Genomic DNA, 57,671 nt, shown 5'->3' with positions numbered 1-57,671 from the left:
CCGCCAATTTTACCGCCACGTCGCCCACCAAGGCGGAAGTGAATGCCTTCCTGAATGTCTCCTGGGGCTACGACAAGGACCGCGTCTGGAGCATCTACGCCATCCAGAAGACGCAGGCTCCGGGTATCAGCCGGGTGATCGTGCAAGTTGCGCAGAAGAGCAATCCGAAGGAGATTTCGACGCTCTCCTTCTTTGTTACCCCCGACGGCAAGCACCTCATCACGAACGACATTATGCCCTTCGGCGCGCATCCTTATGCCGAGAATCGCCGCATCCTGACCGAACGCGCCGCTGGCCCCAGCCGTGGGGCCAACACGAAGACGCACGAGATCGTGGAGTTCGCCGACTTCCAGTGCCCGCACTGCAAAGCGATCCAACCGATCATGGAGCACTTGGTGCAGGACTACCCGCAGGTGCACTTCGTCTACGAGAACTATCCGCTAACCTCCATCCACAGCGAGGCGGAGAAAGCCGCGCTCTACAGCGTGTGCGTGGCGAAGCAGAATGGCGATGCGGCGTTCTACAAGTTCGCCGATGCGGTCTTCGAGAATCAGACCGGCCTCACGCCCGAGTCTTCTGACGCCACACTGGGCGACGCTGCGACCAAGGCCGGCCTTGACTCGGCGAAGATCGGCTCTTGCGCGTATACGGCGGAAGCCAAGGCTTCTGTGCAGGCTTCGGTTACGCTCGCGCATGATCTGCAGATCGATGAGACGCCTACTGTGTATCTCGATGGCCGCCCCATTCCTGTCGGCGAGGTTGCGAATGGCCAGCTGCCTTACGACAAGCTGAAGGCGATCATCGATTTCCAGATCCAGCTCGAGCCGTAACGCACGCGCATCGAACAAACGGCCTCCGGAGAGAATGTCTCTGCGGAGGCCGTTTTGCGTTTCGAAGCGTTTTTCCTTACGGAGCATTCACGGCGATCGGTCCTGCCTCCTGCTCTTTGCGCACATAGATGCGATAGCCAAAGGGCTTTGTGCCTACACCCGCCCACCACAGCCGATGCGGCGGCACACGGTCGGCGTAAAGCGCATAGTGAGTGCCCAGATAGTCCGCGAACTGTGGCCAGTCCTGCAGCTCGTTGTAGTGGTAAGTCATCTCACCTAGACCGCATTCATGACTGGTCACGACGAAGGCCTGCGGAGGGTGCTCGTGGATCTCGTCCCAGAAGCGCCGCCGATAGGCTTCGCCCGTCGCGTTCTGACCTGGGGAGAGCAGATAGCAGTCGTAGAGGAAGCCTGTGCTCTGCACCAGGTCCATGCGGTAGAGCGCGTTCAGGCAGCCTGCCGCCATGTCCAGGCACTGCACCTGATGATCGAGCTTCGCACCGCCCAGCTGTGCGAGGTCCGCGCGCAGCATGGTGTCGAACTCCTGGTTGCGCCAGTCGAATTTCATGACGTGATGCAGCGATACTGGCGTCGTCACGAGTGTGCCGAAAGCCAGCCCCACGGCTCCCAGCAGTACGAAGATGCGCGTGCGCCCTTCTGCCTGTCCACGCAGCGCCATCGTAAAGTCGATGCCGATCAGCAACAGCAGCAGCGACTCCATGGGGTAGCGATGGTAGGGATAGCCTTTGCCCTGCGCGTAGAAAGAGAGTGCGCCAAAGAGAATTCCTACGAGCAGCGCGGCTCCCTCCCAGGTGCGCCAGGAGCGGCGCCATATCGCAACCGGCAGCCAGAGCAGCACCAGCGGCAGCGTTACCGAGGAAATTGCATTCTTGAGCAGGTAGCCGGTGCTTTGCCGCCGCAGCCCTGCATGTTCCGGGATCAGCTTAAAAAGGATCGTCGAAAAATCGTGCAGCGCATGCCAATGACCAAGCCACGCCAGCGCGGCGATCCACGGCAGCACCAGTGCGAGCAGTGCGGCGATCCCGTATCGCAGCCAGCTTTGCCCGCGGCGATGCAGCGTTACGGCTGCCATGGTGAGAAGGATTGCGCCGAGTGCCAGCGGCGTCGGTTTGATGGTTGCCGCAAAGCCGGTGAGCAGGCCAAAGAGCACAAAGCCCACCATCCGGGCTTTCTCCGAACGCATCGCCTGGAAGAGGCACGCATAGGCCAGCAGCAGCAGCGCCGCGATTTCCAGGTCCCGCTGGCCGAGATTGATGAGCCCGTCGCGGCCATGCAGGACCAGGAAAAGCACTCCGGCGAAAAGGCCGGCCAGCGCATCGTAGGGCAGGGCAATGACGATCATGGCTGCTGCGATCATCCCGCACAGCCCCAGATCGAAGAGCCGCCACGCGAGGGATCCGCCTCCGAAGAGGTGCATCACCGCACCTTCGAGCGCATAAGTGCCAGGCAGGTTGATGTCCACGATGTCGCGGTATGGCGCCATGCCGTGGTCCATCAGGAATACGACGTAGTGCATCAGAGGCGCGTCGCCCACCAGCGGCCAGTGCCAGGTGCGAATCGTGAAAACAACGGCCAGCGCTGCCAGGCACAAGCCAAGCGCTGCCCGGATCCATAATCTCCAGCTTTTGATAACAGTCTGCTCCGGTCTTCAGGATAAGGTACTGGTTGGACGAGAGGCGCAGCTTCGGGTTGCACCACATCCTGCAGCCCCAGCCGATACACGGCTACGGAAATTTTCGGAGTTCAGGCCATAGATCAGGCCCGAACATGAATCTCAGCAAGGGACACGGATTCACTGCATGAAAAGAAAGTCGAGACGCAGCGCATGCGACAGGGTGAGAGGACGCGTATGAACCGGGCAATCTTCATTGCAGCATGTGCTGGTCTGCTGCTCTTTGCGCCACATGCCCACGCGCAGGATGATCCCACGCAGGGAGGCGACGGATCCATCGACAAGCCGCATCGCATTCTCGAGCTCACGAACCAGGACCGTGCCGCGCACGGGTTGCAGCCGCTGGTCTGGGACGACGCCCTGGCCCGTGCCGCGCAGACGCACACCGAGCGGATGGCGCAGGAGAAGTCGCTCTCGCACCAGTATCCCGGCGAGCCTCCTGTCACCGATCGTGCGTCGCAGGCAGGTGCTCATTTCCAGGCTATTGCCGAAAACACAGCCATGGGCGGTGATGAGCGGGCGATCGAGAAGGAGTGGATGAACTCCACGCCGCATCGCACCAATATCCTCGATCCGCAGATGAACCATATTGGTATCGGCGTTGTCGCGAGAAACGGCTACCTCTTCGCGACCGAGGATTTCAGCAATGCCGCTGAGGTTTTGAACGTGCAGCAGGTGGAGGACAAGGTTGTCGCGCTGCTCAAGGCACAGAATCTCGACGCCTCCATGCCTCGCGACATCGCGGAAACGGCCTGCTTGGGGCAGGGACCGCTGCCGACCGGGAGCACACCTCGCGCCATCGTGCGCTTTCAGACATCGGACCTCAGCCAGCTGCCTTCGCAGGTTGCGGCGCAGCTGCACAGTGGTCAATTTACAAAAGCGGCTGTAGGCGCCTGTACCCCGGCTCCGCAGCAGGGCAACTTCACCAGCTATCGGGTGGCGGTTCTGTTGTATTAAGCGGTACCGCGCGTCTTTTTTTACCGGACAGGGTTGGAACAATCGTCTGTCTCCATCGCAGGATAGGGATGTGCGTTCCATGGTGAGTTCCTCTTGACCACGCGTACGGGCCCTCCTATCCTGCGATGAGTATTTACGTGAACGAAGTGGAAGAGAAGACACGCCGGTAGAGACCGGCATCTTAATTTCCTGGGCCAGTTCTCCCTCTGCTCAGGGCCGCACATTATTTTCTGGAGAATCGTATTGATGTTCTTTCGCCGTATGCTCTTGTTCCTTGCCTGCGCCACGGTAGCGCTGCCAGCGCTGCTGCCGACTCCTGCCCTGCATGCGCAGGAGAGGCTTACGGACAAGGACATCGAGCACATCATGAAGAACCTGCACGATGACTCAAAGGACTTTCGCGAGGCCTTCGACGCCTCGATCCGCAAGAGCTCCATCCGCAACACCGGGCAGGAAAAGAACGCGCGCTACCTCGCGGAGCAGTTCGAAAGCCAGGTCGACGATATGTACAAGCACTTCAAGGGCTCGAAGAAGGCCGATGCCTACGTCGGCCCCGTCGTGCAGACCGCAGCCCAGCTCGATCAGCTCGTCTACCAGCTGAACCTCGACAGTAAGACCACGCTCGCGTGGGAGAAATCCCGGTCCGAGCTGCACCAGGTCGCGACCTCTTACAACACGCCGGAGCCCTACCTGCAGAGCACGCCGGCCCTGGCCTCGACTGTGGATACGCAGACCTGTGCCGCCTCGATCGGTGCGGTCGCGGCGCAGAAGCTCGTGGACCGCTGCCTCAAGGTGTCGACAGCCACGCATCCTCCCTGCAATGTACAGAACAGCTGCGCCATGATGCGTGACGAGATTCGTCGCAGCTGCAACCTGCTCGGCGAAGACGATGCTCCGGGCTTCTGCCGGGAATACCGCTGAGTTTTTGCAAAGGTGAAAGGCCGCGAAGCATCGCTTCGCGGCCTTTCTACTTTCCTGAACAGGAGAACTAGTAGCGGTAGTGGTCCGGCTTGAAGGGGCCTTCGACCGGCACGCCCAGGTACTCGGCCTGCTTCGCGGAGAGCGTCGTCAACTTCACACCGATCTTCTCGAGATGCAGCCGCGCCACTTCTTCGTCCAGCTTCTTCGGCAGGACGTAGACCTCAGCCTGATAGGTGTCCTTGTTCTTCCACAGGTCGATCTGTGCCAGCGTCTGGTTGGCGAAGCTGTTGCTCATCACGAAGCTGGGATGGCCGGTGGCGCAGCCCAGGTTCACCAAGCGGCCCTCGGCGAGGATGAAGATCGCGTGGCCGTCAGCGAAGGTGTACTGGTCCACCTGCGGCTTGATGTTCAGCCGCTTCACATCCTTGGCTTCGTTCAGGCGATCCATCTGGATCTCGTTGTCGAAGTGACCGATGTTGCAGACGATGGCCTGGTCCTTCATCTTCGCCATGTGCTCGAAGGTGATGATGTCCAGGTTGCCGGTGCAGGTCACGTAGATATCGCCGCGGCCGAGGGTGTCTTCGAGAGTCGTGACCTCAAAGCCTTCCATCGCTGCCTGCAGCGCGTTAATGGGGTCAATCTCGGTGACGATGACGCGCGCGCCCATGCCGCGCAGCGAATGCGCCGAGCCCTTACCCACGTCGCCGTAGCCGCAGATGACCGCGACCTTGCCCGCAACCATGACATCGGTCGCGCGCTTGATGCCGTCCGCCAGCGATTCGCGGCAGCCGTAGAGGTTGTCGAACTTCGACTTGGTCACCGAGTCATTGACGTTGATAGCCGGAACCAGCAGCGTGCCCTGCTCCTTCATCTTGTAGAGGCGGTGAACGCCGGTCGTGGTCTCTTCCGAAACGCCACGCCATTCCTTGGCGAGCTTGTGCCAGTGCTGCGGGTCCTCGGCGTGAACCTTCTTGAGCAGATCCTTGATCACCTGCTCTTCGTGGTTCGAGGACGGCGTGTTCACCCAGCCATCGCCCTCTTCCAGCTCATAGCCCTTGTGGATCAGCAGGGTCACATCGCCGCCGTCGTCGACGACGAGCTGCGGGCCGAGGCCACCCTTGTGCGAAAGCGCCTTATAGGTGCAATCCCAGTACTCTTCGAGCGTTTCGCCCTTCCACGCAAACACCGGTACGCCGGCCTTGGCAATTGCCGCTGCCGCATGATCCTGCGTGGAGAAAATGTTGCATGAGGCCCAGCGGACTTCGGCGCCGAGATCGACCAGCGTCTCGATCAGTACGGCCGTCTGGATGGTCATGTGCAGCGATCCGGTAACGCGCACGCCCGCCAGGGGCTTCTCGGCGGCATACTTGCGGCGGATCGACATCAGGCCGGGCATCTCATGCTCAGCGATGGAGATCTCCTTGCGGCCCCAGTCGGCCAGGGACAGGTCCGCAACCTCGAAGTCGGTCGCGTTGGTTTCAAGCGTAGCGGTTGCCATGCAGATCACCTCGTATCGTTACATCAAGATATGTTGATATTATCGCAGACAGGCCCATGTCGACACTTGTGAAAATCCTGCGTGCCACGGCAGACCCCACTCGTCTGCGTATCCTGCTGCTGCTGGAAAATGAGGAACTGTCCGTTGCGGAGCTCCAGGATGTGCTGGCGATGGCGCAGAGCACGATATCGACCCACCTCGCGCAGCTTCGGCAGGCGGGCCTCGTCGAGGATCGCCGCACCGGCAAGTACAGTCTCTATCGGCTCAGCAGCGACGTGCGGACAGGTGTCCTGAGCGGCCTTCTGGGAGAAGCACGCGGGCAGATCGCCGAGGCCCGGCTGGATGCCGATGCCGCGCGCCGCGTGGTCCGCAAGCGGCAGGACCGCATGCGCAGCTTCTTCGATGAGGTCGCGGGCCGTTACGGGCGCAATTACGTACCGGGCAAGAGCTGGAAGGCGATGGCCGAGGCTCTCCTCAGGCTGATGTCACCCATGGTGATCGCCGACCTGGGCTCCGGGGAGGGTGCGTTTTCACTGCTGCTCGCTCAGCGGGCCGAGCAGGTGATCGCCGTCGACAGCTCGGCGCGGATGATCGAGGTCGGACGCGAGCAGGCTCGGCGCGAAGCCATCGCCAACATCGAATTTCGCCAGGGAGACATGGAGGAGCTGCCGATCGAAAGCGCCTCCGTGGACCTGGCATTTTTCTCGCAATCCCTGCATCATGCGCTGCATCCGGCGCGTGCCGTTGCCGAAGCGGCCCGGATTCTCCGTCCGGGTGGCCGCATCGCCATCCTCGATCTGGTGAAACACCGCTTCGAGGAGGCACGCGAGCTGTACGCGGACGAATGGCTCGGATTCAGCGAGGCAGAACTGGAGGCGATGCTTGAAGATGCCGGCTTTACTGGCACAAGCACCGCGATCGTTCACGCCGAGAGCGAACCGCCGCATTTTCAGACGCTGCTCGCCGTAGCAAATATGGGATATCGCGGCTGATATCGTTTCGGATTTTGCCCTGCTGTGTCGATGTATAAGGGCCTCAGTGCATCTTTCGGCGAGGCATCACCGGGCCCACGCGATGTCTGCTTCCACACCAGGCGCAGAGGCAACAGAACGGGGACGGCTCGCGGCTCCGAACGCTGCCTTGCTGCGTTGGTGTCTGTGCCTGCTGCTGCTGGCTTCGGCCGGCTGGCACATGCACATCTACAACCGGAGAATGTGGCCGAACAACTCCGACCTGATCCAGCGCTGGGTTGGGGCAAGAGCGGCATTCGCAGGCCGCGATCCCTATTCTCCCGCCGTACGGCACGAGATTCAGACAGCGTATGCGGGCTGGGACCCTGATGCGATCGGCCGGCCGCTTACCCGCGAAGAAGCGGTAGTCCGCTGGCAGTCGTTTCTCTATCCCGCTCCCATCATCCTGATCCTTGCGCCGTTTGTGGCCCTCCCATGGGAATACGCGAGGCACCTCTTTGCCGGCGTTTCCGTGCTGGCTTTCGCGGTCGGTGTGTGGATGTGGATCCGGCGGCTTATCCCGAGGAATGCTTCGTATCGTGCGTGGCTGCTTCTGCTGATTTTTGCGGCTTGGCCAACTTGGTGGGCTATCCGCCTGGAGCAACCGGGGTTGCTGGTGGCCGCGTTCCTGCTGCTCGCGGTGGAGAGCATTGCCCGTGGCAGGCAGGTGGCAGGCGGAATCCTGTTGGCGCTGGCGACGATCAAGCCGCAGGCGGCGATGCCGATTCTGATCTGGTACACGCTCTGGGCCTGGCACGCCCGTGCGATCCGGCTGGCCGGAGGGTTCGCAGGGGCACTGCTGCTGATGTTCGTCCTGACCGAACACTTCGTGCCCGGCTGGCTCCCGCACTGGCTGGCGTCGCTGCACGGATATCGCGAAGACAACCAGGCCGATCTGCCGTTGGTGAACCTGTGCGGCAGGATTGCCGGTACAGCCCTGACCGCCGCTGCTGCGGTGCCGGTACTGGCTGTGTTCTGGAAGGCGCGGCGCGCGGCCGCCGCTTCCTGGGAGGCAATCCGTGCGGCAGCCCTGGCTCTGGCTTTCGCCCCTTTCCTGACGCCGACGCATTTCACGCTGATCTACAACCAGATCCTCCTGATTGGCGCCTTTCTGGTGCTGTTGAGCCGTGATCCGATATCGCCCCCACGCTCGCAATTGCGCTGGATGGCATTCGCAAGCCTTGCCGTGTCGTTTGCCCTGGTGCCCATCGCCGTCTTTCTGGAGTCCGTGCTCGGACCGCACATTCTCTATGACGGCCTGCCATTTCTGTTGAACTCGTTGCTGCCTATCCCGGTCCTGTGCGCGCTGGTGGCGCTGCATTCTCCATTTCTGCCGAATGATTCGGTGCCGGATCGTTTCGCCTGAGAGTTTTCCTGAAAGAAACCGCTTCCGCTGCGTCTTGTCGGTATCTGCCGACAACCTCTCATCCCTCCTGACCGTCTTTTAGGTATGAGATTGACTGCCGTTCTGCCCCGGTTGCTGTCCTTGACTGCTTTGGCGATGCTGTCGCTGCAGGGAACATGGTTGCATGGCCTGAGTCTTCCGTTCCATCACAGGAAGCCTGCGCGTCCCATGGTGGTGGGTTATTTCCCGCAGTGGGGGTTGTATGCGAAGAATCCATACACGGTAAAGGCGATCGTGGCGAGTGGCGCTATCCGCAGGCTTGACCAGATGAACTATGCGCAGGGCTTCGTCACGAACGGGCGCTGCTCGGTAGCCGATCCACGCGCCGATCTCGGTACGACCTACTCCGCCGCTGAGAGTGTGAGCGGGCGCGCGGACAATCCTGCATCGCCTTTCCGCGGCTACTTTCACCAGGTGCAGGAGCTCAAGCGGCGCTATCCGAAGCTCAGGGTGCTGATCTCGCTCGAGGGCAATCCAAAGGACTTCGCCTTCGATGCGCAGCCGGAGAATCGGCAGGCATTCGTTGCGTCCTGCATCGATACCTTCGTTCGTGGCAACTTCGCACAGGGCGTGCATGAGCCCGGTATTTTCGACGGCTTCGATATCAACTGGGAGTTTCCGCATGAAGCGGACGCGGCCAACTATCGTGCGTTGCTGGAAGAGTTCCGCCGCCAGATGAACGCAGTGCGTGGCGGTATGCGTCTCTCGGTCGCCGTGGGACATTCGCCGCACATGTCCGGCGGCACGGATTTCGGCGAGATCGCGAAGATCGTCGACCAGGTGGCGGTGATGAACTATGACTACTCCGGCCCATGGAGTCACAATACCGGCTTGATCGCGCCGCTCTTCACCGATCCGAATGACCCACATCACGACAGCGTGGAACAGAATATTGCCGAGTACGAAGCGGCGGGTGTGCCGAGCGAAAAGATCCTGATGGGCCTGCCCTTTTACGGCTACAGCTGGACGGGCGTCGCCGAGGATCACGACGGCCTGCACCAGCCCGGGCAGCCGGTGCATGAGGACCAGCCCTACAACGCCATCGCCGCCCTCATCCCTACGTCCACCGTCTATCGCGACCCGCAGTCGCAGGCTCCATGGCTCTATGACGGCAAGACCTTCTGGACCTACGAGGACGCAGTGTCTGTCCGCTACAAAGCCAGCTTCGCCGCAGACAGGCATCTCGGCGGCATCATGATCTGGGAGTTGAGTGGAGACACGAGTGACGGCATTCTGCTGAACACCGCGTACAAGGCTCTGCGCGATCCGATCCGTGCCGAGGCGTTCGCACGCGCGGTGAGGCCGGCGGAGGCGGAGGAGTCGCAGGCGACTCCCGTGGCGACAGCCGAGTAATTCGGAAGCGCAAAGAAAGGCAGCGGCTATTCTGATTGCGCACGGGTAAAGCCGTTATGACACGCGAATCTTCAGCGTCCGCCTTCACCGTCTCGCAGCCGCGTGCGTGGCTGCAGTGGCTCTTCGCGCCCAATCTGTCAGGGCATGGACATCTCATCGCGCGCTGGCTCTTCCTGCGTGCCCTTGCACTCATCTACTTCTCGGCGTTTTATTCGCTTGCCTTCCAGATCAAGGGGTTGATCGGTCCGGAAGGTATTCTGCCGGCGGCGCAGTATCTCCCGGCGGTGGCCCGCGCATTAGGCCCGGCAAAGCTCTGGTTTGCGCCGACGCTGCTCTGGCTCTCGTCCGGCTCGGGCATGCTTATGGCTCTTTGCTGGATCGGCATGCTCGCCGCGGTGATCGCGTTGCTGAACCTGTGGCCGAGGCTGAGCTTCTTTGTCTGCTTCCTTTGCTTCCTGTCGTTTGTCACGGCAGCATCGGATTTCTCCAGCTACCAGTCGGACGGCATGCTGCTGGAAGCGGGCTTCCTCGCGCTGTTCTTCGCGCCGCGGGGTCTGCGGCCCGGATGGGGTGAAAATACGCCGCCCTCGCGGGCAAGCCTCTTTCTGTTGAAGTGGGAGTGGTTCCGGATCTACTTCGAATCGGGGTTGGTGAAACTGCTCAGTGGCGACGAGCAATGGCGGAATTTCACCGCGATGGATCAGTACTACCAGAATGGCCCGCTGCCTACGTGGGTCGGATGGTATATCGAGCACCTGCCGCACGGTTTTCACGCCACCACCGTGGCGCTGACGCTGGGGATGGAGCTGGGCATCGTGCTCCTGCTCTTCTGCCCGCGCAGGCTACGGCTGGTCTGCTTCTGCATTGTCACGCCATGGGAGATGGGCGTGATCCTCACCGCGAACTACACCTTCCTCAACTATCTCGTTCTCTCGCTTGGCATTCTTTTGCTCGATGACGGCTGGCTGCGCCGCTGGGTGCCGCAACGACTGAAGCCGCCTGCCGCGGTTGTGCCGCCCGAAGAGACGCTGCCGGAGCCCGAAGCTCCGCTTTCGATTACGGCTACTGCGTCAGGGCTGGTCGGTCCTGTTGTGAATCACACTGCTGCTCTGCGTCTTGCCGTGAGCGCCGTAGCGCTCACCTGGATCGCATATGTCACCACGGCAAAGTTCGCTCTTATTCCGTTTCACGATCTGCCGCTGCCGCTGGAGCCTATCCGCGCCCTTGAGCCTTTTCGCATTGCGAATCAATATGGCCTCTTCGCGGTGATGACGCGTGGACGTTATGAGATCGAATTTCAGGGATCGAACGACGGGCAGACGTGGACAGCTTATCCCTTCCGCTACAAGCCGCAGGCCCTTTCCGCGCGGCCCGGTATTTATGCGCCCTATCAGCCGCGTTTCGACTGGAATCTCTGGTTCTCCTCGCTCGGGGACTGGCGGCAGAATCAGATCGTTCCTCTCACCGAGGAGCATCTGCTCCAGAACGATGCTGCGGTGCTCGGCCTCTTTCGTTCGAATCCATTTGCTACGGCCCCGCCAAAGTATGTGCGTGCGGTGCTTTGGCAATACTGGTTTACCTCGGCCGCGGAGAAGCGGCAGACAGGGAACTGGTGGCGGCGCGAGCTTCTCGGCCTCTATGCTCCGGAGTTGACGACGACTCCCGGAGGTGAGGTGACGGTCGTGGCGATGCCTACGGAGCTTCCACCGCATGAGTAATCACACCTCGATCATCGGATCCGGTCCCAATGGTCTCGCGGCCGCCATCGCCATGGCGCAGGCCGGTTATGCCGTCGACGTCTTCGAAGCGGAGCAGATCCTCGGCGGCGCCTCCCGCACGCTCGAATTGACGCTGCCCGGCTTCCGCCATGATTTCGGCTCGGCGGTGCATCCCATGGCTGCCGGATCGCCATTCTTTCGCAGCCTCCCGCTCGCCGGGCACGGCCTGCGCTGGGTGCATGGGCTCTCGGCGCTTGCTCATCCGCTGGACGATGGCACAGCCGTTGTCCTCGAACAGGATCTCAACGAGAGTGCTCGTCTGCTCGGCGAGGATGGCCCCGCGTGGCGCCGGATGACCGAGCCGCTGGCCCGTAACTGGGATGCCTTCGCCAAGGAGATCCTTGGGCCGTTGCCCCTTCTGCCGCGCCATCCGCTGCTGCTGGCCGGTTTTGGCATGCGGGCGCTGCTGCCCAGCACCATCCTCGCGCGCTCCAGCTTCCGCAGCGAGCGCACGCGGGCCCTTTTTGCCGGCATGGCCGCCCACTCGTTTCTCAGCCTTGATGCTCCGCTCAGCTCGGCCATTGGCATCGTGCTCGCCGCTTCGACGCACGCGGTTGGCTGGCCGGTTCCAGCCGGAGGCGCGCAGGCGATCCCGGACGCGCTTGCCGGCTATCTGCGCAGCCTCGGCGGCGCGATCACGACAGGGAAGCGGATCGCCTCGCTCGACGATCTGCCCGCATCCGGCTCAGATCTGACCTTTTTCGATACCGCTCCCCGCCAGCTGGCCTCCATCGCCGGATCGCGTCTGCCTGCATCCTTTCGGCAGCGGCTCCAGAGATTCCAGCCCGGGCCGGGTGTCTTCAAAATCGATTACGCGCTCTCCGAGCCGATCCCATGGACGGCTGCCGACTGCCGCCGCGCCATCTGCCTGCACCTGGGAGGTTCCTTTGCCGATATCGCACGTTCCGAGGATGCGATGGCCCGGGGCCGCATCAGTGACCGTCCGTTCATGATCCTTGCGCAGCCCAGTCTGTTCGACCCGTTGCGCGCGCCGGAAGGGAAGCACGTTGTCTGGGTCTATTGCCACGTCCCCAACGGCTGCACGGTGGATAGGACGGAGGCCATCGAGCGCCAGATCGAGCGATTCGCCCCCGGCTTCCGGGATTGCGTCCTTGCCCGTCACGTCTCGACACCGGCCGACCTCGAGGCGGCGGACGCCAACCTGATCGGCGGCGATATCAGCGGCGGCGCGATGAGTGTGGCCCAGACCTTTCTGCGCCCGACATGGAAGCAGTACGCCACACCCGATCCGAGCCTTTACCTGTGCTCGTCTTCGACGCCACCGGGCGGGGGCGTGCATGGCATGTGCGGTTATCGCGCGGCGGAGCTGGCTCTGCGCCGCCGAAGATAGCGAAGCGAATGTGCCTTGCCGGGCATCGTAAAAGGGACGGAAAGAGGACACGATGACAGTTGCTTTGCTCGGAGCGTTTCTGATTGCCTTTGTCTGCGGCTTGCGTTCAATGACGGCTCCAGCGCTTGTCTGCTGGGCCGCGCACCTCGGGTGGATTTCACTTGCCGGCTCGCACCTCGCCTTTCTCGGACACCCGGTCGCGCTGGTGATCTTTACCCTGGGCGCTATCGGCGAGCTGATTGCCGACAAGCTGCCCTTTGTCCCCCGACGCACCACGCCCGGCCCGCTTCTGTTTCGGATCGTCCTGGGGATGGTGTGCGCGGTAGCCTTTGCCATTTCCGGGGGATTTTCCCCGATCGCCTTCGGTTTTCTCGGTATTGCCGGTGCAATCGCCGGTGCTTACGCCGGTTATGGCTGGCGCAGGTCCACCAGTGGCTCTGGCCGTATCGCTGACTGGCCCGTGGCGCTGCTTGAGGACCTGGTCGCCGTTGGCGGCGGCCTGCTGATTGTGTCCCACCTGTAATCGCAGTGCTTTTCACAGTCGACCATCCGCCCCTCTCCCGCATCACACTGCCTGTACTGGCTTAACAGGAACAGGGCGGCGTGCGTCCTGAGGTAAAGTGGTGACGCCTACGGCGCATGGAGAGCACGAGAACGATGGCGACTGGTACGACGAGAAAGCTGCGCACACCGGGGAGTGTCTCTGACCCTCTCTGGTACAAAGACGCGATTATCTACGAACTGCACGTGAAGGCCTTCGCCGACAGCAACAACGACGGCATTGGTGATTTCCGCGGCCTGATGCAGAAGCTCGACTTCCTCACCGATCTCGGTGTGACCTGCATCTGGCTCCTGCCGTTCTTTCCGTCGCCGCTTCGTGACGACGGCTACGACATTTCTGACTACATGAACGTGCACCCGAGCTACGGCACCGTCGAGGATTTTCAGCGATTCCTCGACGCAGCGCACGAGCGGGGCATCCAGGTGATGATCGAGCTGGTCATCAATCACACCTCCGATCAGCATCCCTGGTTCCAGGCCGCCCGCAACTCGCCCGCCGGTTCGCCTGCACGCGAGATGTACGTCTGGTCAGACACGGATCAACTCTACAAGGACGCCCGCATCATTTTCACAGATACGGAGAAGTCCAACTGGTCCTGGGATCCGGTCGCGCAGGCGTATTTCTGGCACCGCTTTTTCTCGCACCAGCCGGACCTTAATTTCGACAATCCGCGCGTGCTGGAAGAGGTGATCAAGGTCCTGCACTTCTGGCTCGACATGGGTGTCGACGGCCTTCGTCTCGACGCCATCCCGTATCTTGTCGAGCGGGACGGCACCAATTGTGAAAACCTCGCTGAGACGCACGTGGCGATCAAGGCGATACGCGCGGCGCTCGATGAGCGCTACGAGGGCCGCATGATTCTTGCCGAGGCGAACCAGCCCCCGGCCAACGTTCGTGCATACTTCGGCGACGGCGATGAATGCCACATGGCCTTCCACTTCCCGCTGATGCCGCGCATCTACATGGCGCTCAGCCAGGAAGACCGTCTGCCCATCACCGACATCATGGCGCAGACGCCGGAGATCCCCGAGAGCTGCCAGTGGGGGATGTTCCTGCGCAATCACGACGAGCTCACGCTCGAGATGGTCACCGGCGACGAGCGCGACTACATGTACCTGGCCTACAGCGCCGATCCGCGCATGCGCATCAACGTCGGCATCCGCCGCCGCCTTGCTCCGCTGATGGATAACAACCGCCGCCGCATCGAACTGCTGAACAGCCTGCTCTTCTCCTTCCCCGGCACGCCGATCCTCTACTACGGCGATGAGATCGGCATGGGCGACAACATCTATCTCGGCGACCGCAACGGCGTGCGTACGCCCATGCAGTGGTCGGGCGATCGCAATGCAGGCTTCTCGCGCGCCAATCCTGCCAAGCTTTACAGTCCGGTCATCATGGACCCGGTCTGGGGCTATGAGGCGATCAACGTGGAGGCGCAGCAGAGCGATCCTTCCTCGCTGCTGAACTGGATGCGCAACATGATCGCGCTACGCAAGCTCTTCCCGGTCTTTGGCCGCGGCACGCTGCGCTTCCTCGAGCCACTGAACCGCAAGATCCTCGCATATATCCGCGAGCTGGAAGGCGTGCAGGTGCTTTGTGTCGCGAATCTCTCGCGCTTCTGGCAGCCCGCGGAACTTGAGCTTGCCGGGCTCGAAGGACTGATCCCCGTGGAGATGCTGGGCTACGTCGAATTTCCCGTGATTACAAGCACCCCCTACCGGGTCACACTTGGCCCGTACGAATTCCTTTGGCTGGAGCTGCAGCAGGGAGTCGGCGCCGGACACGGCAACGCGTAAGGATAAGGAGCGATGGCAAGATTCGAGCTCTCGGAAGAGACACGAAAGCGGATTGAGGAGATCGGCAGCGCGGAGCTGGTCGTTGGCATCGCCGGGGCGGCGCCGCTCGATCAGCTGACAGAGAAAATATCCGGATGGTTGAGGCGGCTTCCGTCGGCCCCGGCCCGTACTGTCGTGGTCTTCGGCGGTGTGCAGGAGATTGCTTTCCCCCCTGTCGAGCTCGAAGGCGTGGAGCTTCTCCCGTTTATCCCCGCACCTCACGATCCCTCTCTCGGACCATGGGCAGAGCTCACCGGCGCACAGATCACGGTGATGAACATCGCCGCGCTCCTGCAGGCTCGGGCCTGCGTGGTGCTGCATCCCGACCTTGCTGTGCTCGAGGATGCAGGTTCGACACAGTTTGCCGCGCCGATCCTTGAGGGCGGATGCGACCTGGTGATGCCTGGGTATCCCGAGGGCAAGTACGACGGCCTGTTGAACAAGGGGCTCGTTGTGCCGTTGGCTGGAGCCCTCTGCGGGCGGCGCGCGCATACACCGCTGGCGTATGATTTCGGCGTATCGACACGTCTGCTCGCCAGGCTGGCTGCCGCTGCGCAGCGCCCGGGCTCGGTGCCACGGCTCCTCTGGCCTTCCATCTTTGCAGGGATGGACGGCGGAGAAATGTGCGAAGCATCGCTGCATGTGCGGCACAGTGTGCAAAGCGAAGGGCTCGAGCTCAGCGCGGTTCTGGGATTGTTGGCCGGGTCGCTCTTTCAGGAGGCTGAGATCAACGCCGCGCAGTGGCAGCGGGTGCGCGGATCGCAGATCATGCGTGTACTTCCGCCCGTGGGAGATGCGCCGCCCGAGTCTTCCGAGGCTGCTGCTCCCGATCCGCAGCCGCTCATCGATTCTTTCGTCCTTGGCTTTCGCAACCTCGAAGAAGTCTGGAGGATCGCGCTGCCGCCGATCTCGCTCTTTGAGCTGCAGAGGATTTCCAGGCTTCCGGCGGCGGAGTTCCATATGCCGGACGAGTTATGGGCACGCATCGTGTATGACTTCGCGGTCGCCTGGCATGTGCGGAGAATCGGGCGCACACACCTGCTGGGCGCCATGACTCCGCTTTATCTGGGTTGGGTCGCTTCTTACGTGCGAGGCGCGGCACAACTTTCGACGGCTGAGGCGCAGCTTCGCGTCGAGCAACTCGCGCAGGCTTTCGAGGCCAGCAAGCCCTATTTCGTATCGCGTTGGAGATGGCCGGATCGCGTCAGCTGATCTGCCGGACCGAGGAGGATTCGCCATGTGGAAGCAGATTCAACAGGCACTGCAGGACTCGATGAGCCGCGTGACGACAAAGATCGCCATGCTGTTGCCGGGCATCCTTGCATTCATCGTCGCGATGCTGATTTTTCTTGTCCTCGGCTGGCTCTTCTCATGGCTGGTACGGACGGTGCTTACAAGCCTGCGCTTCGATGACCGCCTGCGCAGCGGCTCGGAGACGCTTGCCGAGTGGTCGCCCACGAGCACGCCGACGACGCTGGCGACGCGCATCGTCTTCTGGGTTTTTGTCGCACTCGGTGTGTTTGTTGGTGTCTCCGCATTTGACGCAGCTTCGGCTGAGCCGGCGATCACGACCTACGTCTTCCCGTATCTGCCGCACATCTTTGCCGCGGTGCTGCTGCTGTTCATCGGCAATGTGGCAGGGCGCTTTCTCGCGCGCAGTGTGCTGATCACTGCGGTCAATCTCAACCTGCAGTATGCGCGCCTGCTCAGCACCGGTGTGAAGTGGCTGGTGCTTATCCTGACGACGGCCATGGCGCTCGACCATCTTTCGATCGGTGGCCAGATCGTGGACCTTGCCTTCGGCATTCTCTTCGGCGGCATTGTGCTCGCGCTCGCGCTGGCGATCGGACTGGGCTCGCGGGATCTTGTCAGCCGCTCGCTCGAACGCGAGAGCGCCCGGCCGGTCGAGCCTGTTCCTGCCGAGCGCCTGCAGCACTTCTAGTCCCCGGCTAAGGGATCAGCAACACCTTGCCCGTTGTCTTCCGGCCTTCGAGGTCAAGGTGCGCCTGTGCCGCCTGGGCGAGCGGGTAGTCGTGCTCGGTGCGGACCTTGAGCCTGCCGGAGTTCACTGCTTCCAGAACATCCTTGGCACGGCTCAGGAGCTCCTCGCGCGTGAGCACGTAGTGCTTGAGTGTTGGCCGAGTGACATAGAGTGAGCCCTTGCCGGAGAGCTCGATCAGGTCGAACGGCGGCACCGCGCCGCTCGACGCGCCGAAGAGCGCGACCAGTCCGCGCGGGCGCAGCACATTCAGGGATTTCTCGAAGGTCGTCTTACCCACGGAGTCGTAGACCACATCGACGCCGCGCCCTTCGGTGAGTTCGCGCGTGCGCGCCTCGAAGTCTTCCTGTGTGTAGAGGATCGTCTCCGCCGCTCCGGCCTCGCGCGCCAGCTTCGCCTTCTCCTCGGTGGAGACGGTAGCGATGACGCGTGCGCCGATCTGTGTGGCCATCTGCGTCAGCAGCAGTCCCACGCCGCCGGCCGCGGCATGCACCAGCGCCGTGTCCCCCTTCTTCAGTGGGAATGTGGAGTGGACAAGGTAGTGAGCGGTCATGCCCTGCAGCATCACGGCAGCCGCAAGCCGCAGGTCGATGCCCTCGGGCAGGGGAACGAGCTTGTCCGCGGGCGCGACCGCGTATTCCGCATAGGTGCCTACAACATTGCACCATGCGACGGCGTCGCCCGGTTGGAACTCCGTAACTCCCTCACCTACAGCCTCCACGATGCCCGCGGCCTCCTGGCCATTCACGAAAGGGAGAGGGATCTTGTAGCGGCCTTCACGCAGATAGATATCGATAAAGTTGACCCCGGAGGCGTGAACCTTGATCAGCGCCTCTCCGGCCTTGGGAGTGGGAATCGGGAGATCGACGAAATCCAGGACTTCAGGTCCGCCGGTGTGGGCAATCTGGATGGCTTTCATGCTCATCATGATGATTGTTCTATCGGTGAGGATGTCGAAAATGCAACTTCGACAGGAAATGAAAAGAGCCGCCTCGAGGGGCGGCTCTTTTCTGCGGATTGGGGTTCTACTAATCCGCGATTAATCGTGAAGAATGCTGGGCTCGCCGGGGGTGCGCAGCCGCACGAGGCGGTCGATCGTATAGGGCGCACGCTGCGAATTCGTATGGTAATGGCGCACCTGCAACTCGCCCAGCAGGCCGATAGCCAGCATCTGGATACCGCCGAGAATCAGGACGCCTGCAATTACGAACCAGGGGCCGTGCTGATCCATCACGTGCTGATGGGTGAAGATCTTCAGCACGCCCAGGGCGAAGGCGATCATCGTACCGAAGAGCATGCCCAGGGCGCCGAAGACACCAAAGAAGTGCAGCGGGCGGGTCATGTACTTCAGCAGGAAGCGGATTGTGAGCAGATCGAAGAAGACGCGGAAGGTGCGGCCGATGCCGTAGTGCGACTTGCCCTTCAGGCGATTGACGTTCTTGATCGGAATTTCGCAGATGCTTGCGCCATACCAGGCGGCCAGCGCCGGGATGAAGCGATGCATTTCGCCGTACAACGGGACATTATGGATAACCTCGCGGCGATATGCCTTGAAGGTCGTGCCGAAATCGTGGATGTCCACGCCTGAGAGCTTGGCCATCAGCCAGTTGGCGCAGCGCGAAGGGAAGCGGCGCATGACGAAGTTGTCGATGCGCTCTTTGCGCCAGCCGCTGACCACGTCGTAGCCCTCTTCCAGCTTTTCGAGGAAGTTGGGGATCTCAGCGGGATCGTGCTGCAGGTCGCCGTCCATCGCCAGGATGAAATCACCCTGCGCGTGGTCGAAGCCCGCGGCAAGGGCCGAGGTCTGGCCGAAATTGCGGCGCAGCTTTACCACCAGGACGCGGCTGTCGACCGCGGCGATCTCTTCCAGCAGCTTGTAGCTGCGGTCGCTCGAGCCGTCATCGACGAGTACCAGCTCGAAGCTGTCCCCCACCTGCTCCATGACAGCCTTGAGCCGGTCATACATGGCGGTGATGTTCTCTTCTTCATTGTGGAAAGGGACGACGATCGAGTACTTCGGCATAGACCTAATTCTACCAATTTTCCACGGGTTGCCCGGAAGGAGTCAGGAGGGACCAAGCAGAGTACTCACCTGAGAGGTGAGCTGTCTAGTGCCCAATAGGTTATCAGAATACTTCGCATAAAGGTAACCTGATCCCCCGTTGGTTGTATGAATTCTTGCTTGCATCAGTGTCCAGTTGTCTATACGTTATGGACACAATACGACCGGCACCCCCCAGGCCGGCAAAAAAGTGCCGTAAAGAAACAGCGATATGTGTCCACCTGTGTCCCGTCTTGCTGTGCGAATTTCTTTCTGCTGCACGGTTAAAAAGAACGACCTGTTTTCGGAGGCAACACGATATGAAACGTATCTCCACATGTCTCATGTGGGTACTCATGCTGGTGACGGCGTGTATTCCGGCGATGGCGCAGACTGTCACCGGATCTATTCGCGGTACCATCACCGATCCCAGCGGTGCCATCGTCCCCAATGCGAAAGTGACGGCAACCAATACCGCTACCAGTGTGAACACGGTAGCGACGACCAATGGCGCGGGCGAATACTCGGTCCGCTTCCTGCAGATCGGCCAATACACCATCACGGTGGAGGCCCAGGGCTTCAACACCGCCCACTATGGCCCCTTCGCCCTGGAAATCGACCAGGACGCCAAGATCGATATTCCGCTCACCGTCGGAAATACCAGCACCACCGTCACCGTGAAGGAAGAACTGCAGCCCATCCTTCAGACGGAAAACGCGACCAACGGTGAAACCTTCACCGAGAACACCATCAACAGCGTGCCGCTCAACGGCCGCGATTTCACCCAGCTCACCGCTTTCACGCCCGGCGCGGTTGTGACCGGCTATGGCAGCTTTGGCGGCGCGAACTCGACGGAGCGCTCGACCGGCGACGCCAACGAAGCCAATGTGAACGGCAGCCGTCAGCAGTCGAACAACTATCTGCTCGATGGCCAGGAAATCAACGAGAACATCAACAATACGGTCGGTTACACGCCCAGCCCTGACTCCATCGAGCAGATGCGCGTGGTTTCGTCGAACGCGAATGCCGAATTCGGCAACGTGAACGGCGGCGAAGTGCTGATGGTCATGAAGAGCGGCAGCAATAAGTTCCACGGTAGCGTTTTTGGCTTCCTGCAGAACGACAACCTGGACGCCAACTCCTGGGCCAACGACAACAACGTCACACCGATTGCCAAGAACCCCTTCACCCAGGCTATTTTTGGCGGCACCTTTGGCGGTCCGATCATCAAAGACAAGCTTTTCTTCTTTGTTGATTACGAAGGCATGCGGTACCACACTGGCGGCGAAACGGACTACAGTCTTGCCACACCCGCGATGTTGAAGGGCGATCTCTCTAACCTCTATGACATTAATTCGAGCGGCGGTATCCAGCTTTACGACACCCAGACCCTGCAGGCCAACGGAACACCGACGCCTTACGCGAATAATCAGGTTCCGGTAAACAGCCCTATCGCCCAATTTCTCGCGGCGCACCCGAACGCATATCCCGCCCCGAACAACGCAACTGACGATCCCACCGGGGTGTACAAAAACTTCGTGGGTCCTTCAGGCACCTTCCAGACCAACGACCAGGGCGATGTCAAGATCGACTACCATCCCCGGCTCAATGATGTCATCTCGGGCCGCTATTCGCAGGGCTACGCGCAGAACGCCACTACTCACGATCCGCTACCGGTAGAGTTTCCCAGCGCCTCGAACTATCCCGATCACCTGGGTACTCTCAACTGGACTCACACCTTGTCGCCGGCCATTGTGAACCTGGCGCGCGCCTCCTACTCGCGCATCCAGTTCAACAGTGGCGTCACTACCGATCCGAGCGGCATCTTCGGCCTGGATGGCAATTCCATCGTTGGCATTCCCAGTAAGGCGCAGGAGACTGCGGGCTTCAGCTCTCAGAGCTTCTCGACCAGCTCGGCAACGGGTATGCCGAGCGATTTCGGCACCAACCCGACGCCGGAAGTCTTCGTCGACAACGTCTTTGAATATGCAGACGATCTCACCTGGCAGTACCAGAAGCATCTCTTCAAATTCGGCGCCTCGTTCATCCGCTACCAACAGAACAGCTTCTATCCCGGTAATGATGGCGAACTGGGCAGCTTCAGCTACGATGGCCAATACTCTACCTACGGTACGGCTGCGTATCCCTTCGCTGACTTTCTGCTCGATCGCGTGAACTCGGCTTCGGTCGGCGCGGTCACCGGTCTGACCGGCCAGCGCCAGTGGCGTGATGGCATCTTCGCCCAGGATGACTGGAAGGTTAGCGACAAGCTGACCCTGAACCTCGGCCTTCGCTGGGAGTTCGACCAGCCCATCTACGAAGTGAACAACAAGATGGCCAACCTCAACCTGGCGACCGGTGCGGTGGAGTATGCGGGAGTCGACGGCAACAGCCGCGCCCTCTACGATCCCTATTATGCGCAGGTTCAGCCCCGCTTTGGCTTTGCCTATGCGATCACGCCCCGCTGGGTGATTCGTGGTGGCTACGGCATCACCAGCTACTTCGAAGGCATGGGCGCGAATCTTCGCCTAACCCAAAACCCGCCCTTCCACACGGACTACCAGGAAACCGGAGTCAATCCCAGTACCAACAGCACTACTGGAGTCTATTCTTCGGGAACCTATTACATGGCGTCGAATGGTTTCCCGACGACCACGCCTCCCACCACTACTTTTTATGCGTGGCCGAAGGATATGAAGCCTTCCTCGACGCAGGAAATCACCCTCACCACCGAGTACCAGCTGGCCGCCAATACCTCGGTGCAGCTCGGCTACGTCGGCATCCTCGGCCATCACCTCACCAATCCTTACTGGGGCAACCAGCGCCCGTCGCCCGACGTGCTTGGTCCCTATGACAGCCTCGTCGGCACAGTAAACGGCGAGAATTACGCCGCTGGTACCAACCCGGACCCGTCGACGGTCGACACCGGTGTCGTGAAGATCAGCGCCACCAATGCCGCCAGCAACTACAACGCCATGCAGGCGGTCTTCCGCCAGCGCCTGACCGATGGTCTGGAGCTGACGGCTAACTACACCCTGGCCCACGCGATGACCGACAGCTTCGGCTATTACGGTGTGTCGAACATCAGCGGCGGCTACTACCAACAGAATGCCTACGACATGCGTGCCGAGTGGGGCGACGCGGGTTTCGATATCCGCCAGGCTCTGAGCGTCTCGGGTGAATATGCTCTGCCCTTCGGACGTGGCCGCCAGTTCGGTGCCAATATGAACCGCGCGTTTGATGAAGCTGTCGGCGGCTGGAAGCTGGCTCTGACCGACGTCACCTACACGGCCTTCCCGCTGACCGCGGGTACGACCTCTAACTACTCCAGCAAGGTCTACTCGGCGACGGCTCGTCCGGAACAGTATCGTCCCCTTCACGTGACCGGCCGTTCCCTGGCCGCATGGTTTGGAACGGCTGTGCAGCCCGGCGGCTCGGAAGCGGCCTGCTCTGTCGACACCAACAATGGAACGTGCGTTTTCGCACCGCAGCCGAGCACCACCTTCGGCAACGTTCGCCCGATGACCCTGCGCGGCGATGGTTACGAGCAGGTCGATGCGGCCCTCTCCAAGTCCTTTCCGATCTGGAAAGAGCACGCTTTGGCCTTCCGTGCCGACTTCTTCAACCTGCTGAATGTCGCGAGCTACAGCGCGCCAGATGGCACGGTTACCGACTCGAACTTCGGCCAGATCACAGGCACGAATTCCACCGAACGCCGTATCCAGCTCTCGCTGAAGTACGCGTTCTAATCGGATAGACCTTCCGTTGCGCGCCTTCGGGCGTCGCGGCGGTTCTTCTGAGCACAAGGCCGGGAGGCGATCTCCCGGCCTTCTTTTTTGCCTTCACGCGTTTTGCTACGCTTGCCTGCGGAGGATGCGATGGCCTTCGATCTGCGTGGTCTCTGTCCGCTGGTGCAGGTGTATGACATGCCGGAGTCGATCCGGTTCTACTGCGAGTTGCTCGGGTTTGAGATCGTCGACCATTCGCCTCTGCTCCCGTCCGGCAGTTTTCACTGGGCATGGCTGCGGCAGGGCGAGGCTGAGCTGATGCTCAACACCGCTTTTGAGTTCGATGACGAGCGGCCGGCTGTTCGCGATCCCCAATGGTGCGCTACGCATGGAGATACAGGTTTATTTATCGCCTGCCCGGACGTGGACGGCGTCTATCGCGCACTCAAAGAAAAAGGGCTCCCGTTAAAGGAGCCCCGTGTTGCGCCTTATGGAATGAAGCAGCTCTATCTCCGCGATCCTGACGGATACACGCTCTGTTTTCAGTGGAAGGCTTAGCGCACAGCCTCTGCGGTGATCGCGAGCGCCTGCTGACAGGCTTCGCGCGAGACGTCGTGGTGGGTCACAAAGCGGATCTGGTCGGCTGCTGCGGCTGCTGCCAGCACGCCCTTCTGCTTTAATCTGGCGAGAATCTGGGATACATCCGCAACGCCGCGAAGGCGGAAGATGACGATGTTGGTCTGCACCGCGTCGAGATCGATTTCGACTTGCGGCAAGGCGGCCAGTCCCTCGGCCAGCAGGCGCGCGTTGCTGTGATCTTCGTGCAGGCGCTGCGGCATCTCTTCGAGCGCGATCAGCCCTGCGGCCGCAAGAATGCCGGCCTGGCGCATGCCACCGCCGAGCATCTTGCGCACGCTGCGCGCCCGTTCAATGAAGCGCCGGCTGCCGACAAGCACGGAGCCGACAGGGGCACACAGCCCTTTCGAGAGGCAGAACATCACGCTCTGGAAGCCGCTGGTCAGGGTGGCGACATCGATGCCAAGCGCCGCGGCGGCATTGAACACCCGCGCTCCGTCGAGATGCACCGGGATACCGGCATCGCGCGCGCCGTGCCAGATTTCTTCGTACACGTCGAGGGGCGTCACCGTGCCGCCGGCCATGTTGTGTGAGTTTTCCAGTTCAATCAGCCCGGTCTGCGGCCGGTAGTAGAGCTTCGGGGCGATGGCCGCCTTGATCTGCTCCCAGCGCAGAACACCGCGCTCGCCGGGAATAGTGCGCAGATGGCAGCCGGAGATGGCGGAGACCGCTGCCATCTCCCAATCGACGACGTGGCCGCGCGCCTCGCAGATGACCTCCTGCCCCGACTGCGTGTGCAGCTTGATTGCAATCTGGTTGCCCATGCTTCCGGTCGGCACGAAGATGGCCGCTTCGCGTCCAAAGACCTCCGCAGCCCGCGCCTCGAGGCGATTGACGGTAGGGTCTTCACTGTACACATCGTCGCCGACCTCGGCTTCGGCCATGGCCGCCCGCATCGCGGCGGTAGGCTTCGTAACGGTATCGCTGCGCAGGTCGATTACCGGCGAGGAAAGAGTCTCTGCTTCACTGGCCATATTGCATCCTTAACTGGGGAATAAAGGGCGCGCAGGCAGAACGCGCCCGGATCGGTTAGTTTTCTACGCCAAGCTCGCGCAGGAGGAATGCGTAATCCATCGCGATTTCTTCGAGGTAATCATAGCGGCCGGATGCGCCCGAATGTCCGGCCGTCATGTTGGTGTGGAAGAGCAGAGCGTTGTCGTCGGTCTTGAGCGCGCGCAGCTTCGCAACGTACTTTGCCGGCTCCCAGTACATCACCTGGCTGTCGCGGAGTGAAGTCTTTACCAGCATGGCAGGGTAGGCCTTCGCTTCGACGTTGTCGTACGGCGAATAGCTGAGCATGTAGCGGAAGGCCTCAGGCTCGTTCGGATTGCCCCACTCCTCATACTCGGGAACGGTGAGGGGCAGCGACGCATCGAGCATGGTGTTCATCACGTCGACGAAGGGTACGTGCGAGAGCACAGCGCGGAAGATGTCGGGCCGCAGATTGCTCACCGCGCCCATCAGCAGGCCGCCCGCGCTTCCACCTTCGATGGCGACTTTCTTCGCATCGCCATAGCCCTCGGCAACGAGGAACTCAGTCACCGTGATGAAGTCGGTGAAGGTGTTTCTCTTCTCCATCAGCCGGCCGTCGTCGTGCCACTTCTTACCGAGATCGCCGCCGCCGCGAATATGCGCATAGGCCATCACGAAGCCACGATCGAGCAGGCTTAGTCGGTTGCTGCTGAAGTTGTTGGGCAGTGAGTAGCCGTACGAACCATACCCATAGATGTAGAGAGGATTCGTGCCCCGCTGGAAGCGGTCGGCGCGATAGACCAGGGACACCGGGACCTTTACGCCGTCGGACGCCGTGGCAAAGAGCCGCTCCGAGCGGTACAGCGTGCGGTCGAAGCCGCCCGGTACATCCAGCTGTTTCAACAGGACGGACTCACCGCTCGCCACGTCATATTCATACACGGAGCTCGGCGTGACCAGGGACTGGTATCCATAGCGGAATTTGTGCGTCTCAAAGTTACGATTGATGTGCGGATGCGCGCTGTAGGTCGGCTCAGGGAAGGGAATTTCCTTTGCGGCGCCCAGGTCCGCGTTCTCTCCCGTAAAAGGGAGGATACGCAGATGCGGTAGTCCCAGCGTGCGCTCGCAGGAGACGAGGAATGAGGCGAAGAGGTCGATCTCTTCGAGCATCGATTCCTCGCGGTGCGGCAACACCTCTTTCCAGTGCTCACTCGAGGGCGTATCTACCGAGGTGGTCACCAGACGGAAGTTCCGGCCCGTGTCATTCGCGCGGATATAGAAGAGCCCGTGGCGGTGGTCGATGTAGTATTCGAAATCGTCGCGCCGGGGCTCGATCAGCTGCCATGTGCCTGCCGGGTCATCCGAGCGCAGGAACCGGTTCTCCGTAGCCGTGTGGCTCGAGCTTTCGAGAACTGTGTAGACGCCATCCCGCGTGCGGCCCGCGCCGATGTTGAAACGTTCATCCTTCTCTTCGTAGACCAGCACGTCTTCGCTGTGCGGTGTGCCGAGCGTGTGGCGGAAGAACTGGAACTGGCGCTTCTGCTGCTCATCCTCGACCGTGTAGTAGAGGGTGCGGTTATCCGCTGCCCACACGACCGAGCCGACGCGTTCCACCCGCTCGCCGAGCAGTTGTCCGGTGCGCAGATCCTTCACCTGCAGCGTGTACTGGCGGAAGCCCTTATTGTCGATGGAATAGGCCAGCAGGTTGCCGTCGTCTGAAACGTTCAGGGCGCTTACCGCCATGTAGGATTCGTGCTTTGCCAGCTCATTGATGTCGAGCACGATCTCTTCCGGCGCAGCATCGCCGGGGAAGCGATCGAGGTCGTCCGTCACAGCTGCTTTGCGGCAGTAGATCGGATACTGCGCGCCTTGCTCCGTGCGCGAGTAGTACCACCAGTGATCGTCGCGGAAGGGAACCGATACGTCGGTCTCCTTGATGTGGCTCACCATCTCCCGGTAGAGCGTTTTCTGCAGCTCGGCCGTGGGCTCGAGATTCGCGGCCGTCCATGCGTTTTCGGCTTCGAGGTAGGCAATCACCTCGGGACTGTCTTTCTCGCGCAGCCACGCGTAATCATCCACCAGCGTAGTGCCATGCAGGGTCGTTTCGGTGTGCCGGATGGCGGCGACGGGAGGCTTGAGGTCTGTGCGGTTCGACATACCCTTCTAGGATATCGTCGCGGCGGCCCGGGAAGGCAACATTCCCCCGTGGCCGTGCATGCTCTAATGGGGCCAGCACTCCCAAAATCGCATGCGTATTTTGCACGTAATTCCGTCTCTCGATCTCGCATATGGCGGCCCACCTGAAGGCGTACTCCGTCTCGCCGCCGGATATCTTCGCGAAGGGCACGAGGTCGAGGTCGCAACCCTCGATGATCCGCAGGCGGCCTTTCTCCGAGACCTGCCTTTCCCCGTTTCCGCGCATGGTCCGCGCAAGAACACCTATGCCCATTCGGCGACGTTGCTGCCATGGCTGCGTGCGAACGCAGCCCGCTTCGACGGCGTGGTGGTAGACGGCCTCTGGCAATATCACGGGCGCGCGGTATGGCAGGCTCTGCACGGACGCCAGAAGTATGCGGTCTTCATGCATGGCATGCTCGATCCTTATTTCAACAAGCCGTATCTCACCAAGTTCGCAAAGAAGTGGCCTTACTGGCTCTTCAGTGAATACAAGCTCATCCGGGATGCGCATCGCGTGCTCTTCACGACGGAAACCGAGATGCGTCTCGCGGCAAAGAGCATGAGGCCTTATCGCGCGAATGGAGTCGTTGTACCGTTCGGCACACCTGGACCGGATGCGGATTCCGATATCTGCCGCGAGGCGTTCCTCGCTCGCTGTCCTGCGATGAAAGATCGGCGCTTTCTGCTCTTTCTCGGCCGCATCCACCCGAAGAAGGGTTGCGATCTTCTCATCGAAGCATTCGCTGCCGCTGCTTCACAGGATCTCCATCTCTTGATGGCCGGTCCGGATCAGACCGGCTGGCAGGCCACGCTTGAGGCGCGTGCAGCGGAGCTTGGCGTTGCGGACCGCATCCATTGGCCAGGGATGATCGGAGGAGATGCCAAGTGGGGAGCGCATCTCTGCGCGGATGCCTTCATTCTTCCCTCGCATCAGGAGAACTTCGGGATTGCGGTGGCCGAGGCTCTTGCCTGCGGAACGCCCGTGCTGATCTCGGACCAGGTAAATATCTTTTCCGAGATCGAGGCAGACGGAGCCGCGATCATTGGCCGGGACACACTCGACGGCACTCGCAGCATAATCGAGCGCTGGGAGTCGATGCCGGCCATACAGAAAGAGACGATGCGGAAGGAAGCGCACCGGTGCTATGAACAGCGCTTCGACTCCCGGCGCCTGCCCTCGGCGATCGTCTCGCTCTTTCAGGCTGACTGAAGGCTGCTGGTAAAAAAGAGCCCCGGTTTGCACCGGGGCGTTGTCGTTCGCAAAACGAAAATTAAAAGTGGAATCCGACTTCCGCTGTCAGGGCTCGCGGACTGACGTAGTGCGTGCCGCTGAAGGTGGAGAGGAAGTTGTAGAGCGCGTACTTGTTGGTGATGTTCGTGCCCGTGAGTCGCAAGCTCCACTTGTACCGGTCGCCGTTGAAGAGATTGTCCTGGCCGACGGAGAGGTCGAAGAGGTTCCTCGGCTGGATGCGCTGAGGATTCTTGTCGTCATCTTCGGTACCCGGAGCCGGAATCTTCACCAGCTTCGAGGTCAGGCCCGCAGCATCGCACTGCGTAAAGCCGGAGGTCGGCGTGGCCTTTACACCATCGCAGATAAGACCGGCTTCGAACTGCTCATCGTAGGTGAGGCCGCTCAGGTCGATTCCCGGCCGTCCATCCGGCAGCGTAATGCTGGTGCTGGCGCAGGAGCTGTTTGGATCGGTGACGTTGTAGCAGGGAGCCGAACCGGCCACCAGGCCGCTGTCATACCGCCAGTTGAAGCCGACCCATGGCGAATGCTTGCCGGGGATGGTGTACTGCAGGTGCGTTGTCTCGTTGTATTTTTCGTCGTGGTCAATGCGGAAGGGATAACCGCTCTGGCCGACGGTGGCGCCTGCGCCCGCTACCTGCTGCGGGAAGAAGCGTGCCGCGACCGACGACATCACGACATACGCCGAGATGTTATGGAAGTTCGGCACATCCGCGCGCAGCGCGAAGCCCGGGATCTTCGAGTTGTGCCAGTCGATAGGGAAGGTGATCGGTGTATTGCCGAGCACGCTGAAATCGAAGGCATTGTGTGTGTACTTCCAGATGTAGTCGCCGCTGATCACAAGGTTTTTGCCGAAGGCCTGCTGCAGGCCGGCATGAAACTCATTGCGGAAGCCTGGCTGCATCGTGGTTCCCACGCCGGGCGTGCAGAGGAGCAGGGGCGAAAGCACGGCATTGCCGCAACCGATGCTCGAGAGCACGAGGTTCTCGTTGAACGGCGTTTCGAGGGTGCGTGCGTAAGAGGCGCGCAGCACCGTGTTGGTCTGCTTGATGGTGTAATCCAGCCCGACGCGGGGTTCAGCCTGATTGGCCTTGGTAAGGCCGTTGTACAGGTCACCGCGAATACCCAGGCTGAAAAGCCAGTTGCCGGCCTTGATCTGGTCTTCTACGTAGAGAGCCAGTTCCTTCACATCTGTATGACCGAACCAGTGATAGTAGCTGCCGCCACGGGTCAGATCGTACGGGCCGAGCACCGAAAGATAGCTGGAGTTTGCCGCAACCGGGCACTCGGAAGTCGCCGAGTAGCCAGCGATGGGGTTTCCGTCCGCATCCACACAGGGCGCGTTGTAGGTCGGGTCCACGATTCCCAGAGCATCGTTCTCCCGAAGGAATGTCTGCTCGTAGCGGGCGCCGATCTTCGCCGTGTTGATGCCCTTTGTCCACGAAAGATCGGAGTGCACGCCGGCATTGGTCAGCGTGCGGTTCTGCGCGATCGAGGAGGTCTGCAGGTTCGCAGGGCCGCGATCGGCCAGAGGATTGCCGCTCGGATAGTAGTTGTAGTCGTCCTTGCGGATGTAGGGCCCGAAGTTGAAGACCGAGTAGGGGCTGACGATTCGCGTATAGAGCGGCGCGATGTTGAAGGTCTCGATCTGCGCCTTCTGATCGGTATCGCCCACGTTGCCGATCACCGGGCTATCGGACGCACCGCCGCTGAGCACGTTCTGCACGTTGAGGTTGTCGTAGGAGTTCGGATTCTGGAACCAGGAACGGCTGTAGTTCAGGTTCAGATGCACCGAGTCCTTTGCGGAAAGCGTACGGTCGGCGCGGTCGAAGACGTTCTCTTCGTTGCCGCGGTCATGGAAGACCTTGAATTCCGGTGGATCGAGGAATCGCGAGGTATTCAGACCGTCGAACTCGAAGAAATTGCCCCAGTTTTCCTTGCCATAGCTCACGTCCACGGAGCCGGTTGCCGATCCAAAGGTGCCATACGAGCTGGTGATGCTGCCGGTAGGCTGTGTCACGCCCTGTCCGGAGCGGGTGGTCACGTTGATGATGAGGCTGGTTTTGTCGCCGTATTCTGCCGGCGGAGCACCGGAGATTACCTCGATCGACTGCACTGCGTTCGAGGGCAGCTGGTTCGAGAAGACCTTGCTCTGCTGGTCGGTGATGTCCTGTCCGTCGACCGAGAAAGAGTTCGAAGCGTGATCGCCCAGGCCGTGGAAGAGGCCGTTCGAGTCAGCCGCAACGCCCGGCGACGACATGGTCACGAGCGAGCTCAGACCCGAGGACTGGCTCTCGAGCGGAACCTTCTGGAACGAGTCGCGATCCAGATCGGTGTGCAGACCGGTGCTGTCTTCGATGAGGTCGCTGCCCGTAACGGTGACGGTGGTGGCCGCCGCGCCGACCTGCATGGCGATCTTGATCGACTGCGGAACCGTCGAGCGCACGACCACGTCCTGCGACTGGCTCGCGAAGCCCGCCATGGAGACGGAAAGGTGGTACGGATTCAGCGGCAGGTTGGTGAACTGGCTGTTGCCGCTCGCGTCCGTCTTCGAGGCGCGGTTGAGGCCGCTCACCGGGTTTTCAATGATGACCGTTGCGCCGGGAATCACGGCTCCGGAGGCGTCCGTCACGGAGATATTGACTGTGCCGGAGGATCCGGCGGACTGGGCGAAAAGAGAAACTGGAAATGCCTGCACCACGAGTGCAGAGAGGATAAAGACGAAGCATCGCACGAATGTGCGCATGGAAACGACCTCCCGAAAGTACAAATGAGTTGTAAGTCTGGTCCTGCTAGGAGACTAGGCGGGAATCAGGTTCGCAGGAGGAGGCCGGGAGGCCAGTTGCACAAAGAATCGCCGTATGGGTACGGTGGACCGAGCTTCGGCAGAAAGGGGTGCCACAGGCAGGCTGCATACGTTCAGCCGTACGGAGGTGGCGACCTGAATAACGTGGTGCGCTGAAATACAGAGCGAGCAGTCGTGGTCGGGCTGCCCCGCGGGATGACTGTGCGTCACCTGCACGATGCCCGCCGCAAGCACCAGCGCAATACAGAACACTCCCAGCAGAGCGAGCCAGGAGCGCCGTGAGCGCAGTTGTGCGAGCAATGGACGCATGTAACCGAATCATAACGTGGATTTCTACACGAAACAAACGGCTTCTGCGTCTATCTCGTGCAGTTTCCGCGACCGGCCTCAGTGCAGGAAGTCGAAATCCAGCAGAAAATGGCGTCCGTAATTGCCGAAGAACGTCCCGTAGAGTGGGTCGTCGATATTGTTATGCACCTGCAGCCAGTTGGAGTGGTTGGTCAGGTTGATGCCGGTAATCGAAAGCCGGATCTCATGCTTCGAGCCCACGTCGAGGTCCTTGGACATCCTGACGTTCGCGGAGAAATACCTCGGGTAGCGCGGCTGCAGATCGTCCGGCGTGATGACATAGTTCTGAAATTCGTCGACCGGCTGCCAGGTGAAGCCATCCCGGTATTCGATATGGGGTGAGATACGCATCTTCCACGGGAGAGTGGAGAGTCCCCAGAACAGGAAACGGTTCGGGATTTCCCCGGGTGTGCTGGCCTCGATCTCCTGCCGGATGACCGGTGCCGGGAAGTCGCCCAGATAGCTGGCTGCGTCCGATTCGTCGCCGCGAGCAAACTGCCGCACGTACGAGAAGAAGAACTGCCGCAGTTTCTGGGAGCCGATGCGGGCCGTGAATTCGGTCTGGTGCGTATTCAGCTCGCCCGATCCGCTCAGGACGTTGGCGTTCTCCGTCGCAGTGCTCTCGGGTGTGAGCGTTAACTGGCTCCGGGCCGCGGCGTTCACATATCTCAGTCGCATCGATAACGCGGGAGCGAAGTTGTGCTCCGCCTCGACGTTCCAGGCGATGCTGTAGGGCGCGAAATTGCCGGAGTGGACATCCCGGTCGACGAGCGCGAAGGCTGGCCCCGAGTCGGTGCCGAGCAGATTCTGGTAGATCGTCGGTCCCTGCGTGATGTTGCCATGGCCGTCGTAGGTCGTAATCACCTGCTCCGGATAGCTTTCGAAGGCATAGGTGTCGAGCGGCACAGTGTCGTAGAAGACACCGATGCCGCCACGGATGACGGTCTTGTTGTCGCCTGTGGGTGTCAGCGTGAACCCGGATCTCGGGGCCACGCGATTGGTATAGGTCAGCGACTGGGTCTCAGCTCGCAGACCCGCGTCAATCGCCAGGTGAGAGTTCAGAATCCAGTGGTCCTGCCCATAGACTGCGCCCTCGATGTCTTTCAGATCGAAGATGCCGTTGCCCTGGTAGGAGATTGTCCGAATGAGGCCACCCTGGGGGTTGTAGAGTTCGACCTCGCGATTCGTCACCTGGCCGCTGTCTTCGGCCTGGCCCATCACGGTACCGAACTGCAGCATGTGCTGACCGTGCCACCCCACGGGAGCGGGTGTCCAGGTTTCAAGCCACTGGAAGCGCGTCGCCTCGCGAGTCTGTTGATCGAAATAGCTGCCGGAATTGCCGGTGGGCGTGAGCTGCATGAGACCGTCTCCGCTCGGCTGCGGTTCGATGTTTGAGGCGTCGCGAATGCCGGCTACAGTCGACTCCAGCTCACCAGCGCCGAGCGCCAGTCGGTGCGTGAGGGCGCCTTCATCTTCCTGATAGTCCGCATTCGGGGTTACCGGCTCGGGATCAAAGTAGTTCAGGTTCGCGTACTCAAGGGTATGCGGCGCGAAGTGCAGAGTTCCGGTCAGAGAATTCCGGCTTCCGATCAGCGCATCCACCTGGGTGAACGAGTTGAACGCGTTGAAGACTGTCTCATCGTCGGGGAAGGGCAGCGTTCGTACTTCCGATTTGTCGAGGAGGTACTCTGCGCCCTCGGCCAGAAAGAGATGATTCTTGATCAGTGGCCCGCCTACGTTCAGACGCGGCGAGGCATCTTTCACCCCCACTAGATGAAGGCTGCGAATGCGGAAGTCCGGAAGCGGGTCATTCAGGTCGTAATCCCACTTATCGCCGCCGCGCTTGGTGTCGGCATTCACCACGCCAGTCAAAAAACTGCCGTACTGCGCCAGGTAAGGCGACTGCAGCACCTTCAGCGTCTCCACGCTGTCGACCGGTACGCTCAAACCGAAGCCCCCGGTTGCGGGATTGTTGACGTTGACCGAGTTGACCAGCAGTGCCGAATGGCTTTCGTCCAGGCCGCCAATCTGCGTACGTCCATCCGGCGTGCGCACAACGCCCGGAACCAGAGGCAGGGCATCCACCAGCGTGGCAGGGCGAAGAGGGCTTGCCTTCGCCTGCTCCACCGGGAGTTTGCCGGCGCCGCTGGTCGTCTCGGTCAACGGGCTCTCCGAACTTCCGGCTACCGTCACATTCTGTTGCACGGTCTGGGCACGGGACAGGGTCACCTCCACCGCCGCTCCGCTCTCTTCTTCCTGCTGCGTCACGTGTGCGGTCGCGGCAACATAACCGTCCCGGCTGATCTGCAAATCGAGCCCGCCTGCGCCTGCGGAGGCAGGGGTGGCTGCACAGGTCAGGACAACCTGTCCCGCTGCGTCGCTTACGCCGTTGCAGACCGTTGCGCCCGCATACGTTGCGGTTATCGTGGCGCCCTGCACGGGATTCTGGTCCTCGCCAAGGACGGAAACCTTCAGCGCGTGCGAATGCTGTGCCGTTGCGTGCGGGGAGAGAAGAGCGCTTGCCACGCAGAGGAGTGCGCCGCCTGCGCGCAATGAAAATGTCCGACTACATCCAGAGATCAATTCGTCCTGCTTGCTGCCATGCCTGCCGTGCGGCATGGAGCTTTCCCTGTGGGAGCGGCCCAATTGCCGGAGATGCGAAGTGGCTTCTCCTCTATAGACTCATGACCGGCCTCGGCGTTGCGAAATTCCATTTTCGCGGCACAGCCGGCATCCCCATGGGGGGCAGGGGATGCATCCCGGATCGAATTATTTTCCGCCGATTCACCGGATGAACATCCCGACATGTGCGCGAAATACGCCGCCAAATACGCGCCGTGGAGGCAACGCCAGCGAGCGCTTCCGGCATTCCTATAGGAGTTCGTATTTGTGGTCTACGTGAAAAAGGAAAGCTACAGGGCTGCCTGCCAGCCCGGGAAGGAAGCGCGAATGAAAACGATGCAGATGAAAATTTCTCCTCATGGAGCCTCCCGCACCATTCCGGCGGTTGCGGGCATGTTGTTGCTGGTTGCCGCGCCTCTATTCGCACAGATGAACGGCAGCGCGCAGAGCGGAGCGGCTGCGCAGCAACAACAACAGCAGAACTCGAGCATGACCCCTGGTTCCACAGCCGGTCCTTCGGATAATGGCGGCGCGGACACCGCTGCTATGCAGGATAAGGACTTTGTGAAGAATGCCCTCGAAGGCGGCATGGCGGAGGTGCAGCTAGGCCAGCTGGCGGCGCAAAAGGCAGCCAGCCCGGATGTACGCCAGTTCGGCCAGCAGATGGTCGCCGATCACACCAAGCTGGGCGACGCTCTGAAGCCGGCGGCTACGCAGCTTGGCGTGAAGGTGCCGGATCAGCCGTCGAAGAAGGATCGCGAGCTGATGGCCAAGTTGCAGGGGCTCTCAGGACAGCAGTTCGACAATGCCTACATCGCAGCCATGGTGAAGGACCACAAGAAGGATGACAGTGACTTTAAGATGGAAGCGCAGCAGTCGCAGAACCCGGGACTCAAGCAGTTCGCGGCGCAGGGCGATCAGATGATCCAGCAGCACCTGGCGATGATCGAACAGATCGGCAAGGCGCATAACGTGGTCGACGACAAGGGCAAGGCCGTCAACGGCGATTAGTATCCATGCGTCAGATGTAGCCTGGCTATGCTTCGTGCAGCGAAGGCGTCCCGTGTATGGGGCGCCTTTGTCGTTTGCATCGAAAACACTGAGCGGAAATAGAGGCCTTAAAATAGAACCGATGTCGAGAACGATCCGAGTTGCCGGCCGCCTGTTGCTGGCCCTGATAGTGGCAAGTGTCTGCCTGTCGCAGGTGGCTGCGGCCGAATCCGTGCAGAGCCTTCCCAAGCCGACGGATTACGTCAGCGATTTTGCGCACGTCCTGTCCCCGGATATGACGCGCAAGCTCGATCTGCTCTGTGGGCAGGTCGATCACGAAGCGGACGCGCAAATCGCCGTCGTCACCATCAACACGACAGATGGCGAGCCTATTCAGCAGTACGCCGTCGATCTTTATCAGGCATGGGGAATTGGCGGAAAGAAGACAGACCGTGGTGTGCTCTTCATTGTGGCCACCAAAGATCGCCGCCGTTTCATCAGCACCGGTTATGGGCTCGAAGGCATTCTGCCGGATGCGAAGGTCGGTGAGATCGGCCGGCAGATGGTGCCCCCGCTTCGCGCCAACGATTTCGATTATGCCTTCCAGATTGGCGTGGGGCAGGTCGCGCAGATCATTGCCGACGACGCGGGCGTGAAGCTTACCCCTCTCTCCTCCGCACAGCGGCGGCAGCAGGCGCACATCGGACTGGGCCAGCTTCTCATCTTTGGCATCTTCATCACCTTCGTTCTCATCTTTCTGGTGCGTGCCGGTGGCGGTGGCCTGCTTGGCTTCCTGCTCGGGATGTTCCTGGGCGGCGGAGGCCGTGGCGGTGGTGGATGGGGTGGAGGCGACGGCTTCGGCGGCGGCGGGGGAGATGGCGGCGGCAGTGGATTTGACGGCTTCGGCGGTGGCAGCACCGGCGGTGGTGGGGCCGGCGGCGACTGGTAACGCATGTGTTGGCCTGACTTTTTCAGGCCGATTGATAACATCAGACATTGGTTCGCGGATGTGAACCGGGAGAAACGTACGATGATGCGTCGTGGTTTGTGGGTCGCAATTGGTGTGGTAGTGGTGTTCGTCCTGATCGTGCTGATGATCTTCGGCAGCTACGTGAGTGCCAAGAATCAAATGGTCGCCAAGCAGGAGTCGGTCCACGCGGAGTGGTCGCAGGTGGATGTCGTTCTGCAGCGCCGCGCCGACCTGATTCCGAACCTCGTCGCCACCGTGAAGGGCTATGCCACGCACGAGGAGAAGGTGTTCGACGATATCGCCAGCGCGCGTTCGGCACTGCTCAATGCGCACGATCCGGATGGCAAGATCAAGGCGAACGGTCAGCTCGACGGTGCCCTCGGTCGCCTGCTCGCGCTTTCCGAGAGCTATCCGAACCTGAAGTCAAACGAGAATTTCCTCGCGCTGCAGGATCAGCTCGAAGGCACCGAGAACCGCATTGCCGTTGAGCGTCGCCGCTACAACGACACGCTGCGTGACTACAACACCTTCATCCGCCAGTTCCCGAACAGCATCTGGGCGGGTATGGCGGGCTTCCAGCCGGACAACGAATACTTCGAGGCCAGCGAAGCTTCGAAGACTGCTCCGGTGGTGAAGTTCTAAACTTTGCGATGGATGGTGGCCTCCTCAAGCCTGCTGCTGGTTCGAGTGGGGCCAAAGAAATAAAGCCAAACAGAAAAGCCACCCGGCGACGGGTGGCTTTTCTTGTAGCGTGTGTGCTCTGGCTTACGAGCGCGAGTAGGAAGCGATGGCCGAAGCCTCGTCGTCCTTCACATCGAATACGGTGTAGAGCTTGGTGATCTGAAGCAGGTCATGGACCTTCTTGGTGAGGTTGAGCAGCTTCAGTTCGCCGCCCTGGTTGCGAACCGTCGTGTAGGCGCTCACCAGCTCACCGATCCCCGAGCTGTCGATGTAGTTCACGTCCCCGAGGTTCAGCAGGATGTACTTCGAACCCTTGGCCAAGAGATCGCGAACCGCATCGCGCAACTGCACACTGCCTTCACCGAGGGTGATGCGACCGCTGAGATCGAGAATCGTTACACCGTCCACCTGACGGGTGCTTACCTTCATGCTCACGAAAAGTCCCTCCTTAGCTGCCTGATTGAGCCGTCCCCAGATGCTTGATGAGCGTCAACTCAGTGCCTGGGTGTAATTGCCTGAAGTGTACCTCATCCATGAAAGAGCGGATGAGAAAGATACCGCGCCCGGAACCGCGTAACAGATTCTCCGGGGCGAGAGGATCGGGAAGCGTTTCAGGGTCGAGTCCCTTGCCCTGGTCCGCAATGCGAATGACCAGGGACTTCCCGTTATTTTCGAAGGAGGCCGTGATCCGCTTTTCCGGATCGTAGGAGTTCCCGTGAAGAACCGCGTTGACGGCCGCTTCGCGCACCGCCATCGTGATCTTGAAGAGCTCGTCTTCGTCGATGCCGGCCTTCTTGGCCATCTCCTCGGCGGTCTGCTCGACCTTGTTGACGCTGTCCAGCGAGGACTCGAGTGTGTATGTGATACGGCCTGCCTGTTGTCCCGTCAAATGCTCTTCCTCGCAGTGCGGCATGACGTGCTATGGAGTGGTGTTGCCAACCAGCCTGTACGAGGCAGTTTGCTTGCTGGAACATCTAATGTCAAGCAAAGCGTTTACAGCACTGTCTTGGCGGATGCGACCACGCGATCTGTTGTGTGTAAGAAGTCACAGCAGCCCGTTTGGGTGGCCAGCAGGCGGCAAGAATCTTGTGATGGCACCACTTGCCCGGTCGATGCGTCGAATCGGTATAGACTGCAACGGGGAACGACGGAATGACGCAGGAACGCCAGCCTATGACCACGTTGACTTCGCTGATCGGCACACCGGTGACCGATGGACAGGGAAATCTGCGGGGCCGTGTCGCCGATCTCGCGGTCGGCACGGGGGAAGAGGCCGGTCGCGTGATGGGCCTGATTCTCAAAGGACGCGGAGGCCGCTCGCTGGTGTCTGCAACCGAGGTGCGGCAGACGCCCAGCGGCGCACTCGAGCTTCGCCCGGAAGCCTCGCCCCGTGTGCTCGCCGGGGATGAGAACTACATCCTCCTGCGCTACGACCTGCTCGACCAGCAGATCATCGACGTCCACGGCCGGAAGGTCGTCCGCGTCAACGATGTCGATCTGCAGTGGTTCAGTCCGGAGTCGGGAGGGTCGGTCCCGCACGGGCAATCTGTCGCAAGCGTCACGGACAGCGGGAGCTGGGACCTGCGCGTGCGCGAGGTCGAGGTGGGAATGCGCGGCGCGATCCGCCGGCTCTTCCAGAGCATCATGCCCCGGACGACGATCGACTCGCTCGCCCGCCGCTTTTCCGCCCGCGTGATTCCGTGGGATTTCGTCGACATGATCGAGGTCGATCCCGCGCGGCGCGTCAAGCTTAAGATCGAGCACGAACGGCTGGCCCAGCTCCATCCTTCGGACATTGCGGACATTCTCGAAGACCTGGCTCCTGCCGAGCGCGAGGCGATTCTTACGACCCTCGATGAAGAGGTCGCAGCCGAGGCGCTGGAAGAGGTCGATCCCAAGCTCCAGGTCTCCATGGTCGAATCGCTCGATTCGGAAACCGCTGCCGCCATCGTCGAGGAGATGGATCCCTCCGCTGCCGCCGATCTGCTGGCTGAACTCCCCGAAGCGCGTTCGGAGGCCATTCTCGAGGAGATGAATCCCGAAGAGCGGCAGGAGGTCGAGGAGCTGCTCGAGTTCCGCGAGAACTCCGCCGCCGGCCGCATGACAACCGAGTACGTTTCGGTTCCGGCCACGGCGTCGGTTGCCGATGCCATCCGCGCGTTGCGCGATTTCGACGGGTATGTCGAGACCATCACCGAGGTTTACCTCGTCGACGAAGAGGAAATCCTGAAGGGGGTCGTGCCGCTGGCCCGCATTCTGCTGGCCGTGCCGGAGACACGCCTCGAAGTGCTGACCGAGCTGCACTATCACGCCTGCGCCGCGGACGCGCACGAGAACAAGGTGGCCGAGCTCTTCGACCGCTACAACCTCCGCGCTCTGCCCGTGATCGACGCCAAAGGCCGCCTCGTCGGGGCCGTGGAGGCCGATCACGTCATTGCGTTCCTGCGCGCCGACGGCAGGTAGTGCGCTGTGTCTGATATGTTCGCCTGAGGGCTTCTGCTCGAGGCCTTACCCCACATTGCTTGAGTCTGCAGGAGCCTGTCGTGAAACGCTGGAGAACCCGGATACTGCTCTTCCTCGCCGTCCTCGGTCCGGGGTTCATTACGGCGAACGTCGACAATGATCCGAACGGCATCTTCACGTACACACAGGCGGGCGCGCAGTACGGCTACGAGTTGCTGTGGACGATGATCCCCATCACGCTCTCGCTCTATGTGGTGCAGGAGATGTGCGCGCGCATGGGCGCTGTGACGGGCAAGGGGCTCAGCGATCTCATTCGTGAGGAATTCGGCCTGCGCGTCACGGTGATCGTGATGGCGCTGCTCGTGCTCGTGAACTTCGGCAACGTCATCGGCGAATTCGCCGGCATCGCCAGCAGCCTTGAACTCTTCGGCCTGAGCAAGTACATCTCCGTGCCCATCTGTAGCCTGCTGGTCTGGTTCCTGGCCGTGCGCGGCGACTACAAGAAGGTTGAGAAGGTCTTCCTCGCGGCCTCGGTCTTCTACATCGCTTACATCGTTGCAGGCGTGCTCTCCGGGCCAAGCTGGCACACGGCCCTGGTCGACACTATCAAGCTTCCGCCGCGCTCCGTGTGGGGAAATCACACCTATCTCTTCATGGTGATCGCCGTGATCGGCACCACCATCGCGCCGTGGATGCAGTTCTACCTGCAGTCCTCGATCGTGGAGAAGGGCATTACCGCCAAGAACTACGCGGCCTCGAGGCTTGACGTGATTGTCGGCTCTATCTTCACCGACATCGTTGCCTGGTTCATCATTGTGGCCTGCGCCGCGACGCTCTACGTGCATGGCCTCGGATCGATCCAGAGCGCCGCGGACGCGGCGACGGCGATGAAGCCGCTTGCCGGAGCCTATGCGTTCCTGCTCTTCGCGGTCGGACTCTTCAATGCCTCGTTCTTTGCCGCCTCGGTGCTGCCGCTCTCAACGGCATACGTCGTCTGCGAGGGCCTTGGCCTCGAGTCCGGTGTCGATCGCAAGTTCAAAGAGGCTCCGGTCTTCTACTGGCTGTATACGATCCTGATCGCCGGCGGCGCGGCGGTAGTGCTGATCCCGGATTTCCCGCTCATCAAGTGGGCGGTCGAGTCCCAGGTCCTCAACGGAGTCCTGTTGCCGATCGTGATCGTGCTCATGCTGCTGCTCATCAATCGCAAGGACCTGATGGGCGAGCATGTGAACAGCCGGTGGTTCAATCTCGTCGCCTGGGTGACGGCAATCATCGTCAGCATTCTTTCCGTGATGATGATGGTTCACGGCAACAGCTGAGTCTTGTCTCTCTGTAGGGCATAGTTGTCATTTCGACCGGAACAGAACAGCATCTTTGTCCTGCGGGGTGGAGAAACCTGCGTTTTCTACCTGTACAGGAATCAACCGCAGACCCCTCCACTGCGCTACGCTTCGGTCGGAATGACAAATCGATGTCAAACGCAAAAGGGCAGCCCTCAACAGGCTGCCTTTCTACATTTTTTCTTTGAATGAAGCTTATAGAAGCTTGCCGGCTGCAAGGTCGCGGATCAGATCCCGGTCGGCGGCGAGGAAGTCATACGTCACCAGGTCGCGCAGGGCCACCCAGCGTACATCCTGGAAGATACGGTTCACGATTTCCTTACGGAAGGTATGCACGGCAAAGAACTGGAGGTCCACGGCGCCGCCGCTGCGGTAGGTATGCCGCGTCCGGGCGACGCGCACGCCGATCTCCGCATCGATTGCCAGCTCTTCGTCCAGCTCTCGCGCAAGCGCCTGCTCGGCGGATTCGCCGGCTTCGATCTTGCCGCCGGGGAACTCCCACTTGAGAGCCATCGGCTGGTCGGGACGGCGCTGGCAGATCAGCACTTCGTCCCCGCGCAGGATGAGCGCCGCGGCGACGTAGCGGATGGTTTTCTGGCCGTTTTGGGTTGCTGTTTCCTCCACCGTGTCTATAGTTTAGACGTTCCTGAGGAGAAATGCAGGATGCCTCGTCCCAAAGGCGGTTCGATGGTACCAAAGATGTCAGGGTGCAGGCATTGGCTCAGGGCCTTCAGGCCGTCGGTCAGCGTAGGCGCCGGGGTATTCAGCAGCTCATCCGAGATGCAATAGACGCGCCCCTCGCGCACGGCCCGCAGCTCTTCCCACGCTCGCTGCTCCACCACACGTTCCAGCGGCACGCGATCGCCCGCACCGCACCACGCCATCACGATGACGTCCGGGTCGGCCTGGGCGATGTCTTCCGCCTGCGTATGTGTGCCGGGCGCGCCCAGATAACTGCCGCCCGCAGCCTCGATCAGCTCCTTGACCCAAGCCTGTGAGTGGATGAGCGGCTTGCCCCATTCCTCGCAGTAGACGCGCGGCCGCACGAACTCCCGCGTGCGTGCCCGCATCCCTGCGATGGTCGTGTCCATGGCGGTTGCCATGGACTCGCCCTTCGCCGCCTCTCCAACCACCGAGGCAACGAGACGGATGTCTTGATAAATGTCTTCGAGGGTATGAGGGGCCAGGGCCAGTACCGGATGCCCGGCGCGCAGAATCGCGGCCAGGGACTCGATGCGGTAGGGAACCGAGGCGATGACGAGGTCGGCTTCCACTGGCAGCAGATCCTCAGGCCGGGTCGACCATGAATCCGGAACGATAGCCAGCTTGCGCCCATGCAGCTCGGGTACCGCTTCGAGGCAGTACCGCGTGCATGCAGCCAGCGTGTCGAGACGCCCCAGGTGGCGCAGAAGGATCGACACACTTGGCTGCAGCGAGATCACGCGCATTCAGAAAGAGGATATGGAAATCAGGAGTGAACTCTCTAGAGTTTCTGGTCTGCGAGCACGGCTTCCGGATAGAAGACTGTCCAGCCCCGCTCCGCCGAAATCGACGAGAGCACGGGTGTGGGATTTACCGGGAAGGCCTTGCGCGCGATGGCCAGCATTGCCGCATCGTGGACCGAGTTGCCGAAGACCGCATCCGGTGCGGGCACTCCCGCTTCCACCAGGCCGGAGGCCTTCGTCTCATCGGTCGGCACGGCCAGCAGATGGCTGGTGATGATGTCGCCGTCGACGCGGACTTTGGCTGCGAGCACCCGCGACGCGGGAATACCGAAGCGCTTCACGCCTTCTTCAATGACCCAGTGATTGGTCGAGCTCACGGCCCATAACTCCACGCCGTCCTTCTTGAGCTGCGCCAGCAGGTCACGCATTTCCTCGAAGATGTGCGCTTCAATGTGCTGTTTGAAATAAACCTCGGCTGCATGGCGAAGCTCTTCTTCATGCAGGCCCGCATAAATCTGCACCATCTCGCCGCACATCTCGGCCTCGGAGACTTCGCCCGCGCGGTATTGCCGGTAGCGAGAATCGATCCAGTCTGCGGCGTTGCGCGAAACCAGCCCGGTCTCGATGGACCAGATCATGAAGCCGTAGCCGGCGTCGCCGCTCCATAACGTGCCGTCGCAGTCAAACACGGCGATGGCCGGCGAAAGCGAAAGTACGGCTTGCTCAAACTCTTCGGTCTGATAGCGGGCAGGGGATGTGGGTACGGTCGTCAAGATAGCCATGCTCCTCGTCCTATTGTGCGCGAGAGATACGAAAATTGCATTACTGGATATAAACAGACCCGAAATGTGAATCGCCGGAATGAAGGGATCGTGACCAAAGAGAGCGGAGGCCGAAGGCGGATCGCCCTGCGCGCAGCAGCTTGCTCAACTTGATGCGGATACCCAACTTCCTCTGGTACATCGCCGATAATGAACCGGTGACGGAGTCCGCTGGGCAAAAGACGAATACGGCGCTGCTGCGCGGCTACCTGGCCTATCTGCGTATCGAGAAGGGCCTGCGCCCGCTCACCTGCGAGGCTTATCAGCACGACCTGCTCCAGTTCGCCGAGTTCCTGGAGGAAGAGCAGACTTCGTTGCTGGAAAGCCGTCGCGAGCAGGTCTCGGATTTTCTCGCTCACCTCGGCCGCTACGGGGTCGAATCGCGTTCCGCCGCCCGCAAGCTTTCCTGCCTGCGCGGCTTCTTCAAATGGCTGCTGCTCGAGAAGAAGATCGATCGCGACCCGACCGTGACCATGGAAACGCCTGCCGCGTGGAAAGTGCTGCCCAAGTCTCTCGCTGTCTCTGAAGTGAAGGACATGCTCGACCGCGCCAGTCTCGCAGCCGAACAGCCCGAAGAACGGAAGCTTTCGCAGGCGGCTGCGCTGCGCGACCGCGCCATCATGGAAATTCTTTATGCCGGCGGTCTCCGCGTCTCGGAGCTGACCGGCATGCATGTTGCCGATCTCTCGCTCGCCGCCGGCCGCGCCATGGTTCGTGGCAAGGGCGACAAGGAGCGCATCGTGCCGCTGGGCCGCGTCGCAATCGAGGCGGTGGAGACGTATCTTGAGCGCGGCCGACCTGCACTCGTCCGGAAAAATAAGGATCGCGGACGGCTGTTTCTCTCCGTGCGCGGTCTGCCGCTTACCCGGCAGTGGATCTGGCAGATGGTTCGCGCCTCGAAGGCCAGCGCCAGTCCACATAAGCTGCGCCACAGCTGCGCGACGCATATGGTGGAAGGCGGAGCCGACCTGCGTACCGTGCAGACCATCCTCGGCCATGCCGACATTGCCACCACGCAGGTATATACCCACCTCGCGCTCGGCCGACTAAAAGAAGTGCATCGCCTGCATCATCCTCGCGGAAAAGCCGCATTGTTAGAGGAGCAGGGGACTCCGCAGGAAGAGGCTCCGGAAGATCATCCGGATACAGATATCCACGCAGAGGCGCAGGCGGAGGAGGCGGCATCGTGACCACTACCGAGACCTGCCGCAAGCTGGTGGAAAAGTTCCTCATCTCACTCAGCGGCGAGCGCAATGCGTCGCCGCATACCCAGCGCGCCTACGCCCGTGAATTGCGTGATTTCTCCGCCTTTATCGAGAAAAACGTCGGCAAAAAGGCGACGCCGACTGCCATCGAGCACCAGACCATTCGCGCTTATCTCAGCGAGCTTTATACCCGCGGGCTCTCGCGCCCGTCGGCGGCCCGTGCGCTTGCCGCGATCCGCTCCTGGTTCAAGTGGCTCGCCCGGCACGGTTATGTAGAACAGAATCCGGCCTCGCTGGTGGTGACGCCGCGCCTGCCCAAGCACCTGCCGCGCGTGCCCACCATCGAGGAGATGAACCGCACCGTCGATTCGATCGGAGACGCGGAAGCCGTGGCATGGCCGGAGCGCGACCGGGTGATCTTCGAGCTGCTCTACGGATGCGGTATCCGTAATGCCGAGTTGGTCGGCCTTAACCTCGACGACCTGCACTGGGCCAACGACGCCATCCTGATCGGCGGCAAGGGCCGCAAGGAGCGGTACGTGCCCATGGGTGACGCCGCGGCCAAGGCCCTCCGCGCCTACCTGCCGCTGCGAGAGGAAAGGATGGCCGCCCGCCTCCGCGAGGCTCCCGAGGCCCAGGTGCGCCTGGCGAAGCATGCGCTCCTGATGAATACGATGCTGCGCGGTAACGGACGCCTTACCACCCGCTCGGTCGCCCGCATCGTCAAGCGCATCGCCATGGCCTACGGGCTGCCTTCGGATGTCCATCCGCATACGCTGCGCCACGCCTTCGGCGCCCATATGCTGGAGGAGGGAGCCGACCTGCGCGCCATCCAGGAGCTGCTCGGCCACGAGCGGCTTTCCACCACCCAGCGCTACACCCAGCTCACCATCGGCAAGGTCGCCGAGGTTTACGATCAGACCCATCCCCGGGCAAAATAGCGGCGGCTAACGAATCGGATGGGGGTTCGTCCGTATGAGGGATTATTTCGCGACCATCGGGGGCGGCGAGCCGAGGGCGAAAGGCCCGGACGGCCAGTCCTCGCCCTGCGCGCAGTTGAGCGGTTACACTGTAGGCTGAGGAAATTTCGCTTTGATCGGTAGTGCACTTACCAAAGTATTCGGCACCAGCAATGAGCGCGAGGTGAAGCGTCTGCTGCCGCGCGTCCAGGCCATCAATGCCCTGGAACCGGCCCTGCAGCAGCTCTCCGACGACCAGCTGCGCGCCAAGACCGACGAGTTCCGGGCTCGTATCGCCAAGGCCATCGAAGGCATCACCGATGCGGATGCACGGCTGGCCGCCGAAAAACAGGCTCTCGACGAGATTCTCCCCGAGGCCTTCGCGGTTGTCCGCGAGGCCGGCCGCCGCGTGCTGCAGATGCGTCACTTCGACGTGCAGCTGATCGGCGGCATGGTGCTGCATGCTGGCAAGATCGCCGAAATGCGCACAGGTGAAGGCAAGACGCTGGTCGCCACGCTGCCCTGCTATCTGAATGCGCTCGCCGGCCACGGCGTTCACGTCATCACCGTGAACGATTACCTGGCCAAGCGCGACGCCGAGTGGATGGGCAAGCTCTACGGCTTCCTCGGTCTCTCGGTCGGCGTCATCGTTCACGATCTCGACGACAAGACCCGCCGCCAGGCCTACGCTTCGGACATTACTTACGGCACGAACAACGAGTTCGGCTTCGACTACCTGCGCGACAACATGAAGTTCGAGCTGGCTGACTGTGTGCAGCGCAGCCACTACTTCTGCATCGTCGACGAAGTCGATTCGATCCTCATCGACGAAGCCCGTACCCCGCTCATCATCTCCGGTCCCACCGACCAGACGACGGATAAGTATGTCCGCGTCAACCGCATCATTCCTTCGCTCATCGAAGGCGAGGAGATTGAGAAGGGCGAAGAGAAGATCCTCACCGGCGACTTCGTTGTCGACGAAAAGCACAAGACCATCGCCGTTACCGACGAAGGCTGGGAAAAGATCGAGCAGCTGCTCGGCATCGGCAACATCGCCGACGTCGAAAACTGGGAGCTCAAGCACCACGTCGAAGTCGCCATCAAGGCGCACAAGCTCTATCGCAAGGATGTGCAGTACGTCGTCAAGGACGGCGAAGTCATCATCGTCGACGAGTTCACCGGCCGTCTGATGCCGGGCCGTCGCTGGTCCGATGGCCTGCACCAGTCCGTCGAGGCCAAGGAAGGCGTGAACATTCGTCGCGAGGACCAGACACTCGCGACCATCACCTTCCAGAATTACTTCCGCCTTTATAAGAAGCTCTCCGGCATGACCGGTACGGCTGAGACCGAGGCGACCGAATTCGAGAAGATTTACAAGCTCGAAATCGTCGTCGTCCCCACCAACCGCCAGGCACGCCGCATCGAGCACGCAGATGTCGTCTACCGCACCGCGAAGGAAAAGTACTTCGCCGTGGCTGACGAGATCGCCGCGCTCCATGCCAACGGGCAGCCGGTGCTGGTCGGCACCACCTCGATCGAAAAGTCGGAAATCCTCTCGCAGATCCTCCAGCGCAAGGGCGTTCGCCACGTCGTGCTCAACGCGAAGTATCACGAGCGCGAAGCGGAGATCGTCGCCCAGGCCGGACGCCTCGGCATGGTCACCATCGCCACCAATATGGCGGGCCGCGGTACGGATATTCTCCTCGGCGGCAACGCCGAGTTTGTCGCCAAGCAGGACCTGGTCCGCAAGGGCGCCGCGCGCGCCATCAGCACCGCCGAGGGAGCGATCCATCCCACGGCTGCGCCGGGCATGACCCGCTTCTACTACCAGGGGCAGGAGTTCGAGACCTCGGAGCAGAACTGGAATTCGGCGAATGAGGCCTTCACCGCAGCCACGGCCAAGGAGCGCGAATCCGTGCTCGCCGCGGGCGGTCTGAGCATCATCGGCACCGAGCGCCACGAGTCCCGCCGTATCGACAACCAGCTTCGCGGCCGCGCCGGCCGTCAGGGCGACCCCGGCGCCTCGCGCTTCTATCTCTCGCTCGAAGACGACCTCATGCGCATCTTCGCCAAGGAGTGGGTCTCGACCCTGCTTCAGCGTATGGGCATGGAAGAGGGCGTGCCGATCGAATCGCGCATGATCTCCAAGCGCATCGAGAAGGCGCAGGAGCAGGTGGAAGGCAACAACTTCGAAGCCCGTAAGCACCTGCTCGAATACGACGACGTCATGAACAAGCAGCGCGAGGCCGTCTACGGACTGCGCCACCAGCTGCTCGAAGGTCTCGACCAGAAGGAACTCATCGTCGAGGACTATGTCGCCAACATCCTTAGCGATGTGCTCGACGAGTATGCGCCGGAGAAGGTCCACCCCGACCAGTGGAACTACGACGGGCTGAAGACGAAGCTCATGGAGCAGTTCGGTTTCCCGCTCGAGACCGAGATCGCTGGCTACGAGGAGATGACCCGCCACGAACTCGGCGAGAGCCTCTTCGAGAAGCTCAAGGAGCGCTACGAAGCCAAGGAAGAGTTCATCACCGAGAAGGCCATGCGCTTCCACGAGCGCATGATCATGCTCAGTGTCCTCGACGGCCTTTGGAAGGACCACCTTCTCAGCATGGATCACCTGAAGGAAGGCATCGGCCTGCGTGGCTACGCGCAGCAGGACCCGCTGGTGGCCTACAAGAAGGAATCCTTCGAGATGTTCGAGGCGATGATGGGCCGCTTCCAGGAAGACACCGTGCGCTACCTCTTCCTGATGCAGATCGTCGGTCCCGATGGCCAGCCGGTCGCGATTCCCACGCAGCGCCGCGGCGCCGCTGGAGCCCAGCCTGTGATCGAGGCCGCTCCTGCCGCAGCTCCGGAACCGCAGGCGGCAGCGAACGGGCATCATGCGCCTCCGACGCTCCCTGGCCGCTCGGCCGGAGATGCGCCGACCACGACCATCGACTCGCTCGAACGCGAATTCCAGAAGCGTAAGGAACGCGAGCTCGAGCATGCGCGTATGGCCGGCGGCGGCGACAGCACCAGCGAGCCGACCCAGCACCGCAGCGACAAAATCGGCCGCAACGATCCTTGCCCCTGCGGTTCAGGCAAGAAGTACAAGAAGTGCCACGGAGCGGGCGAAGCATCCTAAATAGTCACTTTGATAAATGCTTCTCAAGACAAACAAAAGCCGGGCTTTATGCCCGGCTTTTGTTCGCGCGTTTTAGTTAGGGCTTTCCAAAAGCAGAACTGTCATTCCGACCGGAGCGAGACGGTTGTTTCGTCTCGCGGAGTGGAGGAACCTGCAGTTTGCTTGCGCATCGAGACTGTTCTGGAGCGAGAAGCCTCACTACAGGTTCCTCCGCTGTGCTCCCTGCGGTCGCTTCGGTCGGAATGACAGGTCGTAGAGGTAAAGGCATGGCTGTAGGCGAAGATGACGACAGTTCTAAGCGGTTGTTCCTGCGCCAACGGCTTCAAACGTTAAATGTGCCGCAGTGCTGCCTGTTTCCTTGCGCCAGTCGTCAAAGAGCCTTCCATAGCTCTTCGTCAGCAATGCAGAGGGATCAAGGTTCAGCTCCTGGGCGCGGGTGTCGATCCACTCCTCCGGGCCTTCCAGCTCGGCGAAGATGCCGATCGGTGTTTCGTCGATGACGCAATGGCCTGTCCTGTCGGCGTATTCCGTCCGCCACTTCTCGTAGGCGAAGGCCGGTTCGTAGCCCAGGCGCTCGAAGACCGAGCCTAGAGCCGCGCCATCGGCGATCTCTGTCTCTGTCTCGATGCGGTGCTTGTGCCGTGCCTCGGGATTGTCGTTCTCCGGCACGCACTTGTGAGTCAGAACCCAGCGCTCGCCGTAGCGGCGGATGCGCAGGATCGAGTGCTGCGCGCGCAGGCTGCGGTCCGGCGTGTCATAGAGCACATTGCTCTCAAACGTGCGGGGTGTGACAACGGAAAAGCCGAGAGCCGAGAGCCGTTCATGCAGCTCGGCGACATCCTCGACGCGGAATTTCACCTCAATTTCAACCGCGCTCATGAAAAAAGTATAGAACCCAGCTCCCGGCTGAGGCCACGAGCGGTTGCGGCAACGAGCGATAATAGCAGCATAGCTGTCGCCTTCTCATGCATACGGAACGCCTCATCGTCGACGCCGACGCCCTTACATCCGCCGCCTCACAGGCATCGATCCGGACCGCCGCCGCTATTTTTCGCGCGGGTGGCACCGTTGCCTTTCCCACGGAGACGGTCTACGGTCTCGGCGCCAATGCGCTCGACGAACATGCCGTCGCGAAGATCTTCGCCGCCAAGCAGCGCCCATCATGGGATCCGCTCATCACGCATATCGCGGATCGCGCGATGCTTCCGTTCGTCGCTGCATCAGTGCCTGAGAACGCCGCTCGTCTCATCGATGCGTATTGGCCGGGGCCGCTCACACTGCTGCTGCCACGGCAGCCTGCCGTGCCGGATGCTGTCACCGCCGGACGTCCGCTGGTCGGCGTGCGCATGCCGCAGCACCCGGTTGCGCTGGCCCTGCTCCAGGCTGTGCAACTGCCGATCGCCGCGCCCAGTGCCAACCGCTTCGGCCACACCAGCCCGACGACCGCTGCGCATGTCCTCGAAGATCTCGACGGCCGCATCGATGCGATTCTCGAGCTCAAGGGCGATCCCGAGCTTGCCCATGGTGTCGAGTCCACGGTGGCCGATCCCACGCAATCGCCGGTCATGATCTATCGTCCCGGCGCGGTCACTCTCGAACAGATTCGCGTGCTCTGTCCGGATGCCATTGCCTATGCCGAGGTCGCACGCACCGCACAGGTCAAGCCCGAATCGCTGCCTTCGCCCGGGGTCGGCATCCGCCACTACGCGCCGCGAGCGCGGCTGCTGCTTGTCGAGCCGCGTTTTGGGTCAGAACAGGAACAGCGCGCTGCCTTCGAGCAGCAGGCGCGGCAGCTTGCTGCTGGCCAGAAGCTCGGTCTGATGCTGCCCGATGGCTGGAGTGCGCCGGAGACGGCCGTCTGCTATCGGTGGGGAAAATGGAATGACGGGGAAGAGCTGGCGCGAAGGCTCTTCTCGGGGCTGCGTCAGCTCGATACCGAAGGCGTGGCGTTGATTCTTTGCCCGCTGCCTGAGCCGCACGGCATCGGAGCGGCCATCACGGATCGTCTCCGCAAGGCCGCCCGTACCGAATAACATGGCTTATTACCGCGAGTGCTCTTCGCCGGCCTTGTAGAGGTACTTGATCGCGGCCTTATAGATGAGCGTCTTCTTTCCGTTGCGCACCTTGATCGCATTGCGGTCGAACCACTCGATGTAGCCTTCGATCTCTTCGCCGCCCTCGAGCACGAAGACCATCAGCGTCTGCGTCTGCATCTGCTTCTGGAAGTAGAAGGCCTCGGCGTGAGCGTCTTCGGAGTCATATGCGTGCGCAGAAAATGCGCCTTGCTGCGCAATGAGGTGCGAGGACATTGCATCGTCACTGCGTGATGCCGCGATGCGCCGCTTCGCGCCTTCCGGTAGCTTCGGACGGACAAGTTTACGCGGGCCGGGAATCTCGTCGTTGCTCGCGCCATGGTTGGCACCGTTGTTCGCGTGATCGGCAGGCATGTCGACAGTCGCAGCGGCGGAATGAGGCAGAGATTCCGAGCCGCGTGCGGAAGCGGAGCGCAATGCGTGCAGCGTCCCGGGAGAGAAACGTGAAGGATTCGCCATGAATTCTGAGTCGTTAGCAGGTCGGATGCGCGGCACTGCTCCGCGGTCGCCTGAGTTAGGTTCTGAGTTCGATGAAGATGGTTTTTTTTGTTTTGACCCGTATCGTACCGAAGAGTTTTGCGCCCCTGCCAGTCCTTTTCTCAGGTTCTGGAGGGAAAAGGCATCAGCGATGCAGGCTTGTCGCAAAACTATCCAATGAGAGGGAACGCAGCAGGTTGCGCCGCATGCCGCTCTCCACCTGAGCGATACCGCGCTCTGCGAATTCAATCCACGCAAAGCTCGTCTGCTGCGCGAATTCCGTCAGCTGCGGAGCAATGTCGATATTGCGGATGATGCCTGCGGCCCCTGACTGGATCAGCAGCAGGTCCTCGAGCAGGCTGCGCAGAGCCCGCAGCATTCCCTGCGTCTTCTCCTGGCCCTCGGCTCCGGCGCGGTAGGTCTCCGTTGTCTTGAAGAGCGCCGAGAAGTCCGGATCTTTCAGGCCGTGGCGCAGGAGCAGCAGCGCGTCGGCCCGGCTCGTCAGGTACCCTTCGAGATCGAAGCCAAGCGCCTGTCCCACGGCACCCTGTGCCAGGCGTGATACCAGTGCTCGCTGTTGCGGCCGCCAGTCCGGGCGTCGTGCTGCCAGCAAGGCTTCAATCTCTTCGAGAGGCAGTGCCCCCAGCCGGAAGATTCCCGCCCGCGAGCGGATGGTCGGGAGCAGGTCGCCGATATTTTCGGCGAGCAGGAAGATGCTCGCGTAGGGTGGCGGTTCCTCGAGAATCTTGAGCAGGGAGTTCGCCGCTTCCTTCATGAAGGAAGCGCTGGTGAAGATGTATACAGAACGGCGCGCCTGCGACGGGATGCGGTAGATCTCGCGGATCACCGTGCGCACCTGCCCCAGCTTGATGAGAAGCTGCGGCGGATCGGGAGGGATCACCAGCACATCGGGGTGCGTCTGCACCAGGATGCGCGTCTCTTTCTTGTCCGTCTCGCGGAGATCCTCACGGGCTGCAATCGCCTCGTCCACGCGGGCGTTGAGGTCCGCGGACTGTCCAATGCGCGTACAGTTCGAGCATGTCCCGCAGAAGTCGGGAAGACCGTCCGTCAGCGGCTGCTCCAGGCAGTTGGCCGCCTGCGCCAGCATCACGGCCAGCGTGTACTTACCCGCACCGCGCGGTCCGCTCAGGATGAGAGCGTGCGGAAGACGGCCTGCGGCAATCGCCTCTCGCAGATGCCGTACCGTCGTCGCGTTGCCCAGAAAGTCGCTGAAACCCACGGCTCTAGCTTACGTGATTCGGGCGTGGCTCGGCGACCACCCGCACTCCGTGCCTGGGCCGAAGCGTAATCTTCGGCTGCATCTCAAAGGGTTGCTCCGCCACAAGCCGCAGCCGCCAGCGCTGGGCCAGCGTCGCCAGCACGAGGATCGCCTCCATCCATGCAAAAGATTCGCCTATGCACTGCCGGCCACCCGCGCCGAAGGGGAAATAAACAAATTTCGACCGCCGCGCCTTCTGCTCCGGCGTAAAACGCTCCGGCTCGAAGCGGAGCGGGTCAGGGAAGTGTGCCGGGTCGCGCTGGATGAGGTATTGACTGAAGAAAAAATAGGTTCCGGCCGGGAGTCTGTAGGGGCCGATTTCCACATCCACCGTCGCCTGCCGCCCCATCGCCCATGCCGGAGGATAGAGCCGCATCGACTCGGCCAGCACCATTTCCGTGTAGCGTAACTGCGGAATGTCTTCGAGTGTTGGAAGGCGACCTGCGAGTACGGCATCGAGCTCCGCGTGCAGCTTCGCCTCGGCCTCGGGATTCTGTCCCAGCAGCATCCACGTCCACGTCAGCGCGTTCGCGACAGTCTCGTAGCCTGCGAGGAAGATGGTCATCACCTCGTCTCGCAGCTGTTCGTCGGTCATGCCGGAGTGGTCGCCATCGGCATCGCGTGAGCGCATCAGCATGGAGAGCAGGTCGCCTTTATCCACGCCGCTTGCCCGATGTTCGGCGATCATGCGATGGACGACCGCATCCAGACGCTTGCGCGCGCGCTGGAAGCGCATCAGCCCGGGAATCGGCCAGTGCAGGTAGTCCTCGGCGCTCGGCAGCGCGATCAGCAGGTTGTAGAGCTTCATGATCGCATTGACCTCGTGATTGATGCGCTCGACATCCGGCGTCACTTCCTGCGCGAGCAGCGTGCGGGCCACGATCTGCAGCGAGAGCCGCATCATCTCCGCGGCAATGTTCAGCTCCTCGCCCGGCTTCCACTGGTCGCGCATGGCCGCGGCCCGCTCTGCCATCAGGCTTCCATAGGCCTGGATACGCTGACGATGAAATGCGGGCGCGGCGATGCGCCTCTGCCGCCGATGCATCTCGCCGTCACTGGTAATGAGCCCATCGCCCAGCAGGATGCGCATCCGCTTCTGCGTGCGCTCCTTGATGAAGTTTTGCGGCTGGTTGATAAGGATCTCGCGCACGAATTCCGGTTCGTTCACCAGCACGATGTTGCTGGGCCCGATGCGGTAGTGCGCCATATCTCCGTAGGTCGCGATCAGGTGCTCGAAGAGAAGAATGGGGTTGCCGACGCGGAAGAAGCGGCGTGAGAGGTAGAGCGGGAGATTCAGCTTCAGCCCGGGAGGGAAGCGATAGCCATGGCGCTCGAGCACCACCCATTCACGAGGGTGCCCGGGCGCGGTGATCTCATCAGGCGTGACTGCTTCGCGGGCTTCGAGTGTCATGGTCGGCCAGGCGCTCCCGTACTACATCCACGATGCGGCGATGTACCTCTTCGATGCCTGCATCGCCCTCGATTGCGACCACACGCAAAGGCTCGCGGGCGGCGATTTGACGATACGCATTCCACACGCGGCGATAGAACGGCTCTGCCTCGCGCTCGAAGCGGTTTTCGTCCGCGGACTCGGATGCCGTGCGCTGATTGCGACGGCGGGCCCGCGCGAGCGAGCGCTCGAAATCCGGCAGCAGGAGGATGGTAAGGTCCGGCTGCAGTTCACCGCAGATGGCAGCGTGCAGCCTCAGCACCAGTTCGCTGCCGAGCTCGCGCCCTCCACCCTGGTAGGCCTCGGTCGAGTCCGTGAAGCGATCGCACAGAACCACACGCCCACCTGCCAGCGCCGGCTCGATGACCTCTGCGATTGCCTGCGCCCGATCGGAGAACATCAATCCCAGTTCTGTCTTCGGTGCCAGGTTCTCCGTGCGCGAATCGAGCAGCAGCGCGCGAATGCGATCACCGGTGCGTGTTCCACCCGGCTGCCGGGTCACCGTGATCGGAAGATTGTCGGCTTCCAGCCGCTCCGCCAGCTTGCGGAGCTGCGTGGATTTCCCTGACCCATCGAGGCCTTCGAACGTAATGAAAAAACCTCGTGGGTTTTCTGCGTACATGGCCGGAGTGTAGCATTCGCGCCCGTCCGGCAGCCCGGCGCCGGCAACTTCACGCCCTCTGTGGCGTCTTTATGCAGATAGACTGAAGCGTTGTCCTTCACTGGAGGATTTTCTTTGATTCGTTCCTGCCTTCCGGGTCTCTGCCTGCTGTTTATGAGCGCCGCTACTCCTGTGGTTCTCGCGCAATCTTCGAGTCAGTCCGTCGCAAGCCAGTCCGCTGCGCCGATTCAGGTAACGGTGGACGTGACAGATGCGCCGCGCAAGATTTACCACGCACATCTGGTGATTCCTGTGCACCCTGGCCCGCTTACTCTTCTCTATCCCAAGTGGATTCCCGGTGAGCATTCCCCTTCGGGGCCTATCGAGAGCCTTACTGGCCTGATCATTCGCGCTGGCGGCGGTGAGGGAAGTCCGCTGGCCTGGTCGCGCGATGACGTGAACATGTTTGCGTTTCATCTCACCGTGCCTGCTGGCGTCACTTCGCTGGACGTGCATGACGATTTTCTCGCCACCGCAGCGCCTTCCGGTGATTCCTCCGGCGCTTCCACCAGCGCCAACATCGCCGTGCTCAACTGGAATGAGATTCTGCTCTATCCCGCCGGCACGCAGGCCTCGCAGCTCATGCTTACTCCCGCGATCAAGCTACCTGCCGATTGGCAATACGGCAGCGCGCTGACGAAAACAGGGGAAGGCGACGGTGTCGTGCATTTCGCGCCGGTCACGCTCGAGCAACTCATCGACTCGCCGCTGCTCGCCGGACGTTATTTCGCCGAGTTTCCGCTGGCTCCTGAAGTAACGCCGAAGCACTACCTCGATCTCGCCGCCGATGGTCCCGAAGATCTGAAAATCAAGCCGGAAGCACTTGCGGCCTATGACAATCTGATTCGCGAGACAGGCGCGCTCTATCGATCACGCCACTATGACAGCTATCACTTTCTTGTGACGCTGAGTGACCATGTCGGTGTCGCCGGTATCGAGCACCATCAGTCGAGCGACGATCGTGTCGGTGAAAAGACATTCCTGGACGACAATCTCGCGCTGATGAATGCCGATCTGCTGCCGCATGAGTTCACGCATTCCTGGAACGGCAAGTACCGGGCTTGCCACCGGGAACTACGAAGATCCGATGAAGGGTGATCTGCTCTGGGTCTACGAAGGGCTTACGCAGTATCTCGGCGACGTGCTCGCCGCGCGCAGCGGCATTGAAACCGCCGAGCAGTATCGCGGCGCCCTGGCTTTCAGCGCCGCTACACTCGATGTCCGGCCGGGCCGCACCTGGCGCAACCTGCAGGACACTGCTGTTGCGGCGCAGATCCTCTACAACGCCAACGGGCAGTGGGATAACTGGCGCCGGAATGTCGACTACTATCCGGAAGGTGAGCTGATCTGGCTCGACGTGGACACCACCATTCGCCGCCTCACTCACGACAAGAAGAGCCTCAACGATTTCTGCGCATTGTTTGAAGGCGTCGGAGGCAACACGCCGCCAAAGGTTGTGCCATACAACTTTGAAGATGTGATTGCCGCGCTCAACCAAATTGCTCCATACGATTGGACCGCCTTTCTTCGCGAGCGCCTCGACAGCAAATCCGTGCATGCTCCGCTCGAGGGCATCGAGCACGGCGGATACCGCCTCATTTACAACGACAATCCGGGCGAATATATCCAGGCGCACGAAGCCGCTCTCGGTGATGCGCCGGCATGGTGGGCTCTCGGCATCGATGTCGGCAGTGACGGCCGCCTCGATGACGTCCTCGTGGGATCTGTTTCCGACAAGGCCGGCCTTGGTCCCGGTATGCAAATCATCGCTGTGAACGGACGCCAGTACACCCCTGCGCTGCTGGGGGACGCCATCACGAATGCGAAGGGGAACAGCATGCCTATCGAATTGATTGTGGTGAACACCGGCTACTACAAAGTCGTGAAGCTGGATTACCACGACGGCCTGCGTTTTCCGCATCTCGAACGCGTTGAGGGCACGCCGGATTATCTGGATGAAATCCTCAAGCCGATGACGACCGCGCCGAAGGCGCAATAGCGCATCCTGCAATTTGCGCGGCTGAAAAATCGCGCAGCGCAGTTAGTATGGGGAGCGATGCGCAAGCCTCTCGCTCTCCTTCTGCCTGCCGTTCTCGCGATCACCGCCGCTGCGTCGGCCCAGCAGCATCCACGCGATGCGCAGATTCATGACGCCGACACCCTCGCCTGGTGGCACACCACCGAGGCGCTTTCCAAGGATGGGATGGAGGGCCGGGACACGGGTTCGGCCGCCTATCAGCGCGCCGCCAATTATGTGGCGGACAGGTTCAGGCGCGCGGGCCTGCGTCCGGCAGGCGAGGATGGCGGCTACTTCCAGAGTGTGCCTCTCGATGAGATTGCTGTGGACTCCGAAGGCTCGAACTTCACCGTGGTTCGCGACAGCGGCGAAAGCCTCCCGCTCGGCTTCCTGCAGCAGATCACTATCGCGCCGGCAGCCGGTCTCAGCGACATCGAAGCCCCGCTCACCTTTCGCGGCTACTGCGGCAAGGACGCCATGCAGAACGTCGCAGGCAGGATCGTGGTTTGCTTTGGTACACAGCGCGATGGCCTGCCCTCTGGCGGAGAGCGCGTTGCCAATGCCCGCGCCGGTGGTGCAGCTGGAGTCGTGAACGTCGATGATCCGTACTTCACCATCGAGCCGCCGCGCTGGCCCTACGCCTATGCCCGCAGCGTCACGATAGCTGGTGAAAGACCCCCTGCGAAGCCGGCATTCGCACCGCTGCAGGTCATGCGCCTCAGTGACGATGCCTTCTCGACCCTGCTTCAGGGCACGAAGCAGGACCCCGCGGCCATTCTTTCCGCAGGCGGACACAAGGAGGTCTTACAGTCCTTCGACATCCCGGTGCGTCTGCGCATCCACGTAAAAGAGAGCACACGCAGTTACAGTTCGCCGAATGTGATCGCCGTATTGCCAGGCTCCGACCCAATACTTCGCAATCAATATGTCGTGATCGCCGCACACCTCGATGGCTATGGATATGGCACGCCCGTGGCAGGAGACAGTCTCTACAACGGCGCGCTCGACGATGCGGCCTACGTTGCGCTGCTCATCCAGTTCGCGGACGACCTGAAGCGCGAGCATCGCACCCTGAAGCGCTCGATTCTCTTCTGCGCTTTTACCGGGGAAGAGAAAGGCCTGCTCGGCTCGAGCTGGTTTGTCGCGCATCCCACTGTGCCTGCAGCCGATCTGGCCGCGGATATCAATCTCGATCAGCTGCGTCCGCTCTTCCCGCTGCATATCCTCACGGCGCTGGCTGTCGACGACACGACGCTCGGCGCCACGGCCCGCACAGTCGGCGCGTCCATGGGCATCGAGATCCGCCCCGATCGTGAGCCGGAGCGCGGGCTTCTACGCCGCGCGGACCATTATCCGTTCCTGCACAGCGGCGTGCCTGCCATCGGCTTCATCTTCGGCTACGATCCCGGCACCGACGCCGAAGCCCGCTATCGCGAGTGGTACCGCGTCCGCTATCACCGCCCGCAGGACGACCTTACGCAGCCCATCGACTTCGATGCCGCGGCGAAGTTCGATCACTTCTTCTACACGTTGGTCGAGACCGTTGCGAATGACCCTGCGCGTCCGTCGATCCTGCCTGGCAGCAGTTTCGCGAAGCCCGCGCAGAAGTAAGGAACCGCGGCTCAAAAAGGGAACGGTCCCTCAATCCATACTCAAATACTGTCATCCCGACCGCAGTGGAGGATCTGCGGTTTGATCGGGGTGGTGACAAACAAGAAAAACGCAGGTCTCTCCACTGCGCAAGACGATAAAGCTGTCTTGCTTTGGTCGAGATGACAATCTTTCTGGATGGAAATTGAACGCTGCCGACGGTCTACGGAGCTAATCCAACAGTGGCAGCAGGTCGGCGATTTCCAGCTCCAGGCCGCCGAACTCCGGATGCTCGTTCTCCCGCATCCGGTAAGCTACATCCACG

At 61.4% G+C, this 57,671-nt stretch carries 44 protein-coding genes and 1 pseudogene (1 of these 45 running past the window's edge); 27 read left to right on the top strand and 18 right to left on the bottom strand.

Annotation, left to right across the window (positions count from 1 at the left end):
• Positions 1 to 830, top strand: the 3' portion of a protein-coding gene (locus tag QM649_RS03610) for a DsbA family protein (protein ID WP_415197644.1). The gene continues 139 nt to the left of window position 1, outside the view; only the last 830 of its 969 coding nucleotides appear in the window; the start codon falls outside the window, past its left edge; the stop codon is at positions 828 to 830.
• A 76-nt stretch (positions 831 to 906) separates the two neighbouring features.
• Here the strand turns inward: QM649_RS03610 and QM649_RS03605 are convergent, their stop codons facing one another.
• Positions 907 to 2,442 (bottom strand): hypothetical protein, encoded by a 1,536-nt coding sequence (locus QM649_RS03605; RefSeq protein ID WP_415197643.1) that lies wholly within the window; start codon positions 2,440 to 2,442, stop codon positions 907 to 909.
• Positions 2,443 to 2,700: 258 nt separating this feature from the next.
• On the opposite strand from QM649_RS03605, the gene QM649_RS03600 reads away from it, so the two are divergent.
• Both QM649_RS03600 and QM649_RS03595 read left to right on the top strand, forming a co-directional pair.
• Positions 2,701 to 3,480: a CAP domain-containing protein gene (locus QM649_RS03600; RefSeq protein ID WP_415197642.1), complete on the top strand. Its 780-nt coding sequence runs from the start codon at positions 2,701 to 2,703 to the stop codon at positions 3,478 to 3,480.
• 246 nt (positions 3,481 to 3,726) lie between these two features.
• Positions 3,727 to 4,401 (top strand): hypothetical protein, encoded by a 675-nt coding sequence (locus tag QM649_RS03595; RefSeq protein ID WP_415197641.1) that lies wholly within the window; start codon positions 3,727 to 3,729, stop codon positions 4,399 to 4,401.
• 67 nt (positions 4,402 to 4,468) lie between these two features.
• On the opposite strand, the gene ahcY is transcribed toward QM649_RS03595, so the two are convergent.
• Positions 4,469 to 5,899: an adenosylhomocysteinase gene (gene ahcY, locus QM649_RS03590; RefSeq protein ID WP_415197640.1), complete on the bottom strand. Its 1,431-nt coding sequence runs from the start codon at positions 5,897 to 5,899 to the stop codon at positions 4,469 to 4,471.
• A gap of 56 nt (positions 5,900 to 5,955) precedes the next feature.
• On the opposite strand from ahcY, the gene QM649_RS03585 reads away from it, so the two are divergent.
• The 9 genes and pseudogenes from QM649_RS03585 (at position 5,956) to QM649_RS03545 (ending at position 17,135) form a co-directional block, all read left to right on the top strand.
• Entirely contained in the window at positions 5,956 to 6,891 is a 936-nt protein-coding gene (locus tag QM649_RS03585; protein ID WP_415197639.1) for an ArsR/SmtB family transcription factor, read from the top strand.
• 148 nt (positions 6,892 to 7,039) lie between these two features.
• Positions 7,040 to 8,275, top strand: coding sequence for a glycosyltransferase family 87 protein (locus tag QM649_RS03580; RefSeq protein ID WP_415197638.1), 1,236 nt, complete (start codon positions 7,040 to 7,042; stop codon positions 8,273 to 8,275).
• A 120-nt stretch (positions 8,276 to 8,395) separates the two neighbouring features.
• Positions 8,396 to 9,667 carry a glycoside hydrolase family 18 protein gene (locus QM649_RS03575; RefSeq protein WP_415197637.1) on the top strand — a complete coding sequence of 424 codons (1,272 nt, stop codon included), beginning with the start codon at positions 8,396 to 8,398 and terminating at the stop codon, positions 9,665 to 9,667.
• 56 nt (positions 9,668 to 9,723) lie between these two features.
• Positions 9,724 to 11,385, top strand: coding sequence for a lipase maturation factor family protein (locus tag QM649_RS03570; RefSeq protein WP_415197636.1), 1,662 nt, complete (start codon positions 9,724 to 9,726; stop codon positions 11,383 to 11,385).
• The gene (locus tag QM649_RS03565; protein WP_415197635.1) at positions 11,378 to 12,796 is read left to right on the top strand and encodes a phytoene desaturase family protein; all 1,419 of its coding nucleotides are present in this window, start codon (positions 11,378 to 11,380) and stop codon (positions 12,794 to 12,796) included. Before QM649_RS03570 ends, QM649_RS03565 begins: the two co-directional genes overlap by 8 nt.
• A 52-nt stretch (positions 12,797 to 12,848) precedes the next feature.
• Entirely contained in the window at positions 12,849 to 13,319 is a 471-nt protein-coding gene (locus tag QM649_RS03560) for a DUF4126 family protein (protein ID WP_415197634.1), read from the top strand.
• A gap of 134 nt (positions 13,320 to 13,453) precedes the next feature.
• Positions 13,454 to 15,121, top strand: a pseudogene (treS, locus tag QM649_RS03555) (maltose alpha-D-glucosyltransferase); the annotation flags it as partial.
• Between the two features lie 45 nt (positions 15,122 to 15,166).
• Positions 15,167 to 16,405 carry a hypothetical protein gene (locus QM649_RS03550; protein WP_415197633.1) on the top strand — a complete coding sequence of 413 codons (1,239 nt, stop codon included), beginning with the start codon at positions 15,167 to 15,169 and terminating at the stop codon, positions 16,403 to 16,405.
• Between the two features lie 25 nt (positions 16,406 to 16,430).
• Positions 16,431 to 17,135: a mechanosensitive ion channel family protein gene (locus QM649_RS03545; protein WP_415197632.1), complete on the top strand. Its 705-nt coding sequence runs from the start codon at positions 16,431 to 16,433 to the stop codon at positions 17,133 to 17,135.
• A gap of 7 nt (positions 17,136 to 17,142) precedes the next feature.
• On the opposite strand, the gene QM649_RS03540 is transcribed toward QM649_RS03545, so the two are convergent.
• Positions 17,143 to 18,120 (bottom strand): quinone oxidoreductase family protein, encoded by a 978-nt coding sequence (locus QM649_RS03540; RefSeq protein ID WP_415197631.1) that lies wholly within the window; start codon positions 18,118 to 18,120, stop codon positions 17,143 to 17,145.
• A 111-nt stretch (positions 18,121 to 18,231) separates the two neighbouring features.
• Positions 18,232 to 19,215: a glycosyltransferase family 2 protein gene (locus QM649_RS03535; RefSeq protein ID WP_415197630.1), complete on the bottom strand. Its 984-nt coding sequence runs from the start codon at positions 19,213 to 19,215 to the stop codon at positions 18,232 to 18,234.
• 338 nt (positions 19,216 to 19,553) lie between these two features.
• On the opposite strand from QM649_RS03535, the gene QM649_RS03530 reads away from it, so the two are divergent.
• On the top strand, positions 19,554 to 22,982 hold the full coding sequence (locus tag QM649_RS03530; RefSeq protein WP_415197629.1) for a carboxypeptidase regulatory-like domain-containing protein: 3,429 nt from the start codon (positions 19,554 to 19,556) through the stop codon (positions 22,980 to 22,982).
• 129 nt (positions 22,983 to 23,111) lie between these two features.
• Complete coding sequence (locus QM649_RS03525) at positions 23,112 to 23,519, top strand: VOC family protein (protein WP_415197628.1); 408 nt, start codon at positions 23,112 to 23,114, stop codon at positions 23,517 to 23,519.
• On the opposite strand, the gene QM649_RS03520 is transcribed toward QM649_RS03525, so the two are convergent.
• Entirely contained in the window at positions 23,516 to 24,571 is a 1,056-nt protein-coding gene (locus QM649_RS03520) for a threonine aldolase family protein (protein WP_415197627.1), read from the bottom strand. The genes QM649_RS03525 and QM649_RS03520 overlap by 4 nt on opposite strands.
• Before the next feature lie 55 nt (positions 24,572 to 24,626).
• Complete coding sequence (locus QM649_RS03515; RefSeq protein WP_415197626.1) at positions 24,627 to 26,726, bottom strand: S9 family peptidase; 2,100 nt, start codon at positions 26,724 to 26,726, stop codon at positions 24,627 to 24,629.
• A 91-nt stretch (positions 26,727 to 26,817) separates the two neighbouring features.
• On the opposite strand from QM649_RS03515, the gene QM649_RS03510 reads away from it, so the two are divergent.
• A complete protein-coding gene (locus QM649_RS03510) occupies positions 26,818 to 27,957 on the top strand; it encodes a glycosyltransferase (protein ID WP_415197625.1) in 1,140 nt (379 codons plus the stop codon).
• 61 nt (positions 27,958 to 28,018) lie between these two features.
• On the opposite strand, the gene QM649_RS03505 is transcribed toward QM649_RS03510, so the two are convergent.
• Together QM649_RS03505 and QM649_RS03500 are read right to left on the bottom strand one after the other, a co-directional pair.
• On the bottom strand, positions 28,019 to 30,742 hold the full coding sequence (locus QM649_RS03505) for a carboxypeptidase regulatory-like domain-containing protein (RefSeq protein WP_415197624.1): 2,724 nt from the start codon (positions 30,740 to 30,742) through the stop codon (positions 28,019 to 28,021).
• Positions 30,743 to 31,189: 447 nt separating this feature from the next.
• Positions 31,190 to 33,676, bottom strand: coding sequence for a hypothetical protein (locus QM649_RS03500; protein ID WP_415197623.1), 2,487 nt, complete (start codon positions 33,674 to 33,676; stop codon positions 31,190 to 31,192).
• 423 nt (positions 33,677 to 34,099) lie between these two features.
• Between QM649_RS03500 and QM649_RS03495 the strand changes: the two genes are divergently transcribed.
• From QM649_RS03495 to QM649_RS03485, 3 genes are all read left to right on the top strand, one after another.
• A complete protein-coding gene (locus tag QM649_RS03495; protein ID WP_415197622.1) occupies positions 34,100 to 34,783 on the top strand; it encodes a DUF4142 domain-containing protein in 684 nt (227 codons plus the stop codon).
• A gap of 121 nt (positions 34,784 to 34,904) precedes the next feature.
• Positions 34,905 to 35,711: a TPM domain-containing protein gene (locus QM649_RS03490; protein WP_415197621.1), complete on the top strand. Its 807-nt coding sequence runs from the start codon at positions 34,905 to 34,907 to the stop codon at positions 35,709 to 35,711.
• 84 nt (positions 35,712 to 35,795) lie between these two features.
• Positions 35,796 to 36,374 carry a LemA family protein gene (locus QM649_RS03485; protein WP_415197698.1) on the top strand — a complete coding sequence of 193 codons (579 nt, stop codon included), beginning with the start codon at positions 35,796 to 35,798 and terminating at the stop codon, positions 36,372 to 36,374.
• Positions 36,375 to 36,497: 123 nt separating this feature from the next.
• On the opposite strand, the gene QM649_RS03480 is transcribed toward QM649_RS03485, so the two are convergent.
• Both QM649_RS03480 and QM649_RS03475 read right to left on the bottom strand, forming a co-directional pair.
• Positions 36,498 to 36,848 carry an STAS domain-containing protein gene (locus tag QM649_RS03480; protein WP_129206248.1) on the bottom strand — a complete coding sequence of 117 codons (351 nt, stop codon included), beginning with the start codon at positions 36,846 to 36,848 and terminating at the stop codon, positions 36,498 to 36,500.
• Between the two features lie 13 nt (positions 36,849 to 36,861).
• Entirely contained in the window at positions 36,862 to 37,302 is a 441-nt protein-coding gene (locus QM649_RS03475) for an ATP-binding protein (RefSeq protein WP_415197620.1), read from the bottom strand.
• A 284-nt stretch (positions 37,303 to 37,586) separates the two neighbouring features.
• On the opposite strand from QM649_RS03475, the gene QM649_RS03470 reads away from it, so the two are divergent.
• The gene (locus QM649_RS03470; protein WP_415197619.1) at positions 37,587 to 38,876 is read left to right on the top strand and encodes a magnesium transporter MgtE N-terminal domain-containing protein; all 1,290 of its coding nucleotides are present in this window, start codon (positions 37,587 to 37,589) and stop codon (positions 38,874 to 38,876) included.
• Positions 38,877 to 38,956: 80 nt separating this feature from the next.
• A complete protein-coding gene (locus tag QM649_RS03465; protein WP_415197618.1) occupies positions 38,957 to 40,195 on the top strand; it encodes an NRAMP family divalent metal transporter in 1,239 nt (412 codons plus the stop codon).
• Positions 40,196 to 40,411: 216 nt separating this feature from the next.
• Here the strand turns inward: QM649_RS03465 and QM649_RS03460 are convergent, their stop codons facing one another.
• The 3 genes from QM649_RS03460 to QM649_RS03450 form a co-directional block, all read right to left on the bottom strand.
• Complete coding sequence (locus QM649_RS03460; protein ID WP_415197617.1) at positions 40,412 to 40,840, bottom strand: (deoxy)nucleoside triphosphate pyrophosphohydrolase; 429 nt, start codon at positions 40,838 to 40,840, stop codon at positions 40,412 to 40,414.
• A 5-nt stretch (positions 40,841 to 40,845) separates the two neighbouring features.
• On the bottom strand, positions 40,846 to 41,637 hold the full coding sequence (locus tag QM649_RS03455) for an ABC transporter substrate-binding protein (protein ID WP_415197616.1): 792 nt from the start codon (positions 41,635 to 41,637) through the stop codon (positions 40,846 to 40,848).
• 62 nt (positions 41,638 to 41,699) lie between these two features.
• Complete coding sequence (locus QM649_RS03450; RefSeq protein ID WP_415197615.1) at positions 41,700 to 42,443, bottom strand: HAD family hydrolase; 744 nt, start codon at positions 42,441 to 42,443, stop codon at positions 41,700 to 41,702.
• A 152-nt stretch (positions 42,444 to 42,595) separates the two neighbouring features.
• On the opposite strand from QM649_RS03450, the gene QM649_RS03445 reads away from it, so the two are divergent.
• The 3 genes from QM649_RS03445 (at position 42,596) to secA (ending at position 47,779) form a co-directional block, all read left to right on the top strand.
• Positions 42,596 to 43,672 (top strand): tyrosine recombinase, encoded by a 1,077-nt coding sequence (locus tag QM649_RS03445; RefSeq protein ID WP_415197697.1) that lies wholly within the window; start codon positions 42,596 to 42,598, stop codon positions 43,670 to 43,672.
• Entirely contained in the window at positions 43,669 to 44,628 is a 960-nt protein-coding gene (locus tag QM649_RS03440) for a tyrosine-type recombinase/integrase (RefSeq protein WP_415197614.1), read from the top strand. The genes QM649_RS03445 and QM649_RS03440 overlap by 4 nt, the downstream gene beginning before the upstream one ends.
• A gap of 151 nt (positions 44,629 to 44,779) precedes the next feature.
• Complete coding sequence (gene secA / locus QM649_RS03435) at positions 44,780 to 47,779, top strand: preprotein translocase subunit SecA (RefSeq protein WP_415197613.1); 3,000 nt, start codon at positions 44,780 to 44,782, stop codon at positions 47,777 to 47,779.
• Positions 47,780 to 48,073: 294 nt separating this feature from the next.
• Here secA and QM649_RS03430 read toward each other — a convergent pair whose 3' ends face one another.
• Positions 48,074 to 48,658 (bottom strand): class IV adenylate cyclase, encoded by a 585-nt coding sequence (locus tag QM649_RS03430; RefSeq protein ID WP_415197612.1) that lies wholly within the window; start codon positions 48,656 to 48,658, stop codon positions 48,074 to 48,076.
• 86 nt (positions 48,659 to 48,744) lie between these two features.
• Between QM649_RS03430 and QM649_RS03425 the strand changes: the two genes are divergently transcribed.
• Positions 48,745 to 49,812 carry an L-threonylcarbamoyladenylate synthase gene (locus QM649_RS03425; RefSeq protein ID WP_415197611.1) on the top strand — a complete coding sequence of 356 codons (1,068 nt, stop codon included), beginning with the start codon at positions 48,745 to 48,747 and terminating at the stop codon, positions 49,810 to 49,812.
• Positions 49,813 to 49,821: 9 nt separating this feature from the next.
• On the opposite strand, the gene QM649_RS03420 is transcribed toward QM649_RS03425, so the two are convergent.
• From QM649_RS03420 to tmk, 4 genes are all read right to left on the bottom strand, one after another.
• Entirely contained in the window at positions 49,822 to 50,331 is a 510-nt protein-coding gene (locus QM649_RS03420) for an RNA chaperone Hfq (protein ID WP_415197610.1), read from the bottom strand.
• Between the two features lie 163 nt (positions 50,332 to 50,494).
• Positions 50,495 to 51,589 carry an ATP-binding protein gene (locus QM649_RS03415; protein WP_415197609.1) on the bottom strand — a complete coding sequence of 365 codons (1,095 nt, stop codon included), beginning with the start codon at positions 51,587 to 51,589 and terminating at the stop codon, positions 50,495 to 50,497.
• 4 nt (positions 51,590 to 51,593) lie between these two features.
• Positions 51,594 to 53,039 carry a cytochrome P450 gene (locus QM649_RS03410; RefSeq protein ID WP_415197608.1) on the bottom strand — a complete coding sequence of 482 codons (1,446 nt, stop codon included), beginning with the start codon at positions 53,037 to 53,039 and terminating at the stop codon, positions 51,594 to 51,596.
• Positions 53,005 to 53,700 carry a dTMP kinase gene (gene tmk, locus QM649_RS03405; protein ID WP_415197607.1) on the bottom strand — a complete coding sequence of 232 codons (696 nt, stop codon included), beginning with the start codon at positions 53,698 to 53,700 and terminating at the stop codon, positions 53,005 to 53,007. The genes QM649_RS03410 and tmk overlap by 35 nt, the downstream gene beginning before the upstream one ends.
• Positions 53,701 to 53,814: 114 nt before the next feature.
• Here tmk and QM649_RS03400 point away from each other — a divergent pair, with 114 nt between their 5' ends.
• Genes QM649_RS03400 through QM649_RS03390 form a run of 3 tightly spaced genes read left to right on the top strand, consistent with a single transcriptional unit; the run spans position 53,815 to position 57,367 of the window.
• Entirely contained in the window at positions 53,815 to 54,837 is a 1,023-nt protein-coding gene (locus QM649_RS03400) for a hypothetical protein (protein ID WP_415197606.1), read from the top strand.
• Positions 54,827 to 55,738, top strand: coding sequence for a hypothetical protein (locus tag QM649_RS03395; protein ID WP_415197605.1), 912 nt, complete (start codon positions 54,827 to 54,829; stop codon positions 55,736 to 55,738). The genes QM649_RS03400 and QM649_RS03395 overlap by 11 nt, the downstream gene beginning before the upstream one ends.
• 57 nt (positions 55,739 to 55,795) lie before the next feature.
• Complete coding sequence (locus QM649_RS03390; protein ID WP_415197604.1) at positions 55,796 to 57,367, top strand: M28 family peptidase; 1,572 nt, start codon at positions 55,796 to 55,798, stop codon at positions 57,365 to 57,367.
• The last annotated feature ends 304 nt before the right edge of the window (positions 57,368 to 57,671 follow it).

This window comes from Silvibacterium sp., from assembly GCF_047605705.1.
Taxonomy (GTDB): Bacteria; Acidobacteriota; Terriglobia; order Terriglobales; family Acidobacteriaceae; genus Silvibacterium.
Note: the sequence above shows the minus strand (reverse complement) of the source record. Positions and strands in the feature narration are given on the sequence as shown.

Excerpts from the sequence above, each read along its gene's own strand:
- QM649_RS03550 (WP_415197633.1), top strand. The coding sequence starts at position 15,167 with ATGGCAAGATTCGAGCTCTCGGAAGAGACACGAAAGCGGATTGAGGAG.
- QM649_RS03530 (WP_415197629.1), top strand. The coding sequence starts at position 19,554 with ATGAAACGTATCTCCACATGTCTCATGTGGGTACTCATGCTGGTGACG.
- QM649_RS03560 (WP_415197634.1), top strand. The coding sequence starts at position 12,849 with ATGACAGTTGCTTTGCTCGGAGCGTTTCTGATTGCCTTTGTCTGCGGC.
- QM649_RS03595 (WP_415197641.1), top strand. The coding sequence starts at position 3,727 with ATGTTCTTTCGCCGTATGCTCTTGTTCCTTGCCTGCGCCACGGTAGCG.
- QM649_RS03525 (WP_415197628.1), top strand. The coding sequence starts at position 23,112 with ATGGCCTTCGATCTGCGTGGTCTCTGTCCGCTGGTGCAGGTGTATGAC.
- QM649_RS03425 (WP_415197611.1), top strand. The coding sequence starts at position 48,745 with ATGCATACGGAACGCCTCATCGTCGACGCCGACGCCCTTACATCCGCC.
- QM649_RS03515 (WP_415197626.1), bottom strand. The coding sequence starts at position 26,726 with ATGTCGAACCGCACAGACCTCAAGCCTCCCGTCGCCGCCATCCGGCAC.
- QM649_RS03430 (WP_415197612.1), bottom strand. The coding sequence starts at position 48,658 with ATGAGCGCGGTTGAAATTGAGGTGAAATTCCGCGTCGAGGATGTCGCC.
- tmk (WP_415197607.1), bottom strand. The coding sequence starts at position 53,700 with ATGTACGCAGAAAACCCACGAGGTTTTTTCATTACGTTCGAAGGCCTC.
- QM649_RS03545 (WP_415197632.1), top strand. The coding sequence starts at position 16,431 with ATGTGGAAGCAGATTCAACAGGCACTGCAGGACTCGATGAGCCGCGTG.
- QM649_RS03450 (WP_415197615.1), bottom strand. The coding sequence starts at position 42,443 with ATGGCTATCTTGACGACCGTACCCACATCCCCTGCCCGCTATCAGACC.
- QM649_RS03505 (WP_415197624.1), bottom strand. The coding sequence starts at position 30,742 with ATGCGCACATTCGTGCGATGCTTCGTCTTTATCCTCTCTGCACTCGTG.
- QM649_RS03520 (WP_415197627.1), bottom strand. The coding sequence starts at position 24,571 with ATGGCCAGTGAAGCAGAGACTCTTTCCTCGCCGGTAATCGACCTGCGC.
- QM649_RS03390 (WP_415197604.1), top strand. The coding sequence starts at position 55,796 with ATGCGCAAGCCTCTCGCTCTCCTTCTGCCTGCCGTTCTCGCGATCACC.
- QM649_RS03565 (WP_415197635.1), top strand. The coding sequence starts at position 11,378 with ATGAGTAATCACACCTCGATCATCGGATCCGGTCCCAATGGTCTCGCG.
- QM649_RS03445 (WP_415197697.1), top strand. The coding sequence starts at position 42,596 with ATGCGGATACCCAACTTCCTCTGGTACATCGCCGATAATGAACCGGTG.
- QM649_RS03410 (WP_415197608.1), bottom strand. The coding sequence starts at position 53,039 with ATGACACTCGAAGCCCGCGAAGCAGTCACGCCTGATGAGATCACCGCG.
- QM649_RS03570 (WP_415197636.1), top strand. The coding sequence starts at position 9,724 with ATGACACGCGAATCTTCAGCGTCCGCCTTCACCGTCTCGCAGCCGCGT.
- ahcY (WP_415197640.1), bottom strand. The coding sequence starts at position 5,899 with ATGGCAACCGCTACGCTTGAAACCAACGCGACCGACTTCGAGGTTGCG.
- QM649_RS03540 (WP_415197631.1), bottom strand. The coding sequence starts at position 18,120 with ATGATGAGCATGAAAGCCATCCAGATTGCCCACACCGGCGGACCTGAA.
- QM649_RS03485 (WP_415197698.1), top strand. The coding sequence starts at position 35,796 with ATGCGTCGTGGTTTGTGGGTCGCAATTGGTGTGGTAGTGGTGTTCGTC.
- QM649_RS03495 (WP_415197622.1), top strand. The coding sequence starts at position 34,100 with ATGAAAACGATGCAGATGAAAATTTCTCCTCATGGAGCCTCCCGCACC.
- QM649_RS03510 (WP_415197625.1), top strand. The coding sequence starts at position 26,818 with ATGCGTATTTTGCACGTAATTCCGTCTCTCGATCTCGCATATGGCGGC.
- QM649_RS03490 (WP_415197621.1), top strand. The coding sequence starts at position 34,905 with ATGTCGAGAACGATCCGAGTTGCCGGCCGCCTGTTGCTGGCCCTGATA.
- QM649_RS03535 (WP_415197630.1), bottom strand. The coding sequence starts at position 19,215 with ATGCCGAAGTACTCGATCGTCGTCCCTTTCCACAATGAAGAAGAGAAC.
- QM649_RS03585 (WP_415197639.1), top strand. The coding sequence starts at position 5,956 with ATGTCGACACTTGTGAAAATCCTGCGTGCCACGGCAGACCCCACTCGT.
- QM649_RS03395 (WP_415197605.1), top strand. The coding sequence starts at position 54,827 with ATGAAGGGTGATCTGCTCTGGGTCTACGAAGGGCTTACGCAGTATCTC.
- QM649_RS03470 (WP_415197619.1), top strand. The coding sequence starts at position 37,587 with ATGACCACGTTGACTTCGCTGATCGGCACACCGGTGACCGATGGACAG.
- QM649_RS03600 (WP_415197642.1), top strand. The coding sequence starts at position 2,701 with ATGAACCGGGCAATCTTCATTGCAGCATGTGCTGGTCTGCTGCTCTTT.
- QM649_RS03420 (WP_415197610.1), bottom strand. The coding sequence starts at position 50,331 with ATGGCGAATCCTTCACGTTTCTCTCCCGGGACGCTGCACGCATTGCGC.